The 55741-nt window shown below is 70.7% G+C and carries 64 protein-coding genes and 4 pseudogenes (1 of these 68 running past the window's edge); 36 read left to right on the top strand and 32 right to left on the bottom strand.

Going from position 1 to position 55741, the window contains the following annotated elements:
* The 5 genes from CV755_RS09200 to CV755_RS34155 form a co-directional block, all read left to right on the top strand.
* Positions 1–115 carry the 3' end of a sensor histidine kinase gene (locus CV755_RS09200; RefSeq protein WP_153068624.1) on the top strand. 1964 nt of this gene lie to the left of the window's left edge, so only the last 115 of its 2079 coding nucleotides appear in the window; its start codon lies off the left edge, out of view; it ends in the stop codon at positions 113–115.
* Between the two features lie 79 nt (positions 116–194).
* On the top strand, positions 195–908 hold the full coding sequence (locus CV755_RS09195; RefSeq protein WP_109279676.1) for a response regulator transcription factor: 714 nt from the start codon (positions 195–197) through the stop codon (positions 906–908).
* Between the two features lie 187 nt (positions 909–1095).
* Entirely contained in the window at positions 1096–1794 is a 699-nt protein-coding gene (locus CV755_RS09190; protein WP_109279675.1) for a glycoside hydrolase family 75 protein, read from the top strand.
* Between the two features lie 132 nt (positions 1795–1926).
* A complete protein-coding gene (locus CV755_RS09185; RefSeq protein WP_109279674.1) occupies positions 1927–2958 on the top strand; it encodes a carbohydrate binding domain-containing protein in 1032 nt (343 codons plus the stop codon).
* A gap of 73 nt (positions 2959–3031) precedes the next feature.
* Positions 3032–3487 carry a hypothetical protein gene (locus CV755_RS34155; protein WP_153068623.1) on the top strand — a complete coding sequence of 152 codons (456 nt, stop codon included), beginning with the start codon at positions 3032–3034 and terminating at the stop codon, positions 3485–3487.
* An 88-nt stretch (positions 3488–3575) separates the two neighbouring features.
* On the opposite strand, the gene CV755_RS09175 is transcribed toward CV755_RS34155, so the two are convergent.
* From CV755_RS09175 to CV755_RS09165, 3 genes are all read right to left on the bottom strand, one after another.
* Positions 3576–4397: an SPDY domain-containing protein gene (locus CV755_RS09175; protein ID WP_109279672.1), complete on the bottom strand. Its 822-nt coding sequence runs from the start codon at positions 4395–4397 to the stop codon at positions 3576–3578.
* 16 nt (positions 4398–4413) lie between these two features.
* On the bottom strand, positions 4414–4704 hold the full coding sequence (locus CV755_RS09170; RefSeq protein WP_109279671.1) for a hypothetical protein: 291 nt from the start codon (positions 4702–4704) through the stop codon (positions 4414–4416).
* 114 nt (positions 4705–4818) lie between these two features.
* The gene (locus CV755_RS09165; protein ID WP_109279761.1) at positions 4819–5172 is read right to left on the bottom strand and encodes an SPDY domain-containing protein; all 354 of its coding nucleotides are present in this window, start codon (positions 5170–5172) and stop codon (positions 4819–4821) included.
* A gap of 514 nt (positions 5173–5686) precedes the next feature.
* Here CV755_RS09165 and CV755_RS09155 point away from each other — a divergent pair.
* Positions 5687–6859 carry a PP2C family protein-serine/threonine phosphatase gene (locus CV755_RS09155; RefSeq protein WP_109279669.1) on the top strand — a complete coding sequence of 391 codons (1173 nt, stop codon included), beginning with the start codon at positions 5687–5689 and terminating at the stop codon, positions 6857–6859.
* Positions 6860–6987: 128 nt separating this feature from the next.
* Here the strand turns inward: CV755_RS09155 and CV755_RS09150 are convergent, their stop codons facing one another.
* From CV755_RS09150 to CV755_RS09055, 21 genes and pseudogenes are all read right to left on the bottom strand, one after another.
* Positions 6988–8046: an MSCRAMM family protein gene (locus tag CV755_RS09150; protein WP_109279668.1), complete on the bottom strand. Its 1059-nt coding sequence runs from the start codon at positions 8044–8046 to the stop codon at positions 6988–6990.
* Positions 8047–8083: 37 nt separating this feature from the next.
* Positions 8084–8380, bottom strand: a complete 297-nt coding sequence (locus tag CV755_RS35955; protein WP_241561071.1) for a DUF317 domain-containing protein — start codon at positions 8378–8380, stop codon at positions 8084–8086.
* Positions 8381–8592: 212 nt separating this feature from the next.
* Positions 8593–8781, bottom strand: a pseudogene (locus CV755_RS35950) (DUF317 domain-containing protein); the annotation flags it as partial.
* Between the two features lie 195 nt (positions 8782–8976).
* Positions 8977–9456: a hypothetical protein gene (locus CV755_RS09140; protein WP_338323638.1), complete on the bottom strand. Its 480-nt coding sequence runs from the start codon at positions 9454–9456 to the stop codon at positions 8977–8979.
* Positions 9457–9477: 21 nt separating this feature from the next.
* Positions 9478–10349, bottom strand: a pseudogene (locus tag CV755_RS09135) (SPDY domain-containing protein).
* A gap of 36 nt (positions 10350–10385) precedes the next feature.
* The gene (locus tag CV755_RS09130; RefSeq protein ID WP_109279666.1) at positions 10386–11015 is read right to left on the bottom strand and encodes an HAD family hydrolase; all 630 of its coding nucleotides are present in this window, start codon (positions 11013–11015) and stop codon (positions 10386–10388) included.
* A complete protein-coding gene (locus CV755_RS09125) occupies positions 11012–12154 on the bottom strand; it encodes an MFS transporter (RefSeq protein ID WP_109279665.1) in 1143 nt (380 codons plus the stop codon). Before CV755_RS09125 ends, CV755_RS09130 begins: the two co-directional genes overlap by 4 nt.
* Positions 12151–13362, bottom strand: a complete 1212-nt coding sequence (locus tag CV755_RS09120) for an ATP-grasp domain-containing protein (protein ID WP_109279760.1) — start codon at positions 13360–13362, stop codon at positions 12151–12153. Before CV755_RS09120 ends, CV755_RS09125 begins: the two co-directional genes overlap by 4 nt.
* Positions 13363–13457: 95 nt before the next feature.
* Positions 13458–13778 (bottom strand): hypothetical protein, encoded by a 321-nt coding sequence (locus CV755_RS09115; RefSeq protein ID WP_109279664.1) that lies wholly within the window; start codon positions 13776–13778, stop codon positions 13458–13460.
* A gap of 34 nt (positions 13779–13812) precedes the next feature.
* On the bottom strand, positions 13813–14976 hold the full coding sequence (locus CV755_RS09110; protein ID WP_193553379.1) for an MFS transporter: 1164 nt from the start codon (positions 14974–14976) through the stop codon (positions 13813–13815).
* Positions 14977–15047: 71 nt separating this feature from the next.
* Positions 15048–15533 (bottom strand): hypothetical protein, encoded by a 486-nt coding sequence (locus CV755_RS09105; RefSeq protein ID WP_109279662.1) that lies wholly within the window; start codon positions 15531–15533, stop codon positions 15048–15050.
* A complete protein-coding gene (locus tag CV755_RS09100) occupies positions 15530–16381 on the bottom strand; it encodes a winged helix-turn-helix transcriptional regulator (protein ID WP_109279661.1) in 852 nt (283 codons plus the stop codon). The genes CV755_RS09105 and CV755_RS09100 overlap by 4 nt, the downstream gene beginning before the upstream one ends.
* A gap of 41 nt (positions 16382–16422) precedes the next feature.
* Positions 16423–16845 (bottom strand): hypothetical protein, encoded by a 423-nt coding sequence (locus CV755_RS09095; protein WP_109279759.1) that lies wholly within the window; start codon positions 16843–16845, stop codon positions 16423–16425.
* Positions 16846–16858: 13 nt separating this feature from the next.
* Positions 16859–17311: a hypothetical protein gene (locus CV755_RS09090; RefSeq protein ID WP_109279660.1), complete on the bottom strand. Its 453-nt coding sequence runs from the start codon at positions 17309–17311 to the stop codon at positions 16859–16861.
* The gene (locus CV755_RS09085; RefSeq protein ID WP_109279659.1) at positions 17308–17781 is read right to left on the bottom strand and encodes a hypothetical protein; all 474 of its coding nucleotides are present in this window, start codon (positions 17779–17781) and stop codon (positions 17308–17310) included. Before CV755_RS09085 ends, CV755_RS09090 begins: the two co-directional genes overlap by 4 nt.
* A gap of 113 nt (positions 17782–17894) precedes the next feature.
* Positions 17895–18242, bottom strand: a complete 348-nt coding sequence (locus CV755_RS09080) for an SH3 domain-containing protein (protein ID WP_193553378.1) — start codon at positions 18240–18242, stop codon at positions 17895–17897.
* Positions 18243–18392: 150 nt separating this feature from the next.
* On the bottom strand, positions 18393–19103 hold the full coding sequence (locus CV755_RS09075; protein WP_241561070.1) for a hypothetical protein: 711 nt from the start codon (positions 19101–19103) through the stop codon (positions 18393–18395).
* A 70-nt stretch (positions 19104–19173) separates the two neighbouring features.
* A complete protein-coding gene (locus CV755_RS09070) occupies positions 19174–19875 on the bottom strand; it encodes a hypothetical protein (RefSeq protein WP_109279657.1) in 702 nt (233 codons plus the stop codon).
* A gap of 18 nt (positions 19876–19893) precedes the next feature.
* On the bottom strand, positions 19894–20373 hold the full coding sequence (locus tag CV755_RS09065; protein WP_109279656.1) for a hypothetical protein: 480 nt from the start codon (positions 20371–20373) through the stop codon (positions 19894–19896).
* A complete protein-coding gene (locus CV755_RS09060; protein WP_161968640.1) occupies positions 20370–20933 on the bottom strand; it encodes a DUF4913 domain-containing protein in 564 nt (187 codons plus the stop codon). Before CV755_RS09060 ends, CV755_RS09065 begins: the two co-directional genes overlap by 4 nt.
* A 247-nt stretch (positions 20934–21180) precedes the next feature.
* Complete coding sequence (locus CV755_RS09055; protein ID WP_109279655.1) at positions 21181–21936, bottom strand: DNA-methyltransferase; 756 nt, start codon at positions 21934–21936, stop codon at positions 21181–21183.
* Positions 21937–22463: 527 nt separating this feature from the next.
* Here CV755_RS09055 and CV755_RS09050 point away from each other — a divergent pair.
* From CV755_RS09050 to CV755_RS08970, 16 genes are all read left to right on the top strand, one after another.
* Positions 22464–23597, top strand: a complete 1134-nt coding sequence (locus tag CV755_RS09050; protein ID WP_109279654.1) for a C40 family peptidase — start codon at positions 22464–22466, stop codon at positions 23595–23597.
* A 138-nt stretch (positions 23598–23735) separates the two neighbouring features.
* Positions 23736–24044, top strand: coding sequence for a DUF6112 family protein (locus CV755_RS09045; protein ID WP_422070524.1), 309 nt, complete (start codon positions 23736–23738; stop codon positions 24042–24044).
* Complete coding sequence (locus CV755_RS09040; protein ID WP_109279652.1) at positions 24045–24734, top strand: hypothetical protein; 690 nt, start codon at positions 24045–24047, stop codon at positions 24732–24734.
* Between the two features lie 38 nt (positions 24735–24772).
* Complete coding sequence (locus CV755_RS09035) at positions 24773–26146, top strand: SCO6881 family protein (protein WP_109279651.1); 1374 nt, start codon at positions 24773–24775, stop codon at positions 26144–26146.
* Between the two features lie 101 nt (positions 26147–26247).
* Positions 26248–27720: an SCO6880 family protein gene (locus CV755_RS09030; protein ID WP_109279756.1), complete on the top strand. Its 1473-nt coding sequence runs from the start codon at positions 26248–26250 to the stop codon at positions 27718–27720.
* 147 nt (positions 27721–27867) lie between these two features.
* Positions 27868–28335 (top strand): hypothetical protein, encoded by a 468-nt coding sequence (locus tag CV755_RS34150; protein ID WP_153068622.1) that lies wholly within the window; start codon positions 27868–27870, stop codon positions 28333–28335.
* The gene (locus tag CV755_RS09020) at positions 28332–28799 is read left to right on the top strand and encodes a DUF6238 family protein (protein WP_109279649.1); all 468 of its coding nucleotides are present in this window, start codon (positions 28332–28334) and stop codon (positions 28797–28799) included. Before CV755_RS34150 ends, CV755_RS09020 begins: the two co-directional genes overlap by 4 nt.
* A 28-nt stretch (positions 28800–28827) precedes the next feature.
* Positions 28828–30342, top strand: coding sequence for an ATP-binding protein (locus CV755_RS09015; RefSeq protein WP_109279648.1), 1515 nt, complete (start codon positions 28828–28830; stop codon positions 30340–30342).
* Between the two features lie 41 nt (positions 30343–30383).
* A complete protein-coding gene (locus tag CV755_RS34145) occupies positions 30384–30932 on the top strand; it encodes a hypothetical protein (RefSeq protein ID WP_153068621.1) in 549 nt (182 codons plus the stop codon).
* A 51-nt stretch (positions 30933–30983) separates the two neighbouring features.
* Positions 30984–31757, top strand: coding sequence for a hypothetical protein (locus CV755_RS09005; RefSeq protein WP_109279646.1), 774 nt, complete (start codon positions 30984–30986; stop codon positions 31755–31757).
* Positions 31758–31941: 184 nt separating this feature from the next.
* Positions 31942–32481, top strand: coding sequence for a hypothetical protein (locus CV755_RS35945; RefSeq protein WP_241561069.1), 540 nt, complete (start codon positions 31942–31944; stop codon positions 32479–32481).
* A gap of 171 nt (positions 32482–32652) precedes the next feature.
* Positions 32653–33087 (top strand): hypothetical protein, encoded by a 435-nt coding sequence (locus CV755_RS08995; RefSeq protein WP_338323637.1) that lies wholly within the window; start codon positions 32653–32655, stop codon positions 33085–33087.
* A gap of 58 nt (positions 33088–33145) precedes the next feature.
* Positions 33146–33886, top strand: coding sequence for a glycosyltransferase family 2 protein (locus tag CV755_RS08990; RefSeq protein WP_109279644.1), 741 nt, complete (start codon positions 33146–33148; stop codon positions 33884–33886).
* Positions 33879–35138 carry a hypothetical protein gene (locus tag CV755_RS08985; protein WP_241561068.1) on the top strand — a complete coding sequence of 420 codons (1260 nt, stop codon included), beginning with the start codon at positions 33879–33881 and terminating at the stop codon, positions 35136–35138. Before CV755_RS08990 ends, CV755_RS08985 begins: the two co-directional genes overlap by 8 nt.
* On the top strand, positions 35057–35446 hold the full coding sequence (locus CV755_RS08980; protein WP_241561067.1) for a hypothetical protein: 390 nt from the start codon (positions 35057–35059) through the stop codon (positions 35444–35446). The genes CV755_RS08985 and CV755_RS08980 overlap by 82 nt, the downstream gene beginning before the upstream one ends.
* A gap of 415 nt (positions 35447–35861) precedes the next feature.
* Positions 35862–36971, top strand: a complete 1110-nt coding sequence (locus CV755_RS08970; RefSeq protein WP_161968630.1) for a hypothetical protein — start codon at positions 35862–35864, stop codon at positions 36969–36971.
* A gap of 149 nt (positions 36972–37120) precedes the next feature.
* Here the strand turns inward: CV755_RS08970 and CV755_RS08965 are convergent, their stop codons facing one another.
* Genes CV755_RS08965 through CV755_RS08955 form a run of 3 tightly spaced genes read right to left on the bottom strand, consistent with a single transcriptional unit; the run spans position 37121 to position 41098 of the window.
* A complete protein-coding gene (locus CV755_RS08965) occupies positions 37121–39583 on the bottom strand; it encodes a hypothetical protein (protein ID WP_241561066.1) in 2463 nt (820 codons plus the stop codon).
* A gap of 54 nt (positions 39584–39637) precedes the next feature.
* On the bottom strand, positions 39638–39982 hold the full coding sequence (locus CV755_RS08960; RefSeq protein ID WP_109279641.1) for a helix-turn-helix domain-containing protein: 345 nt from the start codon (positions 39980–39982) through the stop codon (positions 39638–39640).
* Between the two features lie 9 nt (positions 39983–39991).
* On the bottom strand, positions 39992–41098 hold the full coding sequence (locus CV755_RS08955; RefSeq protein WP_109279640.1) for a tyrosine-type recombinase/integrase: 1107 nt from the start codon (positions 41096–41098) through the stop codon (positions 39992–39994).
* Positions 41099–41197: 99 nt separating this feature from the next.
* Here CV755_RS08955 and CV755_RS35940 point away from each other — a divergent pair.
* Together CV755_RS35940 and CV755_RS36660 are read left to right on the top strand one after the other, a co-directional pair.
* Positions 41198–41479: pseudogene (locus CV755_RS35940) on the top strand (hypothetical protein); the annotation flags it as partial.
* A gap of 266 nt (positions 41480–41745) precedes the next feature.
* The gene (locus CV755_RS36660) at positions 41746–41874 is read left to right on the top strand and encodes a hypothetical protein (protein ID WP_277751793.1); all 129 of its coding nucleotides are present in this window, start codon (positions 41746–41748) and stop codon (positions 41872–41874) included.
* Positions 41875–41942: 68 nt separating this feature from the next.
* On the opposite strand, the gene CV755_RS08945 is transcribed toward CV755_RS36660, so the two are convergent.
* From CV755_RS08945 to CV755_RS08925, 5 genes are all read right to left on the bottom strand, one after another.
* The gene (locus CV755_RS08945) at positions 41943–42446 is read right to left on the bottom strand and encodes a hypothetical protein (protein ID WP_109279639.1); all 504 of its coding nucleotides are present in this window, start codon (positions 42444–42446) and stop codon (positions 41943–41945) included.
* Between the two features lie 157 nt (positions 42447–42603).
* Positions 42604–44346 (bottom strand): S8 family serine peptidase, encoded by a 1743-nt coding sequence (locus CV755_RS08940; protein ID WP_161968629.1) that lies wholly within the window; start codon positions 44344–44346, stop codon positions 42604–42606.
* Positions 44347–44646: 300 nt separating this feature from the next.
* Complete coding sequence (locus CV755_RS34140) at positions 44647–46965, bottom strand: hypothetical protein (RefSeq protein ID WP_153068620.1); 2319 nt, start codon at positions 46963–46965, stop codon at positions 44647–44649.
* A complete protein-coding gene (locus CV755_RS08930) occupies positions 46962–47285 on the bottom strand; it encodes a helix-turn-helix domain-containing protein (protein WP_109279636.1) in 324 nt (107 codons plus the stop codon). The genes CV755_RS34140 and CV755_RS08930 overlap by 4 nt, the downstream gene beginning before the upstream one ends.
* On the bottom strand, positions 47282–48406 hold the full coding sequence (locus CV755_RS08925) for a tyrosine-type recombinase/integrase (protein WP_109279635.1): 1125 nt from the start codon (positions 48404–48406) through the stop codon (positions 47282–47284). The genes CV755_RS08930 and CV755_RS08925 overlap by 4 nt, the downstream gene beginning before the upstream one ends.
* Before the next feature lie 170 nt (positions 48407–48576).
* On the opposite strand from CV755_RS08925, the pseudogene CV755_RS08920 reads away from it, so the two are divergent.
* The 12 genes and pseudogenes from CV755_RS08920 to CV755_RS36905 form a co-directional block, all read left to right on the top strand.
* Positions 48577–48849: pseudogene (locus CV755_RS08920) on the top strand (hypothetical protein); the annotation flags it as partial.
* A 102-nt stretch (positions 48850–48951) separates the two neighbouring features.
* The gene (locus tag CV755_RS08915; protein ID WP_109279634.1) at positions 48952–49389 is read left to right on the top strand and encodes a hypothetical protein; all 438 of its coding nucleotides are present in this window, start codon (positions 48952–48954) and stop codon (positions 49387–49389) included.
* 62 nt (positions 49390–49451) lie between these two features.
* The gene (locus tag CV755_RS08910) at positions 49452–50177 is read left to right on the top strand and encodes a tetratricopeptide repeat protein (protein WP_241561065.1); all 726 of its coding nucleotides are present in this window, start codon (positions 49452–49454) and stop codon (positions 50175–50177) included.
* On the top strand, positions 50174–51019 hold the full coding sequence (locus CV755_RS08905; RefSeq protein WP_109279632.1) for a relaxase/mobilization nuclease: 846 nt from the start codon (positions 50174–50176) through the stop codon (positions 51017–51019). The genes CV755_RS08910 and CV755_RS08905 overlap by 4 nt, the downstream gene beginning before the upstream one ends.
* A 15-nt stretch (positions 51020–51034) precedes the next feature.
* Complete coding sequence (locus CV755_RS08900; protein ID WP_161968628.1) at positions 51035–51733, top strand: hypothetical protein; 699 nt, start codon at positions 51035–51037, stop codon at positions 51731–51733.
* 28 nt (positions 51734–51761) lie between these two features.
* A complete protein-coding gene (locus CV755_RS08895) occupies positions 51762–52517 on the top strand; it encodes a hypothetical protein (protein WP_109279631.1) in 756 nt (251 codons plus the stop codon).
* A 114-nt stretch (positions 52518–52631) separates the two neighbouring features.
* Entirely contained in the window at positions 52632–53042 is a 411-nt protein-coding gene (locus tag CV755_RS08890; RefSeq protein ID WP_109279630.1) for a hypothetical protein, read from the top strand.
* A 264-nt stretch (positions 53043–53306) separates the two neighbouring features.
* Positions 53307–53687 carry a hypothetical protein gene (locus CV755_RS08885; protein WP_109279629.1) on the top strand — a complete coding sequence of 127 codons (381 nt, stop codon included), beginning with the start codon at positions 53307–53309 and terminating at the stop codon, positions 53685–53687.
* Complete coding sequence (locus CV755_RS08880; protein ID WP_109279628.1) at positions 53684–54490, top strand: SPDY domain-containing protein; 807 nt, start codon at positions 53684–53686, stop codon at positions 54488–54490. Before CV755_RS08885 ends, CV755_RS08880 begins: the two co-directional genes overlap by 4 nt.
* A 30-nt stretch (positions 54491–54520) precedes the next feature.
* Positions 54521–54874, top strand: a complete 354-nt coding sequence (locus CV755_RS08875; protein ID WP_109279627.1) for a hypothetical protein — start codon at positions 54521–54523, stop codon at positions 54872–54874.
* Positions 54865–55290 (top strand): SPDY domain-containing protein, encoded by a 426-nt coding sequence (locus CV755_RS36910; RefSeq protein WP_338323635.1) that lies wholly within the window; start codon positions 54865–54867, stop codon positions 55288–55290. Before CV755_RS08875 ends, CV755_RS36910 begins: the two co-directional genes overlap by 10 nt.
* Positions 55283–55687 carry an SPDY domain-containing protein gene (locus CV755_RS36905; protein WP_338323634.1) on the top strand — a complete coding sequence of 135 codons (405 nt, stop codon included), beginning with the start codon at positions 55283–55285 and terminating at the stop codon, positions 55685–55687. The genes CV755_RS36910 and CV755_RS36905 overlap by 8 nt, the downstream gene beginning before the upstream one ends.
* Positions 55688–55741: the final 54 nt, after the last annotated feature.

The raw sequence follows: 55741 nt of genomic DNA, 5'->3' as shown, positions 1-55741 counted from the left end.
CGGCTGCCGGTCGATGACCGAACGCGCGGAGGAGATCGGCGGCCAATGCACCATCGCTCCGGCCTCCTCTGGCGGTACTGCCGTGCGCGTACGACTTCCCTCGCAACTGCCCTAGCACCGCCGGGCACGCCAGTCATCGCTGCCACTGCGGACACCTCCTCTCGATCACCAGGTGCGCGACCTTGGAGAACCCTGTGACGGACACACAGATCACCGTGCTCGTGGTCGATGACCACCCGATGTTCCGTGCCGGCCTGCGCATGGCCCTGGAGACGGCACCCGACATCCGCGTCGTCGGGGAAGCCGGCACGAGCGCGGAGGCGCTCACTGCTGCCGGACAGCTGCGTCCGCGGGTCATCGTGATGGACCTGCACCTGCCGGACGGCTCCGGTATCGACGCCACCCGCGCCCTCACGGCCCAAATCCGCCCGCCCGGCAGGCCGACGGGCCCGCTTGCGGAGGAACCCGACGCCCCACGCCCAGACGCCGCCTGCCCAGCAGTGCTGGTCATGACGATGTCCGAGGAGAGCGACACCGCGCTGGCCGCACTGCGGGCCGGTGCACGCGGCTACCTGCTGAAAGAAGCCGGCATGGCCGAGACCATCAACGCAGTGCGCGTCGTGGCAGACGGTGGCGCCTTCGTGGGGGCACGGATGGCCGAGCTCCTCATCACCTGCCTCACCACTAGCCCCCAGCCGGCGCGCGAATCCTTCCCAGGACTCACCGAACGCGAACGCGACGTCCTCGCCTTGCTGGGCCGCGGCCACACCAACGGCCGCATCGCCCACGACCTGGGCCTGAAGGAGAAGACCGTCCGCAACCACGTCTCCAATATCTTCGCCAAACTCCAGGTCAGCGACCGCACCACAGCCGCGATCCGTGCCCGGGACGCCGGCCTGGCCGACTGACGAAACAGCCCGCCCGGCCCGGGACACGACCGGGACATCGCCGGGACAACCGGCTCAGGTGGCCGGGACGCCGGGACGCCGATTCTCTCTACAACCCCGTCAGCGGCCGGAGTTCACAACCAGCCGGTCCCGCCCCGGCGGATCAAAGACCACGAGATCGCGAGAATCCATGACCCCGCCTGCCCGCATGACTTGGCCGCGCCTGGCCATCACCGCCGCCACCGCCCTGCTCAGCCTCACCTCCCTCGCCCTCCCCACCCATGCCACCACCGCCCGGCACGCGGCCATGGCGCCGGACAACGGGGTCCCCTCCGCCGCCGACCTGCTGGCCGCGACCGCCACCTGCCGCCAGGTCTCCCACGGCGCCTACCACAACGCCATGACCAAGGCCCCGGTCCCGGTTTGCGGCGGCGCGAACGGCGCCTACTTCTGGACCTCCTCCATGACCATCGACTGCGACGGCCAGCGCACCGCCCAGTGCAGCGAGGCGACCGACAAGCACTTCAGGAACGACACTGCCGTTCACCGATCCGACCACCAGCCCTTCGACGCCGCCGTCACCCCGTATGTCGTGCTCCCCTGGCACAGCGCCATCTGGAACTACACCACCGCCGGCATCCGCCCCGGGGACGTCGTCGCCGTCATCTACCAGGGCCAGGTCGAATACGCGGTCTTCGGCGACACCGGCAAGGAAGAAAAGATCGGCGAAGCCTCCTACGCCACCGCCACCGCGCTGGGCATCAACAACAACCCCAACACCGGCGGCGCCCGCGAAGGTGTGACCTACATCGTCTTCCCCCACACCCGGCCCGCGGTCATTGAGGACCACGACCAGGCCGTGGTCAACGGCCGTGCCGCAGCAGCCGACTTCGCCCACCACGGCTGATCCGCCTCAAGCCGACGTCGCGCCAGGACACCGGGACCCGAACCCGGACATCGGGGGGCCTGGCGCGGCGTCACCCAACAGCCATCCCGGTTCCGCTCCCGACACTGCCCCCAACGCTCTCGGAGAACATCTATGCCGCCACTTCGCACCCGGCTCGCACACCTAGTCGGCCGCGCGGTTCTCGCCACGCTCCTTACCGCGCTGGCCGCCCCGCTCGCCGCCCCACTGGCCTCGGCAGCACCTGCCGTCTCCTCCCAGACGGGTGGGCCGATCAGCCGCTGGGAGGTCATCCAGCGGGCCAAGACCTGGACCGACGCCCACGTGCCGTACCTCTCGGATGACAGCCCGCGCCACAGGAAGGACGGCTACCGTACCGACTGCTCGGGATTCGTCTCCATGGCCTGGCACCTGAGCACCGATGACGGCGGTCCGGCCACCTGGCAGCTTCCCAAAGTCGCCGACCCCATCTCCAAGGACCAGCTCGCCACCGGCGACATCCTGCTCATGCTCCCTCCCGCGCCCGGTGAACCAGGCCACGTCGTCATCTTCATCGCCTGGACCAACGCTGAACACACCCGTTACGAAGGCATGGAAGAAGCAGGCGGAAACATCAAGGCCGCCGTCCAGCGCGAGCTGTCCTACCCCTACTCCGGTGACGGCGACTACCGTCCGTACCACTACCGGAAGATCACGGACAACGCCCCGTCGCAGAACCTGCTGAACAACGCCGACTTCGAGGATGGCGGTGGATGGTCCATGACGCCGGGGTCCAACCTCACCACCTACTGCGACAGCAAGGCGCACAGCGGCCGGTGTCACGGCGCTGTCAACACCGGCTCGCTCAACCCCGCCCAAGGCCCCTCGTTCTTCCAGGACATCTGGGGCGGCCGCATGGAACCCGGCACCACCTACACCTTCACCCTGTGGGTCCGTCCCGAGAACAACAAGCCCTACCAAGGGCACCTGGCCCTGTGGGCCCTCGGCGACGGCACCGCAGACCACACGGAAAACGCCTTCACCGCCCAGCCCGGCACATGGCAGAAGGTCACCGTCACCGAACGCATCCCTGCCGACGGCTTCCACCACCTACGGGCCGAGATGTACGAGAACACCCCGCACGACACCCTCGATGTGGACGACGCCACCGCGACCGTCCACTCCTGACGGGCGAACGCTCAAACCGGACCCGTCCTCAACCATCACAGGCCAATATGGCCACACCAAAGGAGAAAAAGGCATGTCCATGCTCAAGCGCACCGGCACCTTCCTCGCCACCGCCCTCGCCGCCGCCACCGTCTGCACCGCCCCCACACTCGCGAGCGCCCACGCCGCAACACCTGCCGTCACATCTCGCGTTCTCGCCGGCTCACCGAGCCGAGGCGCTGAGGCTCGGCTGGCAGCAGTGACGGAAACCTGTAACAGCCTGAACAACGGCAAGCTGTGCCTGAAGGTCAACGGATCGACCGTCGGCGTGAGCTACCACAAGACCTCAGGCGGACACATCACGGCCCGCTTCAAGTACACGTTCCGTGGTGAGGACCACTGGGACAACGGCTGGTTCACCCAGTATCCGAACGAGACGAAATCCTTCGCGTGGGACAACCAGAGCCTGGGCTGTGGGGACATCATCGGTCAGCTCGTCGTGGATGGAGAGCGAACCTACTCGACACCGCCGATCAATCCCTGCGGCTGAGTGCCGGATCGGCTCTCCTTAAGCCCGGCCTCCCCACAATCGGGGGAGGCCGGGCTTCGTTCATCGGGTCCAGGGCGATCGCCGGCGCTCAGCAGGCCGGGGCGCGCAGGAGCCGGTCCCTGGTGCTCTCCGGCAGCACCCGGCGCAGGACCGGTGCGGTCGAGCTGAGCGAGGCGGCGAACGCGGCGACAAGATCGTGCGGCACGCTGGCCGCGAACGACGCCGCCCACAGGCACGGTGCGCCCAGCACGGGCTCGGCCCATGCCTGCCATCCGGCCGGCCCCTCCGCGTCGGCCTCGGCCACCAGGGTGCGCGGGTCGGCGTCCTGGATGAGGGGCGGTACCTCGCCGAGGCTGAGGTGGGAGGTGAAGGTCGCATCCGTCGCTGCCGCGTTCGGCTGGTCGATGTCGCGCAGCCAGCCGTGGGCGGTGACGGCGTCGAGGACCAGCTCGGGCCCGCCGAGCGGCTCGGCGGGCCCATCGCGGGCGTCGAGTGCGAGGAGGAAGTCGGCCAGGACCTCGCCGGGGACGTCGGGGGTGAAGTAGGCCGACCACTGCGCGAGCGGACTGCTGGTGTCGGCGCGGGCGCACACCTGCCAGGCGATCGGCAGCTCGCCGAGGTGGAACGGCTCGTCGGCAAGCGTCCACTGGGCCCACCGCAGGGTGTCGGGGCTGATGTGCAGGACGGTGCTGCGCAGGACCTGACGGTCCTCCGGAGCCTCGTCCGGCTCCTGGCGTCCACGGACGATCGCAAGGCTCGTCCAGCCCAGGCCGGCGAGCGTGTCGGCGACCGTGTCGTAGAGGCGCTGGTCGTCACCGGCCAGGTGCCGGGGACCGACCCAGTACGCGCGCTGGGAGCTTTTCCCGGCCGGCGGATCGAGGGGAAGGTCGGGGTTCAGGGGCGCCTCCAAAGGCTTCGGTGCGGCTCTACTTGCCGCGTGCGGTGCGGCGTTGACGGCGCGGGGGCGCCTGGACGGGAGAGTGCCAGGTCAGGGCGACGGCGACCTCGGGGGGCAGATGCCCGAGCTGGGATTGCGGATCCCGCACCTCGGCCAGGTAGACCACGGGCTGTCCTGCCTCGTCCGTGGCCTGGACGACCTGTTCGAGGCGGTGCGCCATCGGGAAGAACGGGTTCATCGCCAGCCGCAGCGCAATACCGCGGTCGAAGGCGGACAGGTGGTCGATGAGATCGCCGACGGTCATCTCCGGGTGCTCCACGGAAAGCCTCCTTGGCTTCGGGTACGGGGTTGCTGGGGGCGGCAAAGTGTCGCGCGACGGGGCGCGGGACGGGTGCGCGTACCGGTCGGGGGGCAGCCGGGGCCGGTTGCGCCCTCACAGGGGCCGGGAGGTATCCAGCACCCTGGCCACGGCGGCGGCGACTATCTCGGCCGGTGTCTCGGTGTCGAAGGAGATGCTGTATCCGGGGACCTTGGCCGTGCCGGTGACGGCGATCTTCCAGCCCTCCCCGTCCGTGCCCGGGCGGCCCTGCGGGAACCAGCCGCAGTAGAAGCGGCCGTCCTTCGAGCTGACGTGGACGTCGGCTCGGTCGTCGACGACCAGGTTGAAGTCGGCGGCGGAGAACTGGTCGATGACGAGTGTGGGCTGGCCCGGTCCGAGCCGCCACTCACGCAGCCGCAGGGCCTCGACGGTGGTGGAGAATCCAGGGCTGACGGGAGCTACGGTCACGGCGATCACCTCTCTGACCTGCGATCTTCTGCGAAGAGGTCGTCTACGTTGACATGCCCCTGCCCGCGTTGGCCAGTCTTTCGTGGATCTTTGCTGTCTGCCCCAGGCGAACTGCGACGGCCCCCTCCCGCTCGCCACCGGGAACCAACAGATCGCGGTAATCACCCTCAAGGCGTGTTCCCTGAAGGAACAAGACGGCCGTTCCCCGAGGGAACAGACCGCGCGTTCCCTGAAGGAACAACTCCGAGGTGCCTTGGCCGTCGCGGGACGGGCGAGCTCCGTCGTGCAGCAGGCACCCGACCTCGTGGTTCCGGTGATCAACGTTGCCATGAGCCTGGACAAGGCATACATCGTCGCCCAGGAAGACATGGCACGGGGCACCTCCGCCGCGTGCTGCTGGGCGGCCGGTGTTCCTGCCTCGTCCTGGCGCCGGCGGTGAGTCGGGGTGTCTGACCGGTCTGGAGCCGGGTGGGCGCGGTGGCTGGCCGGCACCGAAGGGGGCAGGGTGGAGGGCATGGGCTCCCGGGAGCGCTGGCTTGTCTGGTGGCAGGCGCGGCAGGCCAGCCGTGTGATGCTGGTGGTCCCGGTCGTGCTCGTCGTGGTGATCACGGTGGTGGACGTCAGCGCTCCCGCGGATGTCCACCTGGGTCCGGCGCTGGTGATCGCGCCCGCGCTGATGGCTTCGTTCGCCGGGCCCCGGATGACCGGGCTCATCGCGGCCCTGGCCCTGGCGGCCCAGCTGGTGATCGCCGTGTTCCACGGCGGCCTGTCCACGGCCAACCACATCGTGCAGCTCGTCACCCTGGTGGTGCTCTCGGTCCTGGCGGTGTCGTTCTGCCTGGCGCGCGAGCGGCGCGGTGCGCAGCTGGCCCAGGTGCGGTCGGTGGCCGAGGCGGCGCAGCACGTCTTGTTGTGGCCGCTGCCGCAGCAACTCGGGCCACTGAAGGTGGCGTGCCTGTATCTGGCTGCCGAAGATGAGGCGCAGATCGGCGGTGATCTGTATGCCGCCACGCGCACCGAGGGCGGTGTGCGGGTGCTGATGGGCGATGTGCGGGGCAAGGGCCTGTCCGCCATCGGCGAGGCAGCCGTCCTGGTAGGGGCCTTCCGCGAGAGCGCGCATCAGCGCGCCACCCTGCCGGAGCTCGCTGCGGCCCTGGAGGAGAGCGTGACGCGCTACCTGGCCGACTTCGAGCCGGCCGAGGAGGCCGGGGAGCGCTTCGCCACTGCCTTGCTGCTGGAGGTTCCCGACCACGACCACGTCGCCCGGATGACCAGCTGCGGCCACCCCCCGCCCCTGCTGATCAGCCGAGGTCGTGCCGTCACCGTCCCCAGCCTGCACCCCGCGATCCCGCTGGGGATCAGCGGGAGCGGCCCGGCGGACTACACCGTGGAAGCGTTCTCCTTCGAGCCCGGCGACACGCTCCTGGTCTACACCGACGGATTCATCGAGGCCCGTGACACCGACGGCCGGTTCTTCCCGCTGGTGGAGCGGGCGGCCTGCTGGGCCGACTGCGCCCCGGAGGTGCTTGTCCACGACCTGCGGCGCGACCTGCTCGCCCACGTGGGCGGACGCCTCACCGATGACGCCGCCCTCATCGCACTCCACCGCGAACCCGCTCCTCGCCCGCGCCGCCGCACACGGCTCCTGCATGCTTCTGGGCTGCCACATCGACCGGATGGCCCGTAGAGGTTGGTCGGCGAGGGCAACGACCTGGCCCCATCCGATCGGGGCTGCGCCTTGCATCGGTTGCCAGGTACGCGGCAGGCCCCCGGGAAGATTTCCCGGGGGCCTGCTGGGCGAAGTGGTCGTGGGGGTTAGCGCGTCTGGTCGCCCGTGTCCTGCTCGGGCTCCGTCTCGGGCGCAGCTCGGCGGCGGGCGGCGACGACGCCGATGCCTCCGGCGAGCAGGAGTGCGGCGCCGCCCAGCAGCCACAGGGAGGCGTCGGCGCCGGTGTGGGCGAGGGAGCCGGCCGGGGCGTTCGGCGTCGCGTCGTCCGCCGTGCTGGCCGCCGGGGCGGGCGAGGAGTCGGCCTCGGGCGTGGCGGAGGCGGTCGGGGTGGGCGTGGGCCCGCCAGGGGTTGCGTGGTGGCCGTGCTTGTCTGCGGGCGTGGACGGGGTGTCGGTGGGCTTGTCCGTCGCCTTGCCGGTCGGGTCGGGTGTCGGGGTGGCCGGGGTCTTGGTGTTGGTGATGGTCACGGTGACCGGAGCTGCGGGAGCGGCGGTGAAGGTCTTCACCGGCTTGTAAAGGTCGTAGTCGGCGGGGGCCTTGATCTCCTTGACCCAGAACTCCTGCTTGCCCCTGGAGATAGGTAGTTCGCCGGAGGCCGTGCCGCCCGGCCCGGTGGTGAGAGTGAGCACGGTCGCATCCCCCGTGCCGATGGTCACGGTGGCGCCGGGCAGCAGCGTGCCCGTCTTGTCGTCCTTGGCCGTGACCTGGACCTGGGCAGCCTTGAACGAGTCGTTGATCGTCACCGGGGCGGTGGCGCCGGGGGTGACGATGACGTCCTGGTCGGCGACGATGTCGAGCAGCGGGCTGCCGGAGGCGGTCTCCTTCAGCCGGTACACGCCAGGAGCGAGGCCAGTGAAGGCCAACGCCCCGTGGGCGTCGGTCTTCCCGCGTCCGGCCTCCTGGCCGGTGGCATCGAGCAGGAGGAACGAGGCGCCCTGAAGGACGTTCCCGGCCGGGTCCTTCGCGGTGATCGCGACACTGCCCGCATCGGGTGCGGGAGTCGCGGCGGAGGCGGCGGACGCGGTGGAGGTGGGTGCCGGTGCGGTCGGCTGGGCGGTGGCGGCCGGCGCCCAGGTGAGCGTGCCGGTCACCGCGGCGGCGATGGCGGCGGAGCGGACGGCGCGGCGGACGATGCGGGCGTGCACGAGGAAGGGGGCTCCTTGATCGGTGTGAGGGCGGGGGTCAGCCGGTTCGGCCCGGGGCCGGGCCCGCAGGGGGCGCGGCGGCCGGCGAGGAGGCCGACGTCCGGTGGGCCGCCGTGGCCGTGGCGAGGTAGAGATGGCGGCGGGTGTGGAAGGGGACGTCGGCCACGGTGCGGCGGACCGGCTCAGTGGAGATCAGCGAGGCGGTGAAGGCCGCCACCAGCGTGGCGGGCGCGCCGAAGGAGAAGTGGGCGCGCCAGTGGGGTTCGCTGGGATATCCGGCCCAGGCCGTCCAGGTAGGGGTGTCGGTGCCGGTGGTGGCGTAGCGGTGCCGCACGCCGGCGAGAGCGTCCGGGGCGTGGAAGAGCTGGGTGCCGTCGGTCTTGACCTGGTGGCTCCAGCCGTGGGTGAGCAGCGGCGTGTATGCCTCCTGCGGCGCGGTGTCGTCCTCGAACAGCCGGTCTGGTCGCTGTGGCGGTCTTCGAGGTAGAGGTCGAGCAGTTCGGTGTGGACGTCGTGCAGCAGCTCGATCGGGGTGGTGGCCTCGAAGGTGATCTGCCAGGTCGGCGCAGCGAACGGGACGCGGTTGGCGGCGATGGTCCACTTGCCCTTGCCGGGACTGTCGGGTTCGGGGACGAATCCGGTCCATAGCCGCAGGCAGGGGCTGGTGGCCAGGGCCGGTCCCTTCTCGGGCTGGTGCAGTGACCAGTCCGTATCGAAGGGGAAGGGCCAGGCCACTTGGAGGTCGGTGGGGCCGGAGCCTGCCAGGTGGCGGGGCAGGACCTTCACTTCCCTGTCGGGCGCAAGGTGATGGAAGGGGTCGGACGACACGGGGCTCCTGTCTGTCAGGAAGGGGCGCGCGGAGCAGCGGGCAGCGGGGGCGGAGGAGTCCGCGGGGTGCTGTGGGCCTGGGTGGGTGGAGGGGCGGGGTTGTCAGCGGGCGCGGCCGGCGCGGGAGGGCGGCGGGGATGGGGCCTTGCTGGCGGTGCGGCCCGTTGCCCTGCTCGGTGCGGACTGCTTCCATGCGCCGGGGAACCAGATGGTGGTGTACTGCTCGATTGCGTGGCGCAGTCCGCTGGTGTGGGCGCCTTCCCATGGCACCCAGTCGGGCCGGTCCCGGAACTCCTTGAACGTGCCGTACCCCGCGTGCTGGGGCGTGCGGCCATGCGTCGCGTCGCGGTGGTCGAAGGTGTGGTGGTCTTCGAACCGCAAGACGGCGACGTCGAGTTCGCCTCGGTCCTGGTGGACGGTGGCGAGCCGCAGGCCGTCGTACTCGCCGGTGCGGATGGTCCGGGAGAAGTCGATGCGCAGCCGGAGCGGGCCGGGGGTGGGGGTGGCGTAGTAGGTGGCGCCGATGACGACGTGGTCGGCGAAGGGCAGGCTCAGTTCGGCGAAGAACTCGCGGGCGTACATCGGCACTTGGGTGTCCCGGGGTCAGCGGCGCGGGCCTGGCACAGTCGGGCGGCTGGTGGTGCTCCAGCGTGGGACGCTGGCGGTGGTGGTCAGGGCGGCCGGTCGGCGGGCGGTAGCGCGCTGGACATCCAGCGGTGTCGGGGTCGCCGGGCGTGGCGGGGCGATGGGGGTGAGCTGGGCCATGCCCTTGACGTAGCTGAAGGTTGCCTCTCGCCACCGCGGTAGCGGTGCGGGGTCGGATACGCATTCGGTGACGGCGGTGAGCAGCGCTATGAGGGTGTTGGTGCTGGCGGTGGCGTACCAGGCGGGACGGTCGATGCTGGTGCCGGCCCACAGCTGCCAGCGGGCGTCGCGGGTGGTCAGCTCGGCTTCCGGATCGAGGCGTCCGGTGGTGAACTCCAGCCCTGCGTGGCCGTCGGGCGCGTGGATCGCGAGGACGCCCAGCGGGGGTGGTCGATCTGCCAGCCGCGGCTGATGAGGGGGACGACGACGGCGAGGAACGGGTCGCGGTCCGCGCTGCCCGCCTCCGGCTCGGCGAGATAGGCATCTGGGCCCTGCTGGTACGCCTCGGCGAGGGCGGTGGTGAACGCGGTGACGAATTCCGTCGGACAGGAGTCGTTGAAGCACACTCCCCAACTCGGCGCGGCAAACGGGTCCTTGTAGGCGTTGATGCGCCACAGGCCGTCGTCCTCGCCTTCTGGCAGGTAGCCCAGGCGGACGGTGCCGTCGGGGGAGTTCAGGTAGGCGTTGTGGAGGTCGTCGTGGTCCAGACTCCAGCCCAGGTCCAGCAGCGGGGCGAGGGCGGGGTCGCCGATTCCGGTGGTGCCGGCGAGATAGCGCGGGGAGACGTAGACGTCCCCGTCGATGGAGGAAAGGTCATCGTGGGAGAGCACGCGGCTCCTCAAAAATGGTGTCGGGCGTGGGGTGGGTCAGCCGGTGGGCAACAGTGCTGCGTCCAGATCGGCGGGCCGGCCGGTGTAGTGGAGCGTGCGCAGGCCCAGGCGGCGGGCGGCGTGGCAGTTGTCCGCCCGGTCATCGACGAACAGCACGCGCTGCGGGTCGACGGCGCCGGTGGAGGCCAGTGCGTGCCGGTAGGTGGCCGGGTCGGGTTTGCATGCCTCAAGCCGGGCCGAGTACAGGGCCTGGGTCATCAGGCGGCGCCAGGGGTGGGTGTCGAGGACGTCGCTGAGGTGGCCGGGTGCGTTGGACAGCAACACCATTGGCAGTCCTGCCTGGTGGGCGCGGCGCAGGACAGCGACGACGTGGTCGTCGGTGGTGGTCCACATGGCGGTGTCGGCGGCGCGCAGTTCGCGCAGCATCCGCGGGCTCGGATGGTGATCGAGGACACGGGCCCAGTACGCCAGGTCGCTCAACTGGCCTGCGTCGTAGGGCTCTCGGGCACTCCAGAAGGCGGTCTGGAAGGCGGTGAGGTCCTCGGTGGGCCAGGCCGCGGTGCGGGCGAGGTGACACCACTGGCCGGTCGTGGGCTGCAGGCCGATGACGCCGTTGTAGTCGAGGATCACGGCATCGAGGCCGGGGTGCGCGGTGTTCGGGTTCAAGGGGCGGGGTGCTCCAGGGCTCGGTGGGCCAGGGCGGCGACGGCGGCTGCGAGCAGGGCGGGCAGCAGCAGCGCGGTGGGCAGGGTGGTGATGCTGGCCAGGGCGCCGATGAGGGCGGGGCCGGCGAGCAGGCCGAGGTAGCCGAGGGCGGCGACCGTGGCCACGGCCCTGGGGCCCCCGACTCCGGCGGCGGTGATCAGGCAGGGGACGGTGATGGACAGGCCAAGGCCCAGGGCCGTCCAGCCGGCCAGCGCCAGCGGCACCGTGGCGGCCAGGACACCGGTGGTGAGCCCGGCCGCCGCCAGGAGCGCGCCGGCACGGACGATGGCAGGAGCGCTGAAGGCTTGGGTGAGGCGGTCGCCGCTCAGGCGTCCGGCCGCCATGGCCGCGCTGTAGAGGGCGAACGCGGCAGCGCTCACGGCTGCAGGGGCGCCCAGGTGGTGCAGGTGGACCGCGGCCCAGTCGGCTGCCGCCCCCTCCGCCAGCAGGCTGGCGGCGGCCAGCGCGCCCAGCAGGCACAACGTCCTTGCGGAGAGCACCGGTTGCGCCACGGGCGACACCGGGACCTGATCGGTCCCGCTGAGGGAGCGGGTTACCGGAGTCGCGGCGAGGGCAAGGCCGGCGAGGAACACGCCGGTGATGAGGAACAGGGTGTGGTGCGGGGTGTGGGCGGTGGCGGCGGCCAAGGCGGCGCCGCCGAGCGCACCGAGGGAGTAGGCGGCGTGCAGGCCGGACATGATCGGCCGGCCGGCGGCGTTCTGGCAGCGCACGGCAGCCGAGTTGGCGGCCACGTCCGCCACCCCGTGGGCGATCCCGAAGGCCCATGCCGCCACCAGCAGGGCGGCCAGGGTACGGCACTGGCCCAGCAGGGCAAGGCACCCGGACAGGGCGACGGCGCCGGTGGTCAGCAGAGCAGGAAGACGGTCGGGCCGGGCCAGCCGGCCGCCGGTCTGCAGGCCGGTGACCATGCCGAGCGCGGCGGTCAGCAGTACCAGCGCCAGGTCTGCGGTGCTCAGGCGGGCGGTCTGCTGGACGGCCGGCATCCGGGCGCCCCACACCGCCATCACCACACCGAGACCGGCGAAATACCCGGTCAGCAGGCGACGGCTGGTCCGTACGGCCGCGGGTGTGCCCCTCACGCGTCCGGCCCCCTACCGGCGGCAGGGGTGAGCTGGATGGTGAGGGAACCGGCTGCCTGCTCGGCGCGGGCGCGTGCCAGATCGCCGGTGGGCCCGGTGGTGATCAGGTAGCCGATCCGGGCGGTGAACATATCCCCGCCGTCCGCCGGCAGCAGGAGCTGGTCACCGGGGTGGTGCTGGATGTGGATGCGCTCCAGCCACGGCGGGCGGGCACCATCGAAGCGCAGCTCGGTGAGGGTGCCGGAGGTCTCGGGGTAGAGCAGGTGGATCACGGCGGCCGAGGACCTGGTCGGGGTGAGGTCGGGGGCGCGGTCGCAGGCGATGTCGGCGGCGGCGCGCGGCAGGTCGATGCCGGTGGCGAGGCGGACCAGGTGGCCGATCATGTCGCCCGCGATGCGGCCGTTGACCTCCACCAGCCGGGGCCGGCCGTCCACGAGTCGCATCTCGACGTGGCTGACGCCGTCGGTGATCCCGAGCGCGCGGATTGCGGCCCGCGCAACGGGGGCGACCACATCGACGAGCGGGTCGGCGGCGTCGACCGAGTGCGCCAGCTCCTCGAAGAACGGCGGGGCACTGACCGTCTTGCGGGTGACCGCGACGACGGTGGTCTGGCCGCGGTGGGTGACGCATTCGACCGAGACTTCGGGCCCGTCGAGGTACTCCTCGACCAGCACGCTTCGGTTCTCCAGCCCCCGTCCGGCCGCCCGGTCGGCGAACTCGTACGCCGCGTCGAGCTGCTCGGGGGTGTCGACGCGGATCACGCCGATGCTGGCCGCGTGGCTTGCCGGCTTGAGCACGACCGGATACCCGATCTGTTCGGCCGCCGCCTGAGCCTCCTGGAGGGTGCGCACGCTCACCGAGGCGGCCGAGGGCACCCCGTGGCGGGCGAACAGGGACCGGGAGGTGGCCTTGTTGCGGCACGCCTGCATCACCTCCGGCGCGGTGGTGGGAAGGCCAAGCCGGCGAGCGAGGCGGGCGACGGGGACGAGGTACCACTCGGTCCAGGTGAATACCCCGGCCAGGTCGTAGCGGTCGGCCAGGGTGCGGCCTGCAGCGAACAGCGCCGCCTGGTCGGTCGGATCGGGCACGACCACGCAGTCACGGATGTACGGGACCTCCCACGACGGCTCCTCGCCGGTGATCAGGACGACGTCGTAGGCGGCAGCCACACTCTCCAGGCAGTAGCCGCGATACGCCTCGGCTTCCATGTCGGCCGCAGCAACGACCAGGACGACGGGACGGTCGGACAAAAGGGTGCTCCTCAAGGATCAGGTGAAAAATGGCAGTGGTTGATGAGGGAGGTTCACGGGCTGCGACGGCGGCGCAGTTCGATCGCTGAGGACCACTCCGGGTGCTCGGCTAGCAGCCGCCTCGCGTACAGCGCGGTGTAGTTGTTGTTCAGGCCCTTCACGCCGTGCGGGTGGCGCCAGCGCAGGGCCTCGAACAGCGCCTTCATCCCGACCCGTTTGGCTCCCGCCGCAAGGCGCTGGGCGACCAGGCGCTCCAGGTCGCGGTATATCCAGGGGGGTTGGGAGTCGAAGGCGTGGAACTGCTCGCTGATCGTGGGCCCGTCCCCGAGGCGGAGGGCGCGGCCGGGCAGCCGGTCCTGCGTGAGCGTGGACATGAGCGGTCAAGGCTCCTTTTCAAAACCGGGGAGGTCAGGCGGGAAGTGCGGGCAGGGTGCGCAGCCGGGCGAAGGCGGCCGTGAGGCCGAGGGCCTGCAGGAGAGCGGCGGCGGTGACGGCGTGCCCGAGCTGGGCGGGCGGCACGGCGGTGACGAGCAGGCCGGCGGCGGGGAAGGGCAGCAGGAGCAGCAGGATCGTCACCGCCAGGGTGCTGCCGAACACCTCGGGCGGGATCAGATGGGATCGCAGAGTGCGTAGGACGACCGTCAATCCCCCTTCGCCGGCCATCAGCACCGCTACCAGCAGCAGATACGCGCGGTAGCTGTGGGCTTGGGAGAGGGCGAGGGTTGCTGCGGCGGCCACGGCGGCGGATGCCGCGCCGACCGGACACAGGCCCCAGCGGTCGATCGCCTGCCGTGCGGCGGTGATGGCCAGCAGGGAAGCGACAGCCGCTGCGGACCAGATCAGTCCGGCGTCCGCGCTGGAGCGCCCCAGCTCGGCCACCACGATGACCGGCAGAGCCGCCTGGAGCAGGCCCACCGCGGTGTTGGAGACGACCAGGCCGCCGACCAGCCAGGCAAGGGCCGGCAGCGAGCGCAAGGTGGCCCAGCCCGTCCGCAGCCCGCTCGCCGACTCCTCCCTGGACACCTCGCCTCCCGGGACGGCCCCCTGGCGGGGGCTGAGCCAGGCGGCAAGAAGGGAGAAGGCGGCGAGCGTGATGAGCATCGCGGCCGGACCGCCAGCCTGCAGCAGCAGGCCGGATATCAGGGGCCCGGCGAGCATCGCGCTCTGGTCGATGCCCAGCAGGACGGACTGCACCCGGTGCGCCCTGGCTCCGGCCGTCCGGCTGGCCTGGCCGCCGGCGGTCTCGGCCGCGACGTAACTGAACTCGGTGGCAAAACCGGACAGTGCCGCGAGCACCATCACCGCGGCCGTCGCCACCGCCGCCGCCGTACCGACCACCGTCAACACGACCGCTGCGGTCATGACGATCAGGGCCCGGACCGCGCACGCGGCGCGGAAGACGCGCCCGGTCCCGTGGCGGTCGACGACCGTGCCGGCCACCGTGAACGCGGCGAGCCTGGGCACCCACTCCAGCGCGAAAGCCAGCCCCGTCAGCGCCGCCGACCCGGTGGTGGCTAGAACCAGCAGGGGGATGCCGTAGGTCGTCATCGCGAACGCGGCACCATCAGCCATGCGGGGCAGGTAGACGCCCCGCAGCAGGGTCGGGGCACGGCGGCGTGCGTGCCGGGGGGCGATGCGCCGCCTCACGCAGCCAACTCGAGCTCGGCGAGCCGGGCGGCCTGCCAGTGGGCCTGCAGCCACTGGTTCAGCACCTCGCGCGTCCCGGCAAGGTCCGCAAGCGCCTGGACACTGGGCAGGCGGTCGGCCGCCGGAGTTCCGGCCAGGAAGGCGAGGGTGTGCTGGATGCGGCCGGTGAAGTCCGCGACCGGTGCCGGGTAGGCGTGGCGCCGGGCCCAGCGGGCGATCGCGTCGTAGACGTCGGCCAGCTCCGCGCCGGAGGTGGTCAGGCCCAGCCCGGCGCCGGGCCGGATGCGGACAAGGCCGAGGGCGCGGGCGACGTCGGTGGCCTGCCGCAGGTGGTGCTCGGTCAGATCGGCGAGGGTGCGGGCAAGTCCGCGCGGCGGGATGGGCCCGTTGTCGTCGATCTCGGTGATCAGGCGGATCAGGCCCGGCGAGGACAACCGGTTGCAGACCTGCCGGACCTCGGCCGTGGACAGGGAGGTGTTCATCGGCGCGGACCTCCCGCCAGGAGGGCCGCCGCCGGGCGCGCCGGGGCGGCGTGGGAGAACAACTCGCGGTGCTGCCACGCCGGTGGCGCGGCCGGGCCACTTCGCACCGGGGCCGGCAGTACCGGCGGGGCGGGCAGCCGCACCGGGTGGCTGACCCAATTACGCGGAGCCCGCGCGGTGTCGGCTCGGCCCCAGACCGGGTGCCGGGCGGCCTGCGCGAGGGGCTGCCCGGCGGACCACGCGGACAAGGCCCCGAAGACGGGCCCCAGCTCCTCCCCGGCCGCGGACAGGCGGTAGGGCCGACCGATGCCGTCGGTGTCGACCAGGCCATCGGCCACCAGCTGCCGCAGCGGCGGGTAGATGTTGGTCCAGTCGCTGCCGGGCATGACGATCCTCGCCAGAGTCCGGCCGCTGGCCTCCCCGCGGACCTTGAGCACCCACAAAATCGCGGCGGCGTGCCTCCGGGTCAGCAGGGTCAGGCTGTCCTCGATCTGCTCGATGGCGGGCAGCGGCGTCGTGGGCTGCTCCAGGTGCTCCTCAGCCCACGTGGCGATCAGCGGCAGGACCGGCAGCAGCGCGGTTGCACGCTCGGTGTGGCCGTAGGTGACGTGCCGCGCGGAGTGCTCGGTGCGCTCCACCAGGCCGGCATCGCACAACGTCCGCAGCTTCGGGTGCAGCTGGCCGTTGTGCAGCCAGGAGATCTTGCCCGCGAGCTCGCTGTAGCGCAGCGGACGGCCCGAAAGCGCCAGCAGGATCCGCACGTTCCAGCGCGGGGTGATCATGGCGAGCGCCTCGGTGACCCGGGCGATGTCAGCCTCGGTGTCGGGGGGCAGAGCAGTGAGGGCCAAGGGAGGAACTCCTATGTGAGGGAAAGGGGGATGCCCGAAGGTCAGCGGGCGGCAGCAGCGCTCGCAGCCACAGCGGGCGGAGCGGGTACGGCCGGCGCGGCGACGCAGGCGGGGGCAGGTGACGGCTCGGGCCCCTCGACGCGTCCAAGGCTGCTCAGAACGGCGGAGACGGTCTTGGCCTGGGCGTCGCGGACGGCGACCGCTTCGGCGAGCCGGCGGGCGCATTCGAGGACGTGGGACACCTCGTGGGCGCCGATCTGCCGTTCGGGGTGGACGAGTTGAGCGAGGCGCTCGCGGTGGAAGGTGACGCTCTGCTCGGCGAAGGCGAGGTCGTGGTAGCCGGCGAGGAGGGCGGCGAGCATGCCGGGCGGCTGGCCCTGGGCGTGGGCTTCGAGGACGGCGAGCGGGGCGCCGTACAGCTCCTCAATCCGTCCGGCTATCTCGCTGGAGATGAGGCGGGGCAATCGGCTGGGGCTTTCACGGTCGGCGGGCCCGTACCGCCCCGGCACGCTGCGGTGCCGGGGCGGCAAGGGCGGGAGGCGGCAGGGTGGTGGTGACGGACTGCTGGGCCGTTCGGACAGGCTGCGGCTGGTGGACGGGAGGCGGCATCGGGCGCAGCAGGTCATCGAGCGCGGCCCGGTAGCCGTCGCGGGCATCGAGCGCGGCATCCAGCCACTGCGCGTCCATCCGCAGGTCGTCGGCGGACAGCTCGTCCATGTCGCGGTCGGCCGCCATCGCCTCGTGCACACGGTCGCGTACCCGGGCAACCTGCTCCTCGGCCAGGGCGAGGAACGAGCGCAGCTCCATCGCACGGGACACCGCAGCCGAAGCGTCCGGACCGGCCGCCCTGTCGTACAGCTCGGCAACCGGAGCGTCGAAGATCTCCTGAAGCCGGCCGTCCAGGGTGCTGGGCTTGTGGCGGACACTCACCGCAGGACCCCTCCTCGCGCTGCCGGTACCGGGGTCGCTGCTGTCGCGGGTCGGATCGCCGGGCTGGTGGGCACCGCCGGGCCCTGGCGGGAGCCGCGGCCCAGGCGGGCGAGCCGCTCGGCGGCAAGCCCCTGCTTCCCGGGGGCGGCGGGGTCGAGGAGCCAGCGCACGACCATGGCGCGCCCATCCCGCGCGCTGACGGCCGCGTTGACCCGGTGGGCCAGGTCCATCGTCGGGTCGTCGACCTCGCTGGGCTGCGTCTCAAGCGCGGCGAGCAGCTCGTCTTCCGCGCGCTCCAGCACCGTCTGGGACTCGACGAGAAGCCCGTGCCACTTGACGACGTCGGTCGCCTCCGGGTTGGCCGCCGGTGCCACGGCGACCGCCGCCTTCAACTCGCCCATACTCATGGCGAACCGCGCCTCGATCTGCTCGGTGAGGACGCCCACGACATCCTCGATGTCATCGGACACAGGAGAACTCCTTATCCGCCAGGCGCGACGGCCCGGTTGCTCAAGGGAAGGGAATGTGCGCCAGCGGGCGCAGAACTCGACTGCTGCACAAGCCTGTTACTGATGCGCGCCGGTCAGTCGAGGCAGATGTAGACGGTGCGGTAGACGTAGGTGCCGGACACCCAGCCCGTCACGCCGGTGGACTTGTCGGTGATGTAGTGCCAGCCACCGCTGCTCTTGTGGACGGTGAACCCCTGGCCGCGGTAGAGCACGCCGACGGCGGTGGACTTGGCGGATGCCTTCGAGCGGATGGTCACGGCCTGCGTGCCGATCACCCACGGGCCGGGCCGGTCGCACGGCCGGTCAGCTGAAACGCGGCTCACGGCGGATGCCGGTGCGGCCGTCGCCGCGGTCGCCGAGACCACCGGCAGCGCGAGGGCGCCGAGCAGCGCGGCGGATATCGCAATACGGTTTGCGCGCATGCGGAAAAAACCTCCATAGAAGAAAAGGGAATGCGTGAAGGAGGCCGGCCGGGGCGTCGCCCCGGCGGCCGTATAAGAATCCGGAGAATCGCGCTTTTGGCCAACCGCCGATCGTCGGCTATATTCCGCCGCCCCAACCGGCTTTGGCGCTCAGCGCGAGCGGCCGGGAGGACGCGAAATGCCGCTCATCGGGACGGCAGCCGGTCGGGCGGATGACGCGGCAGGTTTGACCGGCGGCAGCGGGCCAGCCGTGCCGCTGAGCCGGTCCTCACACCATTGGAGTGCTTGTCCGGCCGTGGCGAAGCCGCCTTCGCGCAGGGTGTAGGTCCACGCGTCGGTGTCCACCTCCTCAACCACCACGCGGAAGGGAGACGGGGCGCATTCATCGAGGGCGCGCAGGGCGGCGAGGACGACCATGTCGTCGGGGTCGTCGCTGGTGTAGCTGTAGCCGAGCGCGTAGTGGTCGCCGTCCCCGGCCAGACGCCGCTCCAGTGCCCTCGTCGCCTCATCCGCAGGTGCCGGGCCCATCCCCGCAACGAGCCCGATGGCGTCCGGAGGGCAGCCGCGGTGGATGAGCCAGGACTGCGCCATCGCCGGCAGCGGAAGCACGGCGTGCTCGAACCGGAACGTCCGCGCCTGCATGTCCCGGTGGATGTGCAAGGCGGCGTACTGGGATACACCGGGGTGGTCAAGGGTGGCTGTGGGGTCGTGCAGGACGTAGAAGCTGTGGGCGGCGTCCGCGGTGTGGTGCTCGGCCAGCGGAACAAGCTCATCTTCGATCCATCCGACCGTGTGGAAGAACGCGTCGGTGGTCTTCTCGTCGGCGGTGAAACCATCGAGCCGGACGTCGAGTTCGGGCATGCGCCCAGGGGCCGTGGTGGCCGGTTCGGTAGAGGACATAGGGCCTTTCGACAGGGGGAGCCGGCGCGGTTCAGCGCCGGTGTGCGGGGGTGGCCGGCCAGGCTCCCGGCCGGGTCGCCGCCTTGGGCGCCTGGGTGGTTTTCGGGCGGCGGGTGGCGACCAGGGCGGCGCGGCCGATCTCGGTCAGGGTGACCGGCTGGCCGGCGTGGACGGGATGACTGGTGTCCCGGCAGAGGAGGCCGGCGGATTCCAGGCGCTGCAGAGCGGCGTACGGGATGCGGGTGCCGGAGGCGGTGACCACCGACATTCGCCCCGTGAGCAGATGCTCGTAGAGCTTGGCGCCGCCGGCGATGGTGAGCAGCACCGCATGGTCGGCAGCCGATATCGGGGTTGCGCGGCCGACCGGTTGGGTGCGGGCGGCGGCCTCGATGGGCTCCAGGGCGGCGAGTACCCGTCGCGCGGCGGCATCGCGCTGAGCGGCGGCCTGCTGAAGCTGGTCCACCGTGCGGTCGATCCGCGTGAACAGCGCGGCGTCGACGGGGAATTCGCCACTGGCCAGGCGGTGCAAGAGGGTTCGGTGGAAGGTGACGCCGGTTTCGGCCTGGGCGAGTTCGCGGTGCAGATCGACCAGGCGGGTGTGTGGCTCATCGAGGACGCCGCGGTCCCGGAAGGCCCACAGGGTGTCGACGTCGTGGCCGGTGGCGGCCTCGATACGGTCATCGAGCGGGGACACCGCACGCCGCCTTGATGCCGGCGCGGCGTCAGGGGGCATAGGCGTGCCTCCTTGAACTCAGCGGACTTGGGAGCGGGAGGGGGCCGTTGCCGGGCGGGGCAGGCCCGGCATGGCGGAGGGCAGCGGGATCGGCCTCGGGACCGGGGTGCGGGTCGTCAGCTGCGGGGAGCGGGCGCGGGCTGCGTGGGTGCGGGCGCTGAGGGGGCGGCGGGTCATCCCCAGGCGGCGTCCGACGGTGTCGTAGACGTCGTTGCGGGCACGGGGCCTGACCGCGATGACGTGGATCTCCTGGCGGTGCGTGGATGCCTCGGGTGCCGGGCGCACTCCGTAGACGACGCGCCACTCCTTGCGGGAGTCCACGAACAGCTTGCGGTAGCCCTCCAGATCCCCCGTCAGCCGGAGCCCGAACCGTTGGGCGTTGACCACTTCCTGCAGGTAGGCAAGGGTCAGGTCGCGGATGTCGCTGGGCGCCTGGAGCAGGTCGGTCAGGGCGCGGGGGTCGAAGCTGAGGCCGAAGGCCGGCTGCCCGGTGCTCATGACGTCATCTCGCCTGGCTTACCGGGACCGGACGGCTCGGACTCGGACTCGGCCGCATTCGCCTTCTCGGTGCGGGCCGAGGGCGGCGGACCGGGCAGGAGCCGGTGCGCGGGACGGTCCGGAGAGGTCATGCAGGCCGACAGCGGCCCGCCGGGTGCGCGGATCGCCGCGACGGCGTGGGTGAGGAAGTCCCGGTGCCACACGAACAGACCGGACAGCCCGGCATCGGGCTCCTTGTGCTGCTGGTAGGCCAGCCACAGGGCGTGGAGCCAGGCCACGACGTCGTCGTGCTCCTGCCACTGCAGACACCACGGCGCAGCCGTGGTGACCTCCGCGCCGTAGACCGGCAGGAGGAAGTCATCCACCCAGTCGGAAAGCGCGTCGAGTTCGTCCTCGTACTCCTCGCCCTCCAGCTCCAGGATCGGACGCGGCTCCGGCGAAGCAGCCGGGGGCGGTCCGCCGAGCCCGGGCATGCCGAACGCCGCGAACGGCGACGGGCCGGGGCTGGGTGCGGAGGCGAGGTGGTCGAGCTGCCGGGCCTGCTGCGCGGACTGCTCCATCAGCCGCCGCACACTCGCCTCGATGCCCTCAAGATGAGGGTCCGGCACACGAACCGGCTCCAACTCCCCCTCGATGGGCGGTTCTACGGGTTCAGGCAAATCTGGCCTCCTAAAGGACTGGGGAAGGGCGTAAAGCGGAATGCACCGCCACCAGGGCCCACCTGGCGAAGGCGGGCACCGACGCACCGGGTACAGCAGGCAGGGACGAGGTTCCCGAGTACCTGCCGGGAAGGGGCGGTTGGCGTCTTTAGGCCGTCAGGCCCATGTCGTCCTGGGTCAGGGTTTCGCGGACCGTCGCCGTGAGCCGGTCGGCGGCGATCGAGGCGTAGTGCTTGGTCTTCTCCACGCCGATGAAGTCCCGCCCCTCCAGCAGGGCGGCGACGCCGGTGGAGCCGGAACCAGCACAGAAGTCGAGCACCGTGCCGCCGGGCGGGGCGATCTTGACCAGCTCACGCATCACCTCAACAGGCTTCTGGGTGATGTGCTGGCGCTGGGCACCCGAGGGCTGCGAGGCGGAGTACAGGCCCGGCAGGTAGACCGGGTTGCGGTCGCCGTCGATCGCGCCCTTCGACGCCCAGACGATGAACTCGCAGTTCTGGGTGAAGCGGCCCTTCTGAGGCCGGGCCTGGGGCTTGTGCCAGGCGAGCACACCCCGCCACAGCCAGCCGGCCGCCTGGATCGCGTCCGTGGTGATCGGCAACTGACGCCAGTCCGTGAACAGCAGGGCCGTACCGCCGGTCTTGGTGAGCCGGTGGGCTTCGGTCATGATCTGGGTCAAAAAGAAGCCGTATGACCTCTGGTCCATGTTCTCGCCGGTGAAGTCCGGCAGCGTGTGCTTGGCGTCGGCGGAGGTGTACTTCTGCTTCGCGGAGCGCGTCGTGCGCTCCTTCGCGGTCCGGCCGCCGCTGTTGTACGGCGGGTCGGTGATCACGGAGTCGACGCAGTCGTCCGGCAGCCCCGTGAGGACGCTGAGGGCATCGCCCTGGTGCAGGGAAAAAGGCAAAGAGGAACCCCGATTCGGGTGGGAACAGGCGGAGATGGATATCCCATCGCGCACGCAATCCACCGGGGGCCGAAAACGTGGGCATGCAGAAGCCCAGGGCCAACACACCGGGGGAGGGCGAGGGGAGATACCAAAACTGTAGAGGCGATTTGGCCGCTGACCAAGAAGTAGCGGGCTGAGGGGTCGAATTCCGACCCCTCACGCCCACTTTTTGGTCAACCGCCAATTAGGTCCTACTGTTTTGGAACTGCCCGGCGCACACACCGCCGCCGGCCCGCCCCCACCCTCATGCCCGCGGAGGTTCTCCCGTGCCCCGGCACACCTGACGCACCCCATCGGCCCCGTCACGCGAGCGGCAACTCGCCTGGCGCCGGCCCGCACCGATCGCCCGCCCCGGCTGCCGCGCTCCCTTTCCACCCGCCCTGCGCCACGCGGCAGCCGGACCTCACACCCGAAGGACATCCCTCCATGACCTCTCGCCACCCGCCCCTGCCCGAAAACGCTGACCTGCGGCCGGGCCACTGCGGTTGAAGGCGCTCGCCGCCGGTATCGGCGTCGTCATCCTCTCCCCCCTCCTTCTCGCCGGCACCGCCGCCATGGCCGCGGCGGCCAGCGACGCCGGCCAGAGCGCCTCATGCGGCGCCACCGGCGCGTCCATCGACACCGCCGCCGTCGCCAAACAGGTGACCGCGATCCTCGGCGGCAAGGGCTCCGCCAAGAACGTCCACGTCGAGGGCCTGGAACTGCCCGACGAGCAGATCCCCAACGCCAAGACCATCGTCGCCACCGGCATCTCGCTCGGCGTGCCCGCCCAGGGCCAGGTCATCGCGCTCGCCACCGCCATGCAGGAATCCCGGCTGCGCAACCTCAACTACGGTGACCGTGACTCGCTGGGGCTGTTCCAGCAGCGCCCCAGCAGCGGCTGGGGCACACCCGAGCAGATCCGCGACCCGGTCTACGCCTCAACCCGCTTCTACAAGGCGCTGCTTGAGGTGCACGGCTGGCAGCAGATGACCGTCACCCAGGCCGCGCAGGCCGTCCAGGCGTCCGGATACCCCGACGCGTACGCGCAGTGGGAACCGCTCGCCCGCGCCCTGCAGGAAGCCATCGTCAAAACCCTCCCCAACAACGGCAAAACCGCCCAGCAGAACACGTCCACCACGAGCACCACGCAGACGGCCGCCATCGGCTGCACCACCGGCGCCGACGGCTCCCAGTGGGGCACCATCCCCGAGGGCACCGTGCCCAACGGCTACACCATCCCCAAGGACGCCCCGGAAAAGGTCCGCACCGCCCTGGACTGGGCCATGCACCAGCTCGGGACGCTGTATCAGTGGGGCGGTGACTGCACCAGCCCGCACGGACCCGACCCGATGGGACGCTGCGACTGCAGCTCCCTGATGCAGCAGGCGTACGCCCACGCCGGCGTCACTCTCAGCCGCACCACGTACACCCAGGTCAACGAGGGCAAGCCGGTCTCGCTGAGCGACCTGAGGCCCGGTGACCTGCTGTTCACGCGCGGCACCGCAGCCGCACCCGAGCATGTTGGTATGTACATGGGGTCGGGTTTGGTGATCAACGCTCCGCGCACGACGAAGCCGGTGCGGATCGAGCCCCTGAAGGACTGGGACGTGCTGGCCGCGCGCCGGATCGTCTCCTAGCCCGTCGCCCGCCCGGGCCCCCCGTGCCGGGCAGGCCCGGTCGGCTGTGGCGCGCCGAGCGCCGCCTTCCCTCTCTTCTTCCCGCCCTTCGCCAGGCCGGTAACCGGCCTTTGGCATGCAAGGAGTTCCGCCATAGCCATGTCTCTCGCAGCCCGCGCTGTCACCCTCGCCTACGACCCCGGCGTCAGCCCCAAGGAAGGCGGCCTGCCGGGCCTGTCCGTCCTGAAGGACGTCGTCAGCTCCATCAACCTCTTCGGCATCGTGGCCGTGGTCGGCGCCCTGGCCGTCTCCCTGGGTGTGTGGGCCTGGGGCCACCACACCGGCGGCCACCAGGCCGAAGCCAACGGCAAAAAGGGCACGGTTGTCGCCGCCGGCGCCGCCCTGGGCCTGGGCGCCGCCAACGGCATCGTGGCCTTCTTCTCCGCCCTGGGGTCGCAGGTCCACTAAATGCCGAACCCCTTCACCTCCCTGTCGGGCTACGGCGCCACCTGGTCGACCAAGCGCCGCGTCCTTCTCGTCGCCGTCGCCATCACCGCACTGCTCGCCGTCGCCAGCATCGCCGCCTGGTTCACCGGCAACGATGGACCACGCCACGAAGGCAGCACCACGCCGTCCGCGACCGACAGCGCCACCGCCTCCGCTGATCCCACGCAGGCACCGACGTCCTCCGGCACGGGGTCGGTGCCCAGGCCGCCGCGGATCAGTGATCCCCTCGCCTACGCCAAGGCCGCCGCGCTGATGCTGTGGTCCTACGACACCCGGACCACCAGCCGCGACCAGGAACTGGCCGGCATGCAGGCGTGGATGACCACCGAGGCCAAGTACACCGACTGGCCCTCGGTCAGCGGACAGGTCCCGGACCCGGTGCTGTGGTCGCGCATGCACCACAACGCCCAGCACGCCACCGCCAAGGTCACCGACGCCCACTACCCGAGCGCTTTCAAGCAGGCCCTGGCCGACGACCCGTCGGCGATCACCGAGGCGTACCTCTACTACGTCACCGTCACCGGCACCCAGCAGATCGCCTGGACCAAGGGCGGCAGCGGCGCCGAGGACCGCGCCGTGACCCTGGCCGTGCAGTGCCGGCCCTCCCACGACTGCGCTCTGGCCGCCATCGGCCCCGACGTCGCGCCCTGACCCCAACTCCCTGATCTGGAAAGGAGGAAGAGCACCCCTTGGGCTTTTGCGACTTCCCCCTCGCGCACCAACTGTGCGGCGTCAAGAAGGCGGTCGACTTCGCCTCCGACCCCGGCAAGGCCATCGGCGACTGGATGGCCAAGAGCGCCGGTGAACTGGCCGCCTCCGCCGCCGACCTGGCCGCCAAGGCCGTCAACACCACCACCAAGGTGGACCTGAACGCCGCCTGGTTCCGCGACAACTACGAAACGCTGCTGCCGATCGGCCTGACCCTCCTGGTCGGCACCTTCTGCGCCCAGCTCATCAGAGCCGCCGTAAGGCGCGACGGACAAGCACTCAGCCAAGCGTTCACCGGCACCATGTCCGGCGTCCTGTTCGCCTTCTGCGCCATCGCCGGCACCACGGTCGCCATCGAAGTCGTCGACGCGCTCTCGGACGGGCTGTTCGCCTCCGCGCACCTGTCCATCGAATCAGCCGTGCGCCGCATCGTCCTGGTCAGCCAGATCGGCGCCCTGTCCGGCCTGGGCTGGCTGGTGGCGGTCTTCGCCGGACTCGGCGCCGCGGTCGGGGCGTTCTTGTACTGGTGCGTGATGATGGTCCGCAAGGTCGGCATCCTCGTCATGGTCACCCTCGCCGTCTTCGCCGGCGCGGGCGGCGGCTGGGAAGTCGCACGCCGGTGGCGCAGGGGCTGGATCGAGGCCACCGCCACCTTGGTGGTCAGCAAGCTGCTGATGACGATCATCTTCGTGCTCGGCATCGCCGCCATGGGCAAGACCGACTCCAAGGACGGTCTCGCAGCCCTCGCGGACGTCATGTCCGGCATCGTCATCATGGTCTTGATCCTGTTGTGCCCGTACGCGACGTTCAAGTTCGTGCACTGGGCCGCTGAGGGCACCAATGGCGAGGACATCCACCGCGCCGGTGGCGCCGGTGCCCAGATCGCCCGCCAGCACGCCGAACGCGCCGGCCACAAGGCTGCTGCGGCGGCTGCCACCGCCGGAACCGGCGGCGCGGCAGCCGGTGCAGGCGCTGCCCCGCAGGGCCCCGACGCGGTGCCCGGCGGCTTCCCCGGTGACATCGCCCCCACCAGCAAGGGCCCCGGCCAGCAAGGCAACAAGTCCAGCAACAGCCCGGGCGAGTCCTCTTCAGGCGACGGGATCAAGAACGGTCTGGAGAAGGCCGTCCAGCCCCCGCCGATGCGACCGGGCGACGACACCAGCGGCCACCTCGGCGGCAGCCCCGGCCAGGGCGGCCCCGGATCACCGCAGGGCCCCGGCGGCAGTGGATGGATGTCCGGGACTCCGACCGGCGCGGGCACACCACCGCCGCAAGGCGCACCGCCGGCCCCCGCCCAGAGCGGTTCACCGAACGGGCCTGCCGCCCCGCCGCCTCCGCCGCCCACCGGCATCTGACCCCTTCTCCCCGCCCGACAGGGTCCGGGGGCGGGACGCACCACCCCCAGGTGCGTCCCGCTCCCGGCCACCGCCCCGCGCACCCCTTTTCCGGAACCGCCTTGTCTGATCTCACCGTCGCCCCCCTCACGGTCAAATTCCCCCACCGATCCCGGCGCGGCATCCTCCTCGGCCTGTCCCTGCCCCAACTCACCCTCGTCTCCAGCGCTTTGGCCCTCCTGCTGGTCACGGTGACGAGCACCGGGCTGGTCGGCGCCATCGCCCTGACCCCGCTGTGGGCGGCAATCGCCGCCCTGGTCGCGATCCGCCGGCACGGCCGCTCGTTGATCGACTGGGCCCCGATCGTCGCCCGCTACGCCCACCGACGGCGCACCGGGCAGACGCTGTGGCTGGCCCGGCCGGTCTCCCGCCCTCGCCAGGACGGACTTCTGCACCTGCCCGGTACCAGCGCCTCCCTGCGCGTGGTCACCCCCGGTGATTCCGCCGGCGGGGCCGCCGCGGTGTACGACCCGCACCGCCAGACCCTCACGGCCGTCGCCCGCGTCTCCTCCCGGGCCTTCGCCCTGCTGGACCCCGCCACCCAGAACCACAACGTCCAAGCCTGGGGCCGCGCGCTCGCCGGTATCGCCCGGACCGGGCATGTGGCCACCGTGCAGGTGCTGGAGCGCACCGTCCCCGACTCCGGCGATACCCTCGCCCGCCACTGGGCGCAGCAGGGCCGCCCCGAAACCCCCGTGGCCGGGCAGGTCTACTCCGAGCTCGTCGCCTCCGCCGGCCCCGCCGCCGCCCCGCACGAGGCGTACCTGGCGATCTCGCTGGACATGAAGGCCGCCAAGCGGCTCATCAGCCAGGCCGGCGGCGGCCTGCCCGGCGCCTTCACGGTGATGGAGCAGACCACCAGCAGCGTCGCGCAGGCCGCCCGCAGCGCCGGACTGATGGTCACCGGCTGGCTCACCGCACGCGAGATCGCCGCCGTGATCCGCACCGCCTACGACCCCAAGGCACTCTCCGCGCTGCAGCAGTGGTCGGACACTGGGCGGGCCGAGGCCGACCCGGCCGCCGCCGGACCCGTCGTCCAGGTCGAGGAGGACGACCGGGTGATCACCGATACCGCCCGGCACGCCACGTACTGGATCGAGGACTGGCCCCGCACCGAAACCTCGCCCGGCTTCCTGCACGGGCTGATGTTCACCGCCGGCGTCCGCCGCAGCCTCTCCCTCATCTACGCGCCCCAGGGACTGGAGTCGGCGCTGCGCGACGTGCAGCGCAAGAAGGCGGCCATCATCGCCGACGCCAACGAGCGCGCCCGCCGCGGCCAGGTCGACTCCGAGGCCGACTCCATCGAGTACGCCGACGTCAAAAAGCGTGAACGCCAGCTCATCGCCGGCCACGCCGACGTCGCCCTGACCGGCCTGCTCACCGTCTCCGCCGAAACCGACGCCCTCCTCGACGCGGCCTGCGCCCAGATCGAGACCGCCGCCGTCACCGCCCAAGTCGACCTGCGGCGCCTGAACTTCCAGCAGCCCGACGCCCTGACCCTCGGCGCCCTGCCGCTCGCCCGCACCGCCCTGTAAGCCCTCCAGCCCCCTGGACATGCGCTGACCTCAAACACCGACCACGACCATCTCATCCGCGAACTGCGTGCCCTGCTCACTTCCTGCCAGGAACTGGCCGCCCGCCACCACGCCATCATCGGCCAATACCTCGACGCCGAAGGCGAGGTGATCGAGGAGAGATATCCCGAATACGACGACGCCCGCATCAGCACGGCCATCGAGGCAAGCGACCATCTCGACAGCGTGATGAGCCGCCTCACCGAGCTCGTCGGCCCACCGGCGCCACAAGCCTTCACCCTCACGTTCGCCGGACGCGAGCGACACATCGGCAAGGCCCCGACAAGTTTTGTCGTCAACGCCTGCGACATCAACGACGCGGTCTTCGTGCTGTCCCGCCTTCCTTCCTGGCGCGAGTGGTACCTGGCCGACGCCGCTGAATCCGACAATGGCGCCGACATCATCTACCTCCCCGAGCAAAGCCATCCCGGCCTCCCGACGCGAGGCGAATTCAACGATCTCCGCGCAGAGCAGAGGCCCGCCGAGCCCGCGCACACCTCGGCACTGGCCACCCTTCCCCGCTCCGCCAGCCCAGTCCCCGCTCCAGCCAACCCGGCTGCAAGGACACTTCATTGACCCAGCATCACGTCACCGGACCCGACGCGTATCCCTACCTGCGGGCTGCCACCGCCGGCGTCCGCCACCACGCCCGCGTCCTGAACCGCCAACCCCAGCCAGCGCCGGTGGACCGCACCCACCTCGACACGCTCCACGCACACCTCACCGAGCTGCACCGACTCCTCGACCAGCTCGCCGAAGCAGCACGCCCCCCGCATCCCCTTGCAGGCCGGCACCTCGCCGCAGCGCACGCCCGGCTTTGGCAGGCCACGGCCGCCGTGCACGACGCCTTCCACCTGTTGCCGCCCACGCCCAACAGCGACGCGGGAGCCGAGTGCCGGCCCGAGCGGCTTCCGGAAGGACCGCCGGTGCTGACCATCTGCCAGCGCCACCTCGCCTCCGGCCACGCCATCCGCCGCAAGACCACCCCCACCGATCTCAACACCCCGCTCCCCGGCCGCACCACCAGCTGCGCCTCATGAGCGGGAACCGCCGAATCGAGCATCACCGATGAACCACCGGCCCGCCCGCCGCGCCCGACGCGCCTCGGCCTCCCCGCTGTTCACCCCGCACGGCACCGACCGCGCCGCCCGCAAGGCCGCCCGCCGCCAGCTCGCCGAAGCCACCGCCAAGGCCCGCGCCCAGGCAGCCGTCCACCCGAGCGGCCAGGAACCCGTCGAGCAGGAAGCCCCCGCCCCCATCTACCCGCCCGCCGGGCGCCCAGGACCTGCCTCCGCCCGGGGCAACAAGCTCCGACTGCCGGCCCACCGGATGACCACCGCCACCGCCTCCGGGGCCTATCCCTTCCTCGCCGAAGGCGGCCTCGGCGCCGAAGGCATCTACATCGGCCGCGACGTCCACGCCGAAGCCTCCTTCTGCTTCGACCCCTTCGCCCTGTACGGCAAGATCGAGGGCTTCACCAACCCCAACGTGCTGCTCGCCGGCGTCATCGGCCAGGGCAAGTCCGCGCTCGCCAAATCCTTCGCCCTGCGGTCGGTCGCCTTCGGCTACCGCGTCTACGTCCCCTGCGACCCCAAGGGCGAATGGACACCCGTGGCCACCGCGCTGGGCGGCACCTCCATCGCCCTCGGCCCTGGCCTGCCCGGCAAGCTCAACCCCCTCGACGCCGCCCCGCGACCCAACAGTGTCTCCGAGGCGGACTGGGCGGGCGAGATCCGCAAGCGCCGCCTGCTCCTGCTCGGCTCCCTGGCCCGTACCGTCCTCGGACGGGACCTGATGCCGATGGAGCACACCGCGCTCGACGTCGCCCTCGACGCCGTCGTCACCCACGCCGCCGCCACAGGCCGCACCCCGCTGCTCGGCGACATCGCCGCCACCCTCAACAACCCCGACCAGCTCGATGCCGCCGGCGGCGTGATGTCCGGCCGCCTGGGTGAGGCCGCACGCGACCTGGCCCACGCCCTGCGCCGCATGGTCCACGGCGACCTGGCGGGGATGTTCGACGCGCCCAGCACCGTGCGCTTCGACCCCAACTCGCCAATGCTGACCACCGACCTGTCCCGGCTGGGCGGCTCGGGTGACGACACCGCCCTCGTCCTCGCCATGACCTGCGCGAGCGCCTGGATGGAATCCGCGCTCACCGACCCACGCGGCGGACGGCGATGGATCGTCTACGACGAAGCCTGGCGCCTGATGCGCCACCCCGGCCTGCTGCAGCGCATGCAGTCCCAGTGGAAACTCTCCCGCGGCCTGGGCATCGCAAACCTCATGGTCATCCACCGCCTGTCCGACCTGCTCACCGCCGGCGACGCCGGATCACGAGGACGCGCTCTGGCCGAGGGCCTGCTGGCCGACTGTTCCACCCGCATCATCTACCGGCAGGAGACCGACCAACTCCAAGCCGCCGCCGCACTCTTGGGCCTGACGTCGGTGGAGACCGAGGCCATCGCCCACCTCAACCGGGGCCGCGGACTGTGGAAGGTCGCCGGACGCTCCTTCATCGTGCAGCACCTCCTGCACCCGCACGAGCTGGCGCTGTTCGACACCGACGCCCGCATGCACTGAATCCCCCGCAAGTTCGCTCCAACTGAAGGGACCTAAGCCACATGCCGGACATCACCCATCCCGAATACTTCCTGCAACTGGCCCGCACCCTCGACCGTATGACGGCAGATCTTCCGGCTGCCGGACAACTCCAGCGCGGCGACGACATCACCCCAGCCATCCAGAAGCTGATCGGCGACGCAAGCTGCGTACTCATGGAGATCAGCGAGGAGCTGACAACCAGCTATCGAGACGAAGTCCTCCACCGCCCGTCGCATGGTCCCGTCGAACGCTTCGGTACCGCCGCACTCGCCCAATCTGCCGTGCCCCTTGGAATGGCTCTCAGCCACCTCGGCCACGTCACCGAAAGATTGGGGTTTCTCCACGGGCATCTTCTGCAGCCAGCGGTCGGGAAACGGATTCCCATTCCACTCGACGCCCGACAGCCCCTCCAGGAACGCCTCGACCTTGTCGCCCCTCTACTGCGCACTGCCGCCCAACAGTTGCGCACCAATGCGGCCGAGCTCTCTCGGATCCATGCCGCCCGGTCCCGCACCAGTCCAGCGCCCGCGATGCCCGCAGAAGCCCGCCCTGCGCGCGTCATGCGCTGAAGGACACAATCCACCGATTCCCCGCCAGGCACCAACTCACATCCGGAGCACATGAACCACGACCGCACCGACATGGCTTCCTTCGCTCAAGCGCTCGCCTCGCGCCTGCCCGGCGCATGGACCAGTCAGTACCACCAGCACATGACCTACCAAGACCAGTTTCCCGTCGGTGACCGGGTCTGGGACTGCGGACATGTTTACTGGGCAGTCAGCGAATTCGTCCTCGGCCACCACAGCCTGCTGACCGGCCCAAACGGCGAGCAACTCTACGTCATCGACCGGCCGCTGCACCGCCACCACTTCCTCGTCGCCCCCGTCGCCCCCGAAGACGGCCTCAAGGACCACCACTTCCACGGCGTGGAAGAACCGAACGGAATCAAGGTCACAGGCGATCCGGCCCGCGCAGCCGCCGAGGTCACCCGCCGCCTCCTGCCCCGCTACAAGAACGCCCTGGCAGCCGTGCGCCGCAACGCGGCCGAAAAGCCCGAGCCAGCGCACCGGTCACCACCGCCACAGGTACCACGCGTCGTCACCCTGACCTGGTACGAGGACGGCGCCCTCGGCACGCCGTACGACAGCGTTCCCGAGGACGCCCGCACCACGCTGTACACCCTCGGCTTCCAGTACCACCCTCACCAGGCCGCGTTCCTGCTGCCCGCCGCATACGGCGAGGACGGCCGAGCGCTGCGCGTGCAGGCCCTGGTGCACCAGCTCGCCCACCAGGGCATCGGCGTGAACCTCCGCCACGCCACGGCCCCAACCACGTCAGCGCCCATGCCCGTTCCGCCACCCGTCAGCACCTCCGCGACCGCCCGCCACCGGTAAGCCGGCCGCCGGGCCACGCTGGCACCTTTCTTCTTCCACAGCCTGGGGGCAACGACCGCGCCGACGCCCGGCACCAGCCGGAGCCCCGGCCGCCAACTACCCCACACCTCAGTCGGATACGGCTGCCGCCGCGCGGACGCCGAGGCAGCCGTATCCGAGCACCTTTCCCTTGAGGACCCGCCCGATGCGCAACCCCGACTTCGAGCTGTACGACAACGTCGGACGCGATGCCGACCAGATCGCCGCCGCCCGCTACGGCACCGCCACCAAGGGCGACCTGCTGCGCTGGGCGAAGCGGGACGCCGAGCCGTTCCTGGCCCAGCACCCGCTGCCCGAGCAGAACCTGCCGAGCCCCGATCTCCGCCCCTACCTCGACGCTCTGGCCGCCGCCGAAACACCCGCGCAGGCCAGCGCGGTCACCCAGCACTTTCTGGATGCGGCCGAACCGGTTCTCCAGACGGTGAGCGACTACCTGGTGGCCGCCGCCCGCTGGCGCGGCCAGAACCGCGGGGCCGAGCCCGGATCTCCGCCCAAGATGCTGATGACAGCCGCCAGCCGCAGCCTGTCCGTGCTGGCCATCGCCGACCAAGCGGACCTTGCGATCCTGCACGCCGCATACGACCCGGCACCGGCACCACCCGTCCCGCCCCAGGGCCGGACTGCGGCCGGCCTTCCCCCGGCCCCACCCGGTATCCCTCCCGCCGGCCCGACACCCGGCCGGTAGCCCACCAACACCTCACGGAGCGCTCTCCTGTCGACCCGATCCTTCATCGCCCGCCCCCACCACAACGGCGGCTACCACGGCATATACGTCCACTTCGACGGAGAGCCCAGCCACCACCTGCCGCTGCTTCTGACCGCCTACCAGCACCGGTTCGGCAAAAACGTCGAGGCCATGTCGCGCCACCTCGTGGACGACGTCGCCATCGGCTGGGAGGAGCTGGGCACCGACCTGCTCGACAAAGCCCCGCCCGCGCTGGTCGACGCGCTGACCGGCGGCGAGCAGTGGCCCAGCCGCACCCTGGACAACCTGATCACGCCGGACGGCTCTCCGCCGGTGCGGATGACGGTCACCGACTCCACCGCCGACGCGCAGGACCTGCAGTGGGGCTACATCCTGCACCCACAGGGGATCGAAGTGATCAGCCTGCTCCACCACGACCGCGGCCCAATCGTGGACTGGCACACCGACCCCCGCACCGCCTTCAGCGACACCCCCACACGCTGGAACCCCACCGCGCGAACCACGCGGGCCGCTGCACCTTTGGCCGCCACTGGCGCCCCTGCCCCGGCGCGCGGCGTGCCGACCCGCCCCGCCGCGCGCCGCTGACAGCCTTCACCCCCACCCACCCGCCGGAGGAACTCTCCTGTCCACGTCCGACACGCCCTTGATCACGGTCGTCATCGCCACCCAGCTGCGCGAAGACCGGCTCGGCTATCTGACCGCCATGCACACAAGCCTTGACCGTCAGAGCGTTCCGTGGGAGGCGGTCATCGCCATCGATGGCGCCGACCCCGCCCGGCTGCCGCAGCCGCTCGCGGCCGACCCTCGCGTGCGCACCCTCGCTCTGCCCCGGCCGGTCGGCGCCGCCTGCGCCCGCAACCTCGCCCTGACCCAGGTCCGCACCGAGTTCTGCAACTGGGCCGACGACGATGACGAGTTCGCACCGGACGCCATGGCGGTGCGGCTTCAGGCCCTGGAAGAAACAGGGGTGGGCTGGTGCGCCGGATGGAGTGAGGATCTCCACCCCGACGGGTCGACCACCGTCTGGCGCTGCCCGACGCCGCCGGGCCGGCACGAGCCGGGGGATGTGTGGACGTACTGGCGCTCTCCGGAGCACACCATCCCGATCGGGCCGACCACGATCCTGGCCCGCACCGAGCTGGTGCGCGCCGCCCCGATGGGCGGACTCGTCCAAGGCGAGGACTACTGCGCGGCCGTCGGCGTGACCAGCCTTGCCCCCGGAATCCTGCTGCCCCACACGGTGTACAGATACCGCAAATACGCAGGTCAGATGACAGCCCAGCCCGGGTACGACCAGCTGGAGCCGGCCGCCCGCGAGCATGCCTGGCACTACGGCCGCGCCCTGCGCGCCGCCCTCACCCACCAGGCGCACGCCCGTGGCTGACGCGCAGATCATCCTCGCCTACAGCCGGGATGCCGGCATCGTCGCCATGCCGTCCGGCTCGAAGTACGAGGCCGCGGGCACCGCACTGGAGGCATCCGGGTTCCAGCGGGGCGACGCCGGTGTGTACCGCCTGAAACAGGCTGGCGATCCGGTCGCCTCCTGCGCCACTGTGGCCGGCCTGGTCCGCTCGGCCGAGGCGCACGGCGTCACGGTGACGACCAGCAGCCGGCGCTTCATCGGCGACGCCGCCTGTGACATCGCCCGTCTCCTGCCCGGCCAGTGGGACACCCAGGTCGAGCTGTACTGCCATCCGGTGTGGCAGGAGGACCTCGTGCCGTGGCTGTGGGACAGCGGCGAACTCGTCCGCGCCGTGCAGAGCGACCGGGTCCCCTACGCCGCCACCCTCACCGATACGGCATCGGGCACCACCCTGCTGCTCATCGAGCGCCCCGGCCACCAACTCCACTACCTCGTCGGCGCTTTCGCCCGGGAGCTGTTCGGTGAAGGGCACGGCGATCCGCACGCCCCGCGCAGCATCGTCCTGCCGCCCTTCCCCGGTCACGCCGCCCGGGAGATCACCGGCCGGTACCTGCCCGCCTTCGACCGCGCCGTCCATGCCCGCCGGATCACAGACGTCGCCGGCGCCCTCGACCGCATCCGCACCGAGCACGACGCCTGGGCCGCGATGGTCGCCTCCACCCGGTACAGCGACGCCACCCCGCTGGACATCGACGCGCTCGGCGATGCGACCGCACAATTCCTGGACAGTGCCTGGCGGGACTTCCTGACCGTGCTGGACCACGCCCCCGCGCTGCTGGACCGCTGCCACCCCACCGCCACACCGTGGCCCCAGGACACCCAGGCCCTCACACAGCTGGCCGGCGCCCTCAGCGACGCCGAGGCCGTGCGCGAGGAGCTGGCCTTCGGCACCCCGCTCGCCCGCACGGAACGCAACCTTCGGACGTGGCCGGCCATCACCACCTGGCTCACCCACAGCGAGCCGTTCCTCCGCCAGGCACAGGCGGCAACCCCGCGCCCTCCCGCCCGGCCGGCCCGCACCCCACCGGTGACCCGCCTCTCCACCGAAAGGCTCACCCCTTGCCCCCTGACGCCTACTTCGCCTTCGGCACCCATCCCCACCACGGCTTCGTCGCCACCGCCACCGCCACGATGCCCGCCCACCTGGCCCACTGGTTCCTCACCTGTGAGCAGTTCGAGCCCGTACCCGAACGGCCCGGCCTGTACCGGCTGACCAACCCGGACCAGGACGGCATGCGGCGCACCCGCCAGGCCGTCCATGACCTGCGCCGCCACGGCTATGCCGTGCACGCCGACTACCTCCTCGACCCCGTCATCACCCCCGGACCGGCCCACAACCCCATGGCCGTCCCCGAGCACACCGAGCGGCGCAACCGCGTCGCGCGGGCCTCCGCCGGACGCTCCCCGCAATGCGGCCCGGCACTGACCACCTCCCCGCCCTCTGCCCGTCCGATCCCGCCCAAGCCCGCCTACGCCCCCACCGTCCACCTGACCGCTTCCGCCAGCGGACGCTCCCGATGACCGCCGAGCCGATCCGCATCACCCGCGGACAGGGCGGCGAGGTCGAAGTGGAAGGCCCCTTGGACCTTCTGGCCGCAGACATCCTGCGCCGAGCCCACTTCCTGTTCCAGCCGGCACTGCGCGGCTACTGGATCCGGCTCCCGTTCGATCTGGGGCGCGACTGGGAGAACGAGCACGCGACGTGGGCAGCCGCGATGCTCACCGCCGCCCGCTACCCCGTCGCCCTCGACCCCGACCTGCGCACCGACGCACCCCAACAGGCCGCACCGCCCGCACCTGCCCGCCCGCCGGCCATGACCGCCCAGGCCCCGCCCGGTGCCGAGCCCGCAGCTGACCTCGACCATCAGGAGAAGCGATCACCGACACCACCCCGGCCCGCGAACTCGCAGAGCATGCCCGTGACTTCCGCCTTCGCATGGCCGTCATCGACCGCGAGACCACCACCGCGCTCGACACCACCCAGGACCGCTACGGCCGCACCGTCCACCACCACGCCGCAGCAGCAGCCCGCGCCCGCCGCAACGCCGCAGCCGCCGAGGCATACACCACGCATCTCGCCCCGCACGCCACCGGCCTGCTGGACGCAGCCCGCAGCAGCCTCGACGAACTGCCGCCGGCCCGGCACACCACCGCCTGGCGCACCCTGCTCGATGCCCTCGCCGCCTCCCACGCCGAGATCACCCGCATCCTTGGCCGCCCCGCCACCCCCGGCTCGGCCGCCGAGCGCGAGCAGCACCAGGCCCTGTGGCCCCACCTCGCCCTCTGGGCGGACCACAGCTCACTCGCCGCCGACCTCGCCGACCAGCACCACCAGGGCGAACCCGGAACCGGGCTGACCGCCGAAGAAGCGCAGAGGTGGACACACCAGGCCCAGGCCGCCAAGCTGCGCGGCGAGTTGGACCTGATCGAATCGTGGTACGCCGCCGACGGCCGGCGCATCACACTCGCCTACCTGGTCCAGGACGACACCTCCACCGTCATCGCGCTGACCGGCGACCCCGACGCGCCGGGATGGCAGGTCATCGGACACTACAGCGACGAGTACACCGCCGGACGGGCACTGCCACGACCCGTGCCACCCGGAGTCCTGCGGCCCGACAGCTCCCGGTTCAACCGCCCCGAGCCCGCACCCGAAGTGCCCCTGCACGAGCTGCTCCAGGACATCACCGAAGCCCGCTCCGCTGGCGACGTCTCCGAGACACTGCTGACCGCCACCCAGCACGGCTACGACGCAGGCCCGATGGTCCGCCTGCAAGAACTCCTCTACACCGCAGGCAAGTTCGCCGCCGCCCTGGAGACCGTGCAGGGCCGGCAGATCGCAGCCCGCCTCGATGCCCTCGGCCGGCAACTGGACTTCCTCACCCGCGAAGTCAAGGACGCCGCCGAGGACCTCGGCGCCACCGTCGCCGTCCTGCCACCGCACCGCACCCCCACGCCGCCACGGATCCGCCCGCGCCCCGCCCTGGACACCACACTCCCACCACCACCGCCGCCCCGCGCCACAGCCCCCGCGCACCACCCGTAGTGCACCCCTCTTCCCCGGCGGGGCGGCGGCAGTTGTCCTTGCGCCTGGCCGCGCCCCTTCAACCGCGCCCACTACCAACCGACTTCAAGGAGAAATCATCTATGGCTGTTATCGGTAAGCCCGGCTATCAGAAGCTGGGGAATGTCGGGTCACCGACGGCCGATTTCTGCGGCGTAGTCGGCGCCGAAGCCCTGGCTTTCACGGGTCCAGTTGTCCCCGGTGGCCTGGTGGAACCCGAGCAGTCGGCTGATGACGACCGCGGGCAGCTCCGAGGCGATGTCCATCAGCGATGCGTGGCGCGCGAGTTGAGGCGGGACACCGATCGCCTTCAGGCGCCGGCCGAGGGTGTGCGGGTCGATCGGCTGTCCGGGATAGATGCCGTGGAACAGCCACTTGGGTTCCTCGAGCGGGACGGTGGCCGCGCGGCCCTTGCGCCGCTCGACAAGCTGGCGGACCAGGTCATCCAGGGGCGCGGGCACCTCGACGGGGACGCGTCCGAGCTTCAGAGCGAGTGTGTCGCCGCGGTCGAGGACGTGCTCGGTGGTGAGGCGGCTGATCCGGCCGACGGGCTGAGCGAACAGCAGCAGGAGCAGGCCGGCAGCCCTGTCGGCGACCTGGAGTTGCTCGTCGCGGACGAGGCGGCGGACCAGAGTCCAGCGGTGGTCCTTGCTGATGGTGCGTGCGGCGAAGTAGGTGCTGATGACCGGTGCCGTCAGTGGTCGGCTGTGGCCGCGTCTGCTGGTCCAGAGCAGGAATCCGCGGACCGTGGCGCGCGCGGTGGGACCCTCGCCGAGCCAGGCGTCCACCTGATCCTGGGTGCAGGCGGCCAGGGTGGTGCCGCCATCGTGGAGCCATTCCAGCAGGCGGGCCACGTTACGGATCTCGACCCGGACGGTCTCGGCCCTGCCGTGGGTGACCAGTTGTCCGGACGGCAAGCTGCGGAGTCTGCGCAGAGGCTGCCAATTCGTGTAGTTGCGCAGGATCCTGCGCTCGTCGGTGCACGAGACACGGGCGATCGTCTTTGCCAACCAGCGTTCCAGCCGGGCCAGTTGCTCGTCCCGGGCAGGCAGGGCTCCTGCGGCCACCAGCGCGGCGCGCAGATACTCCACGGTCGGCGCGGCGGCGAAACGGTCCAGGGCCTCGTGGGTGACCGGACCGTTCCCGGTCGCCAGGGCCTGAAGGAGGGCCCGGCGGGCAGGAACCTTGTGGATCCAGCGCAAGACGGTTCGGGGCGGCGGAGCCAGCAGCGCCTGAAAAATCGGCGTCAGTTCCGGGCGCATCGTGCCGCCCGGCGAGCTGAGCACTTCGCGCAGGTCAGTGGAGCGCACGCAGGCAGCGCATCGTCCGTGCCGGTAGAGCCGTTCGACGGACCCGCACTTGCTGCAGGGGCGATGGGCGGCGGGATGCTTGGCCCAGCAGGTCTGGCACAGGGGCTCGCCTTCGGGATTCCTGCCGCTGGCGCGGAAGGTCCCGCCGCAACCGGCGCAGGGCTTGGGCTTGTTGCCGCAGTTTCCGCACAGCGGCTCGCCGGTGGCGGTGCGGTTGTTCACGCGCCGGTGCTTGCCGCAGCCGACGCACACGGCCTGCTTGCGCTCCTTGGCGCTGCAGGACAGGCACTTGGGGGCGTCGGTGGAGGCGAAGTAGCAGCGTCCCTGTTGCCCGCAGGTGGCGCAGATCGCGGTGGGGATCTCCCGGCAGGCGGTGCAGACTCCGCCGTCGTCGGTGCGCGACTTCCTCAGCCGCAGCATGCCGCAGACACTGCATGGCCTGTGGTTGAAGGGGTCGTGCTGGCGGCAGGTGCCGCACACGGGCCGGCCGTCGAACCTGCGGCCGCCGATCGGTCGCGCGCGTCCGCAAACCGCGCAGTTCTCGATCTTGGATTCGCTCCAGCACGGCCTGCAGCAACGAACACCGTCACGCCGCTGCTTGAGGTTGGTGGACCGTCGGCAGAACGGGCACGAGGGGACGACCACGCCGCTGGCGCCGTGGTCAATCAGCGCCCGGGCCAGTACGGAGATCTTGGGTGGTCCCTCGGCGCCGCGGCCGGTCAGCAGGCCGGGCGTGTCCTCCAGCGCCCACAGCAAGCGCAGTTGGCCGGGTCGGGTGCGCTCGACCTGGCGGATGGCCTGCAGTGCGGTCGCGGGCGAGATACCGAAGGGGCCGGCGGCGATCAGCTTGGCCAGTTCCTGGGCCGGGTCTGTGGCACCCCAGGGCGGGTGGGCCCGGCAGCGGGGCCGGCCAGCGCGGTCGCGTCCGGCGAGGGTTATGCTGCCGCAGATCACGCAGGGGTTGGCGCGCGCGACGCGGCGGTTGCTGCAGGCGCCGCAGATGCGTGCACCGTCGCCGAGGGCGGTCAGCGGACGCTCACGCCCGCAGTCTCCGCAACGGGGCAGCACCAGCTGTTCGGCGCCGGCGTCGCGCAGCGCCCGGACGAGCCGTTCGATCGCGCGTGGTCCCTCGGGACGACCGGACGTCAGCAGGTCCGGCCTGGCCTGGAGGACCTCGGCGAGCGTCCGCAGCTGAGGCCGCTGGCGGAAGACCGCCTGGAGCACGGCGGCGACATCGATCCGCTCGCATGCGGGGTCGGCCGACCGGACGATCTCGCTGATCACCGTCTCGGGCTCCGTAGCGGAGCGCGGCAGCTCACCGTCGGGCACGACCGGCGCCTACTCGGGCACGATCCGGGCCCGCTTGGGCCGCAAGTCGCCAAGCCCGGTGTCCTTCCCCGGCGCCGCTCCGCCGCCGGCCGCGGCACTATGACGGCGCCGCGAACCGGCCGCCGCGACGGGCTCGATGAGCTCATCCATGCTGCAGCCGAGGATGTCGAGCAGGGCCATCAAGGTCTTCAGGCTCAGCCGCTCGGGCCGTTCCACCACCAGGCGGTAGGTCTGGCTGGGCGAGAGATCGATGCCGCGCTCGGCCAGCAGGGGGCGCAGGTCGGTCGTGGAGAACATGCCGCGGGTGGCCATCACCTCCCGCAGATGCCAGCGGTAGTCCAGCTTCGGCGTCACATCGTCTCCCTACTGTCCGCCCTGGAGAGCGCGGTCCAAGACCTTGCGCATCATCGTGTTCATGAAGTCCCCGCTCACTCCGGTATAGAGGGCGGTCGTGGAGGCGTAGCGGTGGCCGACCTGGCGCTGGACGAAGGCCGGGTCCGCGCCGTCCTCGATCTGGTGGGTCACGTGGCTGTGACGAAGGCAGTGCGGGACAAGGGACTTGTCCAGGCCCAGCGCATCACGGTAGGCCGCGAAGCGTTCCTCGATCTCGCGGGCCTGAAGGCGTCCGCCTCGTTCGGTCAGCCACAGCGCCGACTGCTCGGGGGCCGCCGCGTAGCGGGGCCGGGCGTTGATCACATAGTCCTCGACCGCTTCCACCGCCCAGGGCATCACGCTCAGCGTTGTGCGTCGGCGCGGCGGCGATCCCTTGGTCCTCTTGCCGTAACGCACGTGCAGCGACCCGAAGTTGCCCAGCTCCGGGGCTTTCGGGTTGCGGTAGAAGTCGGTGACGTCCAGCCGGGAGGTCTCGGTGCAGCGCGTGCCCCAGCCATACATCAGCTTGAACACCGTGGCGTCCCGATAGGCCGCGAGCGCTCCCTTGCGCCCCAGCCGGATCGCCCGGTCAACCTGGGCATCCGCGTGGTCGAGGAAGAGCTGGATCTCCTCGCGTGTCATCGGCCGCCGCTGGGCACCGCCCTCGTAGTCGGCCAGGTGCGCGACGGTGTTCCACTCATGGCAGATCTGCACCGGGTGGGCCCCGAAGCGGGTCTCGCACTCGGCCGGCCACTGGTAGTGCGGCGAGGTGACGTAGTCGCAAAACATCCGGATCGCACCCTGGTACCCACGGATCGTCGACTCCGCCCGCTTCAACTCGGCAATCAGGTACGTCATCCACTCGTCCAGGTCGGACGCCGACCACTGCCACGGATAGGCGTTGGTGTACTCCGCGAAACGCCGCACCGCGCTCTGACGATCGCTGATCGTGTCCGGCTGCAGTCGGCGCCCGCCGCGCTGCTGACGCCCCCAGCCTTCGAGCATCGCCTCGAAGACGGCGTCCTCGGGATGCAGCAGAGACACGCCCTGGAGCAGCACGAGCTGCGCTGAAGCCTCCCGCAGTTCCGCTCCGGGCATCCCTCCACCCCCCATCAGCCGCGCGAATCATGCATCAGATGCACTCATCCGCGCAACACCCCAGGCCACTGGCCTCAACTCCGAAGAGAGATACTCGGCATGAAGCCGCAGAACACTAGCTCAACCAACTCCGGATCACGCATCCAACGCAATTCCCCGCGGTCCCGTACGCAGTGGAATGTCACCCACGCTTGCGGCCACGAGGTCGTCCATGACCTGTCCGACCGCCCCGCAGACCGGCGCGCCGGATTCGCTCGCTGGCTCGAAGGCAAGGACTGCACGATGTGCTGGAAGGCGGCTCGCGATGCCGACACCGCTTCCAAGGAGCAGTGGCTGGCCGCCAAGCGCGCCGAGGAGCAGCAGGCCGCGAAGGAATGGGCTACTGGCGCAGAGCACTTGTTCTGCGGGTGCGCTATTCCGGGCCTGAGCCTCGGCGTCGAGCCCCGGAAGCCTGATGAAGTTCTCGGTGCCGAACCGAGCTGCCAAGCACAGCACCGGAGACGCCGTAGATCATGGTCAACTACCGCGGGTGGCTTACGCGCTGGGAAGCAGGTCCCACCCGGCGAGGACCGTGACCAGGCCGATGACGACCGTCCGCAGCCAGTCCATGCCACCTTGCCCTTGTCCATGCTGTCGCGCTTCCAGCCGTGCTGGGCGTCCAGCGGCATCTGTTCGACTTGAGCGAAGCTCGCAGTGCCTGCGGCCTGAAGGGCGACGGCGTCTACTGGGCCATCAGCGGCGTCGCCCATATGCACAACCTCGCCCTCCAGACCTGATCACGGCGTTACGAGATCCTTAGGGCCTGTCTAATGGGCCACATGACCCATTAGACAGGCCCGCTGGCTCAGCCCCCCTCGACGTCGCCCTTGCCACCGGCGGCGCCGAGGCCGCTGGACAAGCCACCTCCCGCATAGGAACCTACGTATTCGCCGCTCATGCCCCACCAGTTGATGTTGACTGCAGCCGTGGCCATGTTGGCCTCGAAGCGGAGTTTCCAGCCAAGGAGAACCTCAGGCGGGTAGTTGAGCCACACCGATCCCCAGCTGTCGCCTCCTCCGGCGATCAGACCCCCTCCTCCGCAGTGCATCGAGATCGCTGGCGAGGAACTGATCTTTGTGACGACGGCGAAACCAAGGAACCCGAAGACGCTTGAGTGGGCGTCGTACCTGACGGGAGCTGACGCCTCAGAGAGGGTGGCGGCGGGGGCCACTTGCGGCTCGCTGGCCTCCCCCGCGTCCCCGAAATCGAGTCGTCCGCGCGCGTTGTGGAGATCGAACTGGACCCGTGCGAGGTTCGCGTAATGGTCGGCCAGCTGTTCGGGCTTGATCTGACTGACTGGTTGGAGCATCGCCTTCTCCTAACTCTTGACTGGCCTTGGGGCCCGCGGGGTGACGAGCGACGGGATCGAAGTCATGGCTACCGCGGATCGGCACCACCGAACTGGCGAACGTTCGTACCCAGCCATGCCCGGAACGGCGCGAACGCTTCGCCATGGCTGCTGGGTGTCACTTGGCGAGGTCGATAAGACCGCGCCCCCAGGTGTCCGCGTCTGGCTTCTTGCCGTTCCTGGTGGCATACGCGATCTTTGTCATCGCCTTGTCCGAGGTGAGGGTCTTTTCCTGCGACAGCAGGAGCGCGATCACCCCAGCGACGAAGGGCGTCGCCATGCTCGTGCCTTGCATCGCCACGTGATTCTGGTCGGTCATCCATCGGCGATTCTTCACAGAGTCACGGGACAGCGCTGAGACGATCAACGCGCCGGGGGCGGTGAGGTCCGGTTTGGGCTTGCCATCGCGTCGCGGTCCCAGGCTGCTGAAGGGGGCGATGTCGTCCTGCTTGAGCCAGATGGCCTCGCGATTGTTGTTGTCGATGTCCTTCCACCGCGTTTTGGTCGTGTAGGCCGCCACCGTCAGCGCACACGTCGCGGTCCCTGGAGACCCGATCGTCATGGAGTTCCGGGCATGCGGCCCGGAGAAACGGCCCTCGCCGAGGGCCCACACGTCCACACGCGTCTTCTGCTTGGCCGCCTTCTTCCCCCGGACCAGTAGCGTCCAGGTGCGCGAGCCCGTGGCGTTGGCGGGGGCCTGGAAGCGCACGCCGAAGTTGTGGTCCCGGTTCCTGCTGTCGGGCCCTGGGGAGCCCACCCACACCGTCCAGTCACCCAGCTGGTACTTCTTGTACGGGCTGCCCTTCGGGCCATTCGGTAGCACGCCCTGGTACGGCGTTGTCAGGCCGTCGGGGGCGGTGACCGCGACCTCCACCTGGTCGCTGCCCGCGTACCAGCCGTTGAACCACAGATCCTGGACGACCCCCTTGGAGTCCGGACCGTGTATGCACGGGATTCTCTGGATCTCCCCTGGTTTCACGTCGAGTTGGGCATGGATGTTGTCCTCCGCCTCGTTCCCCGCCGCGCAGCAGACGATCCTGCCGGGCCCGGACTGCTCGTCGATCGCCTTGCACATGGCGTCGGTCCCGTCATGGGGGTCGCTGTGGCCGCCGAGGCTCAGGTTGACGACCGCGGGCTTGCCGAGGTCCTTGGCCAGCCGGAACACGTACTGGATGCCGTCGATGATGCCCACGTTCGTCATCTTCGTCTTGACCACAACGAACTCGGCTTCTGGTGCCACGCCCTGGTACTTGGTGTCCGAGCCGGCGGCGATGCCCGCGACATGGGTGCCGTGCCCGTGGTCGTCCTTGGACTTGACCAGGTCGTCGCCTTTGTACTCGATGCCGTACCGGCCTTCCGGCACACCTGTTCCGGCGCGCGCGTGCTGGTCCCATATCCGCAGGATGCGACCTTTGAACGCCGGATGCCGCGCGTCGATCCCGGTGTCGACGACGCCGATGATGACGCCCCTGCCTGTGAGTTTGGTCTTCGCCCGGAAGGCGGGGAGCCCCACTTTCTGCGGTGCCACGTCCATCAGAGGGTGGACGGGCTGTGCGGGGGCGATGCGTTCGACCCCCGGATGCTGTGTCAGCGTCGGCAGGGCATCGAGCTGCACGATGGCCGTGCGCACTCTGTCCCCACCGGCGTTGATCTCGATCCCGGCGGTGCTCTCAAGATCCTGGAGATCGGCGTCCGGTGCGCACTCCAGCGTGACCACCACCCGAGCCGGTTTCGCGAAGTCCCGTGGCGCCACGAAGCCGGGCATCTGGTCTTCCTGCACGTGGTCGGCGAGTGCTTCGCGCCCCTCGGTGTACTGGTCGTAGGCGATGGCCAGAGACGGGGCCAGTTTGCTGTAGTCCATGAAAGGTCTCCCATCGGGCTCATCGGGGCCGCCGGTTCGCGTGCGCGGCATGGGCTGCTCACCGCCGGGACGGCGGATCAGTTCTTCGTCTCCGCGGAACGTGGCAGAGCACGCAACGATCGAGCCATGACGGGCGGCAGGAAACGCGCAGCGGCAGCAGAGACAGCCCGGCGGCCGGAGCCTTCAGCAATGGCTTGTATTTGCCATGGGCAAGCCCTAAACATCACCAGATTCACTCGGGCCGCGGATCCCTGCAACTCGATCAGTGGTCACGGCGCCGGGCATCGTGTCCTCTCATCGTCAGTCGCCGGTCGCGGGCTGTTCTCTTTGGATGTCGGTTCGGGCCGCAAGGTACGCCGTCCAGTCCCGGCGGACGTAGGTGACCCAGCGGACGGCAGTAGTGGTGTGCATGCCGAGGATGTCGGCGAGGATGGGTGCTGGAAGGTCGGTGGCGAGTGCTGCAAGTGCGGCGTTTCGTGCGGGCCGGACATTGATGCCGTATCGAGCGAGTTTCCGGCTGAAGGGCCGCGCGGCGATCGGTCGGCCGGGGACCATTCCGGGGAAGAGCAGGCGTGTCTGTGCGGGCGGAGACGTCAGCAACGGTCGCTCCAGCGGCTGGTCGGCCAGTTGCTGAAGCAGATTGCCCAAACGCGGTGGCAGCACCACCGGGTGATTGCCCACCGTGAGGTAGAAGTGTTGCCCACGTTGGCGGAGTTGGTTGGCGGTGAGGTATCGGAGTCGTTCATTGGACAGGCCGAACAGTAGTGTGAGGGCGCCTGCGGCCCGAACATCGAGGGGGATCTCCTCGTCGGTAAGGCACCGTTTCAACAGGGACCATCGGTCGTCCTCGTCGAGGAATTCAACTGGTTGCTGGAGCGGGATGGTGGGGACGGTGAATTGGGTCGTCAGGCGTCGCTGGGCGGTCCACGCCAGGAAGTAGCGGATGAGGTAGCGGGTCGTTGTGCCGTCGGCGAGCCATTGATCGATGTCTCTTTGTCGGAGCGCGCGGAGGGGGATCTTGCGCTCGTCAACCCAGGACAGGAACTCCAAGGCGACGTGGACGCGACGGCGGAGCTCGTGTCCAGCGGCGGTCGGATAGCGCTGGCGGGCCCTGCGGTTGCGGGCGCGTCGCAGCAGGTACCAGTGCAGGTATGGCCGGACGAGCCTGGCGTGTGCCTGCGGTTTCCCAGCCAGCAGGTGTTCCAGCCAGGATGGCAGCCGCTCCAGATCCTCGTCGCGCTTGGGCAACACTCCAGTCTGGACCAGCACTTGACGGACGTAGGCTTCGTTGCGGCCGGGTGTCAGTTCGTCGAGGAGGTCGTGACTCAGCTCGCGCCCGTCGGCCACGAGCCTGGCCAGGAGGGCGGCGTTGGGGCTCCGGGTGGTCCAGCGGATGGCCTCAGCAGGAACCCTGACCTGGCAGAAGGCGTCGATGAGTGGTTCCAGTCGCTCCGGGACGTGCCCGTCCGGACCGGTCAGCATCACGCGGAGCTTGTCGCCCAGGACGCAGTAGGCACATCGGTTCTTGCCGAAGGGGTGGCCGCTGCGGCCACAGGCGCGGCACACGTAGTCGATCGTGAAGCCGACGCACGGCCCGCAGATCTCGGCGCCGTCGCCGTCCCGTGCGATCAGGGGGTGGGAGTCACCACAGCGGGGGCATTCGGCCGGGGTACGTAGGATCGTGACGTAACAGCTGTCGCAGACCGGCCCCATCGGCCAATGCGCCGTAATGAGGCGGTCGCGTCGGCATCGGGAGCACGTCGCCGGCGGACGTTCGCGGGCAGAGCAGCTCTCGCAGACCGGCGTTCCCGCGGCGATGCCCTTGCAGGGGCGTTCCCGTCCGCAGCGGGTGCACGTCGCCTGAGGGCCGCGGTAACAGCTGTGGCACAGATCGGGGCAGGTGCCGGTCGCATTGCGGGCGATGATGCGCATCCGGCCGCAGCGTCCGCAGGGCCGGCGGACACGTCGGAAGCCGCTGAAACACTCGTAGCAGACCTCGCCGGCGGTCGTGGGCGCCGTGGAACAAGCGGCGCAGGGCTGTTCGGGGCGTTCCCAGCATTTGCCGCAGAGCGCGCTGCCGTCGGGAAGCCGCCGGGCGGGGCTGCGCAGGCGGCCGCAGTCCCGGCATTCCTCGACAACCTGGGGATCAGTTCGGTAGCAGGAGCTGCAGATGACGCCTTCCGGTCGCTTGGCCGCGATGTGCGTATCCGTCCGGCCGCAGCGGGCGCATGTCCCACGGCGGGTCCGGTTGTCGCAGGGGGAGCAGATCCGGCCCTCTGCGCGGATCTTGGGCAGGTCGACTCTGACCCCGCCGCATGAGGCGCATCCGGGCCGGACGACCTCGTACCCGGCGGCGTGCAGAACATGGACCATGCGCAGCAGCACCGGAGGGCAGTGCGAGTCACCCGAGGTGAGCGCATCCGGATGGGCTGCCAGATGCGCCGCCAGATCTTCCAGGATTCGCGACGAGATCGGCCTGGCATCATCAAGCGCGCTCTCGGCCGCAGCAACATCCAATGCGGCCAAGAGCGTCATGAGTTGGGTGACGGCAGCCGCGATCGCGCTCTCGTAGCGTTCGGCTTGCTGGGCTCTTCGGGCCTCCTTCCAGGCGTCGGTCACATCCCCTCCGGTCGCCGGATCGAGGTCCGTCGCGCCATCGGCGCAGGTCCGGACGCCCCACCGATGGTCTTGCGGACCTCAACGTTGACGGCCTGGATCTCCACCAGGTCATTCGGCTGGCAGTCGAGGATGTCGCACAGGGCCGCAAAGGTGTCCATGGACATGCGTTGGGGCGGCTGGGTGACCAGCCGGAAGACCTGCTCACGCGAGAGAGTGATACCGCGTTCGGCGAGTAGGGGCACCAGGTCCGAGGTCTGGAACATCTCCCGTTCGGCCATGAGTTTCCGCAAGTGCCACCGGTACCCCATCTTCTTGATCAAAAGCCGTCCTCCCAAAGTTCCGTGTTTCGCTCGGTCAATTTCCTTTGCAGCAAACGGTTTCGATACTCGTCCGACACGCCGGTGTAAATCGCCGTCGTGCTCGCATAGAGATGGCCGGACTGGTCCTGCACGAATCTCTCCGGATAATCGAACTCGACAAGGTGGGTGATATTCGAATGCCTCAGGCAGTGCAAATCGAGCTCCGGCGGAAGGCCGGCGGCCTGCCGGGCAGTCTCGAACGCCTCGTTCGCCGAGCGGCGGGAAAGGCGTCCACGACGCTCGGTCACCCATAGCGCCGGATGCTTGCCGGGCTCGAAGCGGGGCCGCACCTCGGCGAGGTAGTGCTCAAGTACGCCGACGACCCAGTCCATCTCCGGAACCGTGAACACCGTGCGCCGTCGCGGCGGGCTGCCGTTGGCGGACTTCCCCCAGCGCACGAACAGCGCACCATGACGGCCGTAGTCCGGAGCCTTCGGATTGCGCCGGAGGTCAGCCATGTCCAAGCCGCAGGCTTCCCGACGCCGCAGGCCATAGGCATAGAAGGTCTTGAGCAACGCGGAGTCCCGCATCGCCGCGAGCGCACCTTTTCGCCGCCGGCTCCGGATCTCGTCTACTCGCCCGTCGGCCGCGTCGAAAAGGGCCTGGATCTCGTCGTAGGTCAGCGGCCGGCGGCCGGGCTGGCCCTCGTACTCGCTGACATGGGTGACCGTATTCCATTCGTGCAAGATCTGCACAGGCACCTGGCCGAAGCGCGCACGGCACGTGTCGGGCCATCCGTAGCGAGTATCAGTGATGTATTCGCAGAACAACCGCAGTTGATTCTGATAATTGCGGCCAGCGGAGACGGTGAACGTTGGATTCTTCACCCGCAGGTGGTCGAAGAACGCCTCGACCTCGGCAGGCTGCCACTGCCACGGGTACTGATCGGCGAACTCTGCGAACCGTCGGACCAACGACAGCCGCGGCTTGATCGTGGCGTCCCATTTCAAGAACCGGGTCCGCTGCTGCCTCGCCCAGCCCTCCAACATCGCCTCGAAGACCGCGGGTTCCGGGTCGAGATGCACCACCCCGTCGGCCAGCACCAGATGCGCTGCACCCGGAAAATCCCTCGCCTGACTCATGTTGCTTCTAACGCAACATCGTTGAATCGGTCACGCTCGCCCCAATGTCACTGCAGATCAACCCGTACACCTCGTGCACCTCGATACACGTCTCCGGAAGCCTGACCTGCGGCTCAAGACCGTGATCGGTCGATGCCGAGTGTTGCATCGCGTGCAATTCCGCGCGTTTCGAGCGCTTCGACATGCCGCCGCTGGAGGGCCCGGAGCGGGCCCTGGACTGGGGCGAGCGGTCCCGTCACCAGCTGATGACCGCCGCGCACACCGCCCTGGTCATCGAGGGCAGTTGGGACGAGGCGGACTGGGCGGAGCTGGAGGAGAAGGCCCGTACGGTGACCAGGGCGGGATGATGGATCGACCAGAGGGATGCCGAGGGCGCTGACCTGCTGGAACTTCTCGATGCTGCCACCGAGCAGGACCGCGGGACGGAGAACCCGTTCCGCTGACGGCGACGGACCATAACCGACGATCGGCGGTTGGCCAACCGCTCGTTTCTCCGGACGATTGTTGCTCCCACCGCCACCCGATCCGCGTGGAGAGGACCCTGCGTGATCCCGCCCTCTTGGACTTCTGCGCCGACTCCGGCGTTCTCGCCGATACCCGACCCGCTCACCCCGGCCCGGGACATCACCCACGCCCACTTCCAGGCCGGCGACCAGGTCGTCGTCATCAAGGGCGTGACCAGTGGGGAACTGTGGGGTGAGGCGGTACGCATCGTCGCCCCGTCCTGGCACACCCCGACCGACGAAGACGGATGGCGGCTGCGCGATGCCACTGGCGGCGCGCAGACGTTCATCACCGCCCACCCCCGCTACCTCGTGCACCTGGGGCGCCCCTGCCCGGACTGCCTGATCTACCTGCGCGCCATGGAGGACTACCTCCTGCCCAAGTACGCCGGGCACGACGCGCTGATCGACTGCGGCTGGTACACCACCACGGCCCTGAACCAGCTCGTCCACGTCGCCGACGCCCGGGGCGGCCGGTGAGCCTTCCCACCCGCCGTCCCGGCCGATCCCTCGCCCTCCTGCGCGCCCGAACCCGCGCCACCATGAATCCCTCGGACCCGTCGTGGCCGGCCCGCCTGGCTGCCGATTTGCGTGAACTCGACGCCGACTGGCGGGAATCGGCCGAGGTCTGCGCGCACGTCGCCTGGGCCGCCCGCGCCGACGGGCACAGCGTCCTTGGCCTATTGCGCCCAGACCAGGTCACTACCGCCGAGGCAGATCCGGTCACCGCCCGCACGTACCGGCATCTGTACCTCAACGCCCTGCGGTACGACTTCCGCTGCCCCACCCTCCAAGCGCTCGTCGAACAGCTCCCGCCAGCCACGCGTTCCGCGCTGGACGTCTACAGCCGGGCCCTGTACGCCTTCGCCCTGCTGGGCCAGTCCCGTCCCGAGGGCCTGGAGATGATGGACGAGGTCCTGGGCGAGGCCGGGGAGCACGCGAGTACGTTGCATGTTCTCTTGCACGGCCTGTGGCTCGGCCAGCATCTGGACCAGGGTGCTGAGCGGCTCCTCGCCCTCAGCACCCGGCCGCCCTTCGACACCGGCACCGACCCGATCGTGCTCTTCCGCAAGGCCGGCGCACTGCGCCGGCTCGGCCGATACGACGAAGGGCTCGCCACCGTCGACCGGGCCCTGGATGTGCTGCCACCGGGCGACATCGCGGTCCACGCCGATCTGGTGCGCGAACGCTCCCTGATCGCCGCAGCCCACGACCTCCACCACCAGCACCCCCATCCAGCACAAGCCATCGGAGGCATGGCGGCGTGATTCCCCGCGTCAACGGCCGTACGAACACCCCACACGACCCGCTCAGTGAGGCGTTGGGGCGGGCTGTGCCGATTGAGGGGGGCCTGCCCGAGCACGCCGTTATCGCCTACTGGCCGGGCCTGGACTCCTACACCCTGGACGACGAGCAGGCGACGTGGACGGCCACCCAGTGGGCCGAGCACCTTGAAGAGCCTCTCCTGGAGAACCCGTTCGCCACCAGCCCCCGCGGGGACCGGCGGGCGATCTTCCACCTCGACGTGCGGCTCCACCCCGAAGACCGGGACCTGACCGCCGCGGAGTGGGCCGAGGCCGCCCACCGCCTCGCCCGCGCCGCCGGCATCGAGACACCCGGCGACAAGGACGGCTGCCACTGGATCGCCGTCCAGGCCAAACCGGGGGGCCTCGATGTGATCGCCAACCTGATCAGGCTCGACGGTTCCTGGCAGCAGCAGCCCGCCGACCTCGCGCGACGGCTTGCGCACGAGGCCCGCCGCATCGAGCAAGACCTGCATCTGACCGCTCCCGCACCACACGCCGTCTCCCGACCGGTGCCGCCCGCCTCGGCCCAACTCGCCGAAGTCCTCACCCAGCTCGCCGACGAGCACGCCGGCCCGCTGGCCACCGTCCGCGGACTTGTCGAGCACGCCGCCCACCGCATCGCCCACCAGGCAGGCCCGGCCGGTCCTGATACCGCGCACCGCCTGGAGTGGATCGCCTACCGCCTCCACGGCATCCAGCAGGACCTCGACGCCACAGCCACCCACCTCGCCACCGCGTCCCGCCCACGCGCCACCCCTCCGGCACCGCCCGCTGCCCGGACCTCCGCACGACGATCACCGTAGGAGAAACGCTTCCCCTTGCCCCTCGCCGACCGCGTCCTGACCATCCGCCGCGATCCGCACTCCCAGGAAGTCCTCGCCCGCGGCGGCGACATCGAGGCCCACTGCATCCTCCAACGCGCGGGCTTCATCCCCGTCGTCCGCGTCCACGACTCCTACCACCGCGCCCCCACCGGCCTCGACGAGCACGACGAAAGACGGCTGGCCACCGAGGCCGTAGCCCGGCTTCGGGCCGTCGGCTACCACGTCGACTGCGACCCCGGCTTCGACACCGACCGCCGCCCGGCCCGCGACCTGCCACTGGGCGCTTTGGTCGCCCAGCTCGCCGAGCGCATCCGCCAGGCCACCACCACAGACGAGGCCGCCGACGCACTCACAGAACTGACTGCCTCCCACGACGGCATCCTCGCCGCCATCGACCAAGTCCTCACCGCCACCGCAGAGTTCCACGACGGCCTCGGCGATGCGGCCGATGCGCACATCGCCCGGCGCCTGCGCTACCTCGCCGACGAACGTCTGCACGTCATCCGCACCGACCTCGCCCACACCCGCGACGCGCTCGCCGACCGGCACGCCCCACACCCCGGCCGCAGCACCTGCACGCAAGCGGTCCCCGCCCACGAGCGTGAACGGTCCGCCGTGTGCGCCTGCCCACCCCCGCCGCGCACCGTGACCGTCGCGCCTCCGCCGCCCGTGGCCGCGCGTGTGCGCCGCTGACACCACCCCAACGTTGCTCAAGGACACCATGCACGACCACGAAGATTCCGGGCGCCTCGCCTCGTTCGCCGACGTCCTCGCCGGCGAACTGCCCGACAGCTGGACCAGCACCCACCACCCCACCGCGCACAAGGACGACCTGGCCGAACTGGCCGCTCGCATCTGGGACATGGATCTCGTCGCCGAGTCCCTCGCCGAGCATCCCCTCCGCCAGGCGGCCGTCCTGACCCGCAACGATGGTGCTCAGCTCGCCGTGCTCGACCGGCACGATGAGCGCGACGGATTCCTCATCGCCGCCGTCGCCCCACCCAGCCTCCCCGACGAGGCGTACCGCGGCATCCGTGAACCCAACGGCATCGCCGTGGGCGATGATCCGTTCCACAGCGCCGAGCTGGTCGTCGGCGACCTGCTGGCCCGCTACGACGCCGCGCTCGCCCAGGCCCGCCACAACGCAGCCGCCGACGTCCAGCCCTCGCAGCCGGACCGTCTCGTCTTGACCTGGCAGGCCGACGGCAGCCTCGCCGCCGCTCCCGCCGGCGAGACGGCCGCCGCCGTGCTGGCGGCCAACGGCTTCGTCCCCGAGCCGCACACCGGCATCTACCGGCTCAGCGGTGACGACACAGCGGTGCAGGCCCGCGCCGTCCGCGCGGCAGGCCGGCAGCTCGGCGCGCACGGCATCGCCACCGCGCTGCAGCACCCCTCCGGCCGGATCGCGCCCACCGCGACACCGCCTGCACCTCCGGCCCCGGCTACGGCCCGGGCCGCGGCGGCGCGGGGCCGATGAGGAGATCTTCCTCACGAGCGACCGCCCGCACACCCCGTCCCGGCCGACGCCGGGCCGGCGGTAGCGGCACACGCCCCGCACGCCCGCCCCGCCGCTGAAATGGAGTCCCTTTCTATGGGCAATCGCGCCGACGAGTACGGCACCGATGTCGAGATCTACGTGAAGGCCCTGACCACCACCATCCACGCCGACACTCCCACCGACGCCCCCGAGCAGCTCCTCGACCTGCTCGACCAGCTCGGACTGGAGCGCCGCACCGCGGGGCCGATCTACGTGTGGCACGTGGTGCCCGAACATCTCGACGCCGACGAGCAAAGGCGCCTGGCGAGCCACGCGATCCCCGCGCTCCTCGTGGCCGGATACACGGTCAACTGCACGCCCGAGGTCTTCGACGAGGCCGCCTACCAGCAGGCCGTGCACGAGATCCGCTCCGGACACAGCCGTCCCGGAGCGGAGCCGACGGCGGCACCGGCGGCGTCAACCCCCGCCCCACCGTCCAACGCACCGTCCCGGCGAGCCCGGTAGCACCCACTGGCGGCCCCGGCACACGGGCCGGGGCCGCCCCGCCCGCATCACCGACCGGAGAACCCCGTACCACCCCACGCGCCCCCACCGATCAGCCCCCATCTCACGCCGCGCCTCGCGACCGCGCTGTTCCGCCGCTACCTGCGCGCCTGCATCCTCACCGGCCCCCACCGGCTGCCCGGCGCACGCCCCGAGACCGCCCCCGGCGAGGCCCGGCACGCCGGCCGCCACCGCTGATCCCCACCACCCCGACCCTGGAGGAGCATGCCTAACCCCACCTACCCGGTGCGGCTGGCTGATGAGATCACCCGTCAGCTCGGCCAGCTCGCCGACCACCTCGCCCACCTCCCGCCGCATCAGGCCACGCAGGTCATCGCCCACGTGGTGGACCCCGACCACGGCGTCCTCGCAGGTGTCACCCGCCTGGTGGCCACCAGCAGCGTGTTCGCCAAGGTCCAAGCCGAGCGCGGCACGCTGCCGCCGGAGGTGTGGCTCGCCCTCGGGCGCGCCGCCAACGAACTCGACGCCATCGGCGGGGACCTGGACGAACACCGCGATCACCTGCAACAGGTCAGCACGCGCCTCGGCACTGGGGCGGCGAAGCCGCCCGAGCCTGCAGCGCTCGTCGTCCGGCGGCGCCGATGAAGAAAAAGCAGTGGCAGGGCTGGAGCCCTGGGGGTGAGCAGGCCGAGCAGCACTATCTCGTCGAACCCCGCGCCCTGGCCGGAGGCGGCGACCTGCGCCACGTCTCGGAATTCCTGCGCGCCTCCGGCTGGCGGGATGCCTCCACCCCGGGCGGTCCACTCCTGATGGAGAGCCCCGACCGCGCCGTTCGGATCAGCTACGACCCCTATGTCCAGCCGGGCGGGTGGACGATCCACGGCAAGACGAGTGGGCAGCAGGACGAGTGGTGGGCGACGCTCGGCCGACAGACGCCGGTGGAGATCGTCGCCGGGCTGACCGACGCGCTCACCCATCCCCGCTCCGCCCATGCCCCCAACGTATGGGAACCGCTTCAAGAGCAGCACTGGAACGCCGGCCCCAAAGCCGGGCACTACACCGCAACCAGCCCGGACGGCTCGGCGTGGATGCAGTTCCACCAGGACCCCAGCGGCCACGCGATGTGGTGGTCCGGCGCACGAGACGGGCAGGGCAACGGCTGGACGGCGAGCTTCAGCGCCACCACCCCCATGCACCTCGTGCAAGCCTTCTCCGCCTCCCTGGCCAGTCCCGAGCCGGTGATGCGCCCGCGCGGACGCGTCCCGCACAGCACGGCCATCCGCACCACCTCCGTCTCCGTCCTGCCCTCCCAGCTCAGCGCCTGGCAGCAGGCCCGGATCACCGCCGCCCGCGCCGCCACCTGGGCCCGCAACTCCGTCCGAAACAACCGGCCCCGCACCACCGCCCGCCCGCACACCCATGCCGGCGGCGCCCGCGCCCGCCGCTGAACCACAACCCCCATCCCACGAAGGAGCCTTGTGCCCGCGCTCACCCCGGACACCATCCGCACCGCCACCGAAACCCTCTGCGACCTGACCGCATACCTGCGCGAGGAACCCGACCTCGACGAAGCCCTCGCCCTCGTCGAGCCGCTGCTGGATGAGTACACCGGCATCCCCATCCAGCTCGGTGACACCCTGCGCGCCCTCGCCCGCGTCGTACAGAGCCACCCCAGCACCCCGCGCACCGCTGAAGTCGCGCTCCTGATACAGGAGTTGCGGGATGCGGCATGGGAGCAGACCGACCAGTACCACCTCCACTACGTCCTCGACAACCTCCGCCGCCTCTACGCGCAGGCCCCGCCGGCCCCGGGATGCTGCCGATGCCGGTGAGCGAACGGCAGCTCGCCGCCTTCGCCGACCACCACGCCTGGCGGATCCCGTTCGACACCAGCCCCCGCCACCTCGCCGGCCCCGGGGATGCCCGCCACGTCACCCACGGCCTGGCCGCAGCCGGCTGGACCCGCACAACAGACCCGCTCAGCCCCGAGATCGTCCTGCGCAGCCCCGACCACCGGCACACCCTCCAGTTCGACCCGCAGTCCGCCACCTCCGCCTGGTGGCGGCTGCGGGCCGCGCACACCGATGCCGAGCCCGGCTGGTACGCGGAGTTCGGCGAACTCGTCCCCGCAGAGGTCCTCGGCCACCTCACCGACGCCCTCATCACACCGCCGCCCCGCGAACAACCCAACGTCTTTCCAGATATTGGAGTCGGCAGGCTGGCGGCACAACACCCAGCACATGGCTGATTCACCCGACGGGATGTGCCACGTAGAACTGCGGCGCGACGGTGAGGACGCACTGGCGGGCTGGCACGTCGATACCTGCGAGCCGGGATACGGCACCCCGATAGGCCCCCGGATCTGGCACGCCTGGTTCGACAGCCGCACCCCCGCTCACCTGGTCGACGCCTTCGTCACCGCGCTCGCCGACCCCGCCCCGCTCCAGCGCGGCATGTATGAGCGCACCGCCCACCACAGCGTCGTGCAGCAGCCGAGCCCACTTACGCCGCAGCAGGTCGTCGAGGCGCACACCGCCCGCCTCGACGCCCTGCGCGCCCAGGCCCGCGCCGCCCGCCGCCAGCAGCCGAAGGCCGCGCCAGCCCCGGTGAAGGCCGGCACCACCCGTGCGACCACGCACCGCTGACCCCCGACAAGGAATCTCACCATCACCCTCGATCCCACCGCTCACCGCGATTTC

This window comes from Streptomyces orinoci (genome assembly GCF_003121295.1).
Classification (GTDB): domain Bacteria; phylum Actinomycetota; class Actinomycetes; order Streptomycetales; family Streptomycetaceae; genus Streptomyces; species Streptomyces orinoci.
Note: the sequence above shows the minus strand (reverse complement) of the source record. Positions and strands in the feature narration are given on the sequence as shown.

Excerpts from the sequence above, each read along its gene's own strand:
- CV755_RS09190 (WP_109279675.1), top strand. The coding sequence starts at position 1,096 with ATGACTTGGCCGCGCCTGGCCATCACCGCCGCCACCGCCCTGCTCAGC.
- CV755_RS09185 (WP_109279674.1), top strand. The coding sequence starts at position 1,927 with ATGCCGCCACTTCGCACCCGGCTCGCACACCTAGTCGGCCGCGCGGTT.
- CV755_RS34155 (WP_153068623.1), top strand. The coding sequence starts at position 3,032 with ATGTCCATGCTCAAGCGCACCGGCACCTTCCTCGCCACCGCCCTCGCC.
- CV755_RS09155 (WP_109279669.1), top strand. The coding sequence starts at position 5,687 with ATGGGCTCCCGGGAGCGCTGGCTTGTCTGGTGGCAGGCGCGGCAGGCC.
- CV755_RS09140 (WP_338323638.1), bottom strand. The coding sequence starts at position 9,456 with ATGTACGCCCGCGAGTTCTTCGCCGAACTGAGCCTGCCCTTCGCCGAC.
- CV755_RS09120 (WP_109279760.1), bottom strand. The coding sequence starts at position 13,362 with ATGGAAGCCGAGGCGTATCGCGGCTACTGCCTGGAGAGTGTGGCTGCC.
- CV755_RS09115 (WP_109279664.1), bottom strand. The coding sequence starts at position 13,778 with ATGTCCACGCTCACGCAGGACCGGCTGCCCGGCCGCGCCCTCCGCCTC.
- CV755_RS09110 (WP_193553379.1), bottom strand. The coding sequence starts at position 14,976 with ATGGCTGATGGTGCCGCGTTCGCGATGACGACCTACGGCATCCCCCTG.
- CV755_RS09105 (WP_109279662.1), bottom strand. The coding sequence starts at position 15,533 with ATGAACACCTCCCTGTCCACGGCCGAGGTCCGGCAGGTCTGCAACCGG.
- CV755_RS09080 (WP_193553378.1), bottom strand. The coding sequence starts at position 18,242 with ATGCGCGCAAACCGTATTGCGATATCCGCCGCGCTGCTCGGCGCCCTC.
- CV755_RS09075 (WP_241561070.1), bottom strand. The coding sequence starts at position 19,103 with ATGCCCGAACTCGACGTCCGGCTCGATGGTTTCACCGCCGACGAGAAG.
- CV755_RS09070 (WP_109279657.1), bottom strand. The coding sequence starts at position 19,875 with ATGCCCCCTGACGCCGCGCCGGCATCAAGGCGGCGTGCGGTGTCCCCG.
- CV755_RS09065 (WP_109279656.1), bottom strand. The coding sequence starts at position 20,373 with ATGAGCACCGGGCAGCCGGCCTTCGGCCTCAGCTTCGACCCCCGCGCC.
- CV755_RS09060 (WP_161968640.1), bottom strand. The coding sequence starts at position 20,933 with ATGGAGCAGTCCGCGCAGCAGGCCCGGCAGCTCGACCACCTCGCCTCC.
- CV755_RS09045 (WP_422070524.1), top strand. The coding sequence starts at position 23,736 with ATGTCTCTCGCAGCCCGCGCTGTCACCCTCGCCTACGACCCCGGCGTC.
- CV755_RS09040 (WP_109279652.1), top strand. The coding sequence starts at position 24,045 with ATGCCGAACCCCTTCACCTCCCTGTCGGGCTACGGCGCCACCTGGTCG.
- CV755_RS09015 (WP_109279648.1), top strand. The coding sequence starts at position 28,828 with ATGAACCACCGGCCCGCCCGCCGCGCCCGACGCGCCTCGGCCTCCCCG.
- CV755_RS34145 (WP_153068621.1), top strand. The coding sequence starts at position 30,384 with ATGCCGGACATCACCCATCCCGAATACTTCCTGCAACTGGCCCGCACC.
- CV755_RS09005 (WP_109279646.1), top strand. The coding sequence starts at position 30,984 with ATGAACCACGACCGCACCGACATGGCTTCCTTCGCTCAAGCGCTCGCC.
- CV755_RS35945 (WP_241561069.1), top strand. The coding sequence starts at position 31,942 with ATGCGCAACCCCGACTTCGAGCTGTACGACAACGTCGGACGCGATGCC.
- CV755_RS08995 (WP_338323637.1), top strand. The coding sequence starts at position 32,653 with ATGTCGCGCCACCTCGTGGACGACGTCGCCATCGGCTGGGAGGAGCTG.
- CV755_RS08980 (WP_241561067.1), top strand. The coding sequence starts at position 35,057 with ATGCCCGCCCACCTGGCCCACTGGTTCCTCACCTGTGAGCAGTTCGAG.
- CV755_RS08970 (WP_161968630.1), top strand. The coding sequence starts at position 35,862 with ATGGCCGTCATCGACCGCGAGACCACCACCGCGCTCGACACCACCCAG.
- CV755_RS08955 (WP_109279640.1), bottom strand. The coding sequence starts at position 41,098 with ATGCCCGGAGCGGAACTGCGGGAGGCTTCAGCGCAGCTCGTGCTGCTC.
- CV755_RS08945 (WP_109279639.1), bottom strand. The coding sequence starts at position 42,446 with ATGCTCCAACCAGTCAGTCAGATCAAGCCCGAACAGCTGGCCGACCAT.
- CV755_RS08940 (WP_161968629.1), bottom strand. The coding sequence starts at position 44,346 with ATGGACTACAGCAAACTGGCCCCGTCTCTGGCCATCGCCTACGACCAG.
- CV755_RS08925 (WP_109279635.1), bottom strand. The coding sequence starts at position 48,406 with ATGAGTCAGGCGAGGGATTTTCCGGGTGCAGCGCATCTGGTGCTGGCC.
- CV755_RS08910 (WP_241561065.1), top strand. The coding sequence starts at position 49,452 with ATGAATCCCTCGGACCCGTCGTGGCCGGCCCGCCTGGCTGCCGATTTG.
- CV755_RS08895 (WP_109279631.1), top strand. The coding sequence starts at position 51,762 with ATGCACGACCACGAAGATTCCGGGCGCCTCGCCTCGTTCGCCGACGTC.
- CV755_RS08890 (WP_109279630.1), top strand. The coding sequence starts at position 52,632 with ATGGGCAATCGCGCCGACGAGTACGGCACCGATGTCGAGATCTACGTG.
- CV755_RS08885 (WP_109279629.1), top strand. The coding sequence starts at position 53,307 with ATGCCTAACCCCACCTACCCGGTGCGGCTGGCTGATGAGATCACCCGT.
- CV755_RS08880 (WP_109279628.1), top strand. The coding sequence starts at position 53,684 with ATGAAGAAAAAGCAGTGGCAGGGCTGGAGCCCTGGGGGTGAGCAGGCC.
- CV755_RS36910 (WP_338323635.1), top strand. The coding sequence starts at position 54,865 with ATGCCGGTGAGCGAACGGCAGCTCGCCGCCTTCGCCGACCACCACGCC.
- CV755_RS36905 (WP_338323634.1), top strand. The coding sequence starts at position 55,283 with ATGGCTGATTCACCCGACGGGATGTGCCACGTAGAACTGCGGCGCGAC.